49 protein-coding genes and 1 pseudogene (1 of these 50 cut by a window edge) are annotated in these 56,464 nt (G+C 73.8%); 23 read left to right on the top strand and 27 right to left on the bottom strand.

The genetic code is table 11. From position 1 onward, the window contains the following. The 3 genes from ACFQ11_RS16710 to thpR form a co-directional block, all read left to right on the top strand. A protein-coding gene (locus tag ACFQ11_RS16710; protein ID WP_378299441.1) for a MarR family winged helix-turn-helix transcriptional regulator crosses the window boundary here: on the top strand, window positions 1-138 show its final stretch. Its footprint begins 333 nt before the window's first position; only the last 138 of its 471 coding nucleotides appear in the window; its start codon lies beyond the left edge, outside the window; it ends in the stop codon at window positions 136-138. 249 nt (window positions 139-387) lie between these two features. Then, entirely contained in the window at window positions 388-1,653 is a 1,266-nt protein-coding gene (locus ACFQ11_RS16705) for an MFS transporter (RefSeq protein ID WP_378299461.1), read from the top strand. Between the two features lie 52 nt (window positions 1,654-1,705). Beyond that, a complete protein-coding gene (thpR, locus tag ACFQ11_RS16700; protein WP_378299439.1) occupies window positions 1,706-2,329 on the top strand; it encodes an RNA 2',3'-cyclic phosphodiesterase in 624 nt (207 codons plus the stop codon). Here the strand turns inward: thpR and ACFQ11_RS16695 are convergent. The 6 genes from ACFQ11_RS16695 to ACFQ11_RS16670 all read right to left on the bottom strand — a co-directional run bounded on the left by ACFQ11_RS16695 (window position 2,266) and on the right by ACFQ11_RS16670 (window position 9,067). Then, complete coding sequence (locus tag ACFQ11_RS16695) at window positions 2,266-4,395, bottom strand: hypothetical protein (RefSeq protein WP_378299437.1); 2,130 nt, start codon at window positions 4,393-4,395, stop codon at window positions 2,266-2,268. The two genes, thpR and ACFQ11_RS16695, sit on opposite strands and share 64 nt — an antisense overlap. 241 nt (window positions 4,396-4,636) lie before the next feature. Next, on the bottom strand, window positions 4,637-5,722 hold the full coding sequence (locus ACFQ11_RS16690; protein WP_378299435.1) for a lactonase family protein: 1,086 nt from the start codon (window positions 5,720-5,722) through the stop codon (window positions 4,637-4,639). Window positions 5,723-5,820: 98 nt separating this feature from the next. After that, window positions 5,821-5,967, bottom strand: a complete 147-nt coding sequence (locus ACFQ11_RS16685) for a hypothetical protein (protein WP_378299433.1) — start codon at window positions 5,965-5,967, stop codon at window positions 5,821-5,823. A 59-nt stretch (window positions 5,968-6,026) separates the two neighbouring features. Continuing rightward, complete coding sequence (gene serC / locus ACFQ11_RS16680; protein WP_378299431.1) at window positions 6,027-7,163, bottom strand: phosphoserine transaminase; 1,137 nt, start codon at window positions 7,161-7,163, stop codon at window positions 6,027-6,029. A gap of 10 nt (window positions 7,164-7,173) precedes the next feature. Further along, the gene (locus ACFQ11_RS16675; RefSeq protein ID WP_378299429.1) at window positions 7,174-7,566 is read right to left on the bottom strand and encodes a hypothetical protein; all 393 of its coding nucleotides are present in this window, start codon (window positions 7,564-7,566) and stop codon (window positions 7,174-7,176) included. Window positions 7,567-7,957: 391 nt separating this feature from the next. Next, on the bottom strand, window positions 7,958-9,067 hold the full coding sequence (locus ACFQ11_RS16670; protein ID WP_378299427.1) for a citrate synthase 2: 1,110 nt from the start codon (window positions 9,065-9,067) through the stop codon (window positions 7,958-7,960). A gap of 94 nt (window positions 9,068-9,161) precedes the next feature. Between ACFQ11_RS16670 and pdxH the strand changes: the two genes are divergently transcribed. After that, the gene (pdxH, locus tag ACFQ11_RS16665) at window positions 9,162-9,911 is read left to right on the top strand and encodes a pyridoxamine 5'-phosphate oxidase (protein ID WP_378299425.1); all 750 of its coding nucleotides are present in this window, start codon (window positions 9,162-9,164) and stop codon (window positions 9,909-9,911) included. Between the two features lie 84 nt (window positions 9,912-9,995). Beyond that, window positions 9,996-11,354, top strand: coding sequence for an MFS transporter (locus ACFQ11_RS16660; protein WP_378299423.1), 1,359 nt, complete (start codon window positions 9,996-9,998; stop codon window positions 11,352-11,354). A 48-nt stretch (window positions 11,355-11,402) separates the two neighbouring features. On the opposite strand, the gene ACFQ11_RS16655 is transcribed toward ACFQ11_RS16660, so the two are convergent. Beyond that, entirely contained in the window at window positions 11,403-12,104 is a 702-nt protein-coding gene (locus tag ACFQ11_RS16655; RefSeq protein WP_378299421.1) for a UdgX family uracil-DNA binding protein, read from the bottom strand. Window positions 12,105-12,202: 98 nt separating this feature from the next. Between ACFQ11_RS16655 and ACFQ11_RS16650 the strand changes: the two genes are divergently transcribed. After that, window positions 12,203-12,904 carry a metal-dependent transcriptional regulator gene (locus tag ACFQ11_RS16650; protein WP_378299419.1) on the top strand — a complete coding sequence of 234 codons (702 nt, stop codon included), beginning with the start codon at window positions 12,203-12,205 and terminating at the stop codon, window positions 12,902-12,904. Window positions 12,905-13,105: 201 nt separating this feature from the next. Continuing rightward, window positions 13,106-15,376: an ATP-binding SpoIIE family protein phosphatase gene (locus tag ACFQ11_RS16645; protein ID WP_378299416.1), complete on the top strand. Its 2,271-nt coding sequence runs from the start codon at window positions 13,106-13,108 to the stop codon at window positions 15,374-15,376. A gap of 231 nt (window positions 15,377-15,607) precedes the next feature. Here the strand turns inward: ACFQ11_RS16645 and ACFQ11_RS16640 are convergent, their stop codons facing one another. From ACFQ11_RS16640 to ACFQ11_RS16630, 3 genes are all read right to left on the bottom strand, one after another. After that, entirely contained in the window at window positions 15,608-16,147 is a 540-nt protein-coding gene (locus tag ACFQ11_RS16640) for a hypothetical protein (RefSeq protein ID WP_378299414.1), read from the bottom strand. A 63-nt stretch (window positions 16,148-16,210) separates the two neighbouring features. Next, on the bottom strand, window positions 16,211-16,960 hold the full coding sequence (locus ACFQ11_RS16635; RefSeq protein ID WP_378299412.1) for a class I SAM-dependent methyltransferase: 750 nt from the start codon (window positions 16,958-16,960) through the stop codon (window positions 16,211-16,213). A gap of 153 nt (window positions 16,961-17,113) precedes the next feature. Then, a complete protein-coding gene (locus tag ACFQ11_RS16630; protein ID WP_378299410.1) occupies window positions 17,114-17,275 on the bottom strand; it encodes a hypothetical protein in 162 nt (53 codons plus the stop codon). Between the two features lie 100 nt (window positions 17,276-17,375). Between ACFQ11_RS16630 and ACFQ11_RS16625 the strand changes: the two genes are divergently transcribed. From ACFQ11_RS16625 to ACFQ11_RS16610, 4 genes are all read left to right on the top strand, one after another. Continuing rightward, window positions 17,376-17,774 carry a hypothetical protein gene (locus ACFQ11_RS16625; protein WP_378299408.1) on the top strand — a complete coding sequence of 133 codons (399 nt, stop codon included), beginning with the start codon at window positions 17,376-17,378 and terminating at the stop codon, window positions 17,772-17,774. A gap of 62 nt (window positions 17,775-17,836) precedes the next feature. Beyond that, complete coding sequence (locus ACFQ11_RS16620; RefSeq protein WP_378299406.1) at window positions 17,837-19,861, top strand: MFS transporter; 2,025 nt, start codon at window positions 17,837-17,839, stop codon at window positions 19,859-19,861. A 99-nt stretch (window positions 19,862-19,960) separates the two neighbouring features. Then, on the top strand, window positions 19,961-21,094 hold the full coding sequence (locus ACFQ11_RS16615) for an acetyl-CoA C-acetyltransferase (RefSeq protein WP_378299404.1): 1,134 nt from the start codon (window positions 19,961-19,963) through the stop codon (window positions 21,092-21,094). 76 nt (window positions 21,095-21,170) lie between these two features. After that, window positions 21,171-21,965 (top strand): enoyl-CoA hydratase/isomerase family protein, encoded by a 795-nt coding sequence (locus ACFQ11_RS16610; RefSeq protein WP_378299402.1) that lies wholly within the window; start codon window positions 21,171-21,173, stop codon window positions 21,963-21,965. Here the strand turns inward: ACFQ11_RS16610 and ACFQ11_RS16605 are convergent. Further along, a complete protein-coding gene (locus ACFQ11_RS16605; protein WP_378299400.1) occupies window positions 21,962-22,687 on the bottom strand; it encodes an IclR family transcriptional regulator in 726 nt (241 codons plus the stop codon). The genes ACFQ11_RS16610 and ACFQ11_RS16605 overlap by 4 nt on opposite strands. 196 nt (window positions 22,688-22,883) lie before the next feature. Here ACFQ11_RS16605 and ACFQ11_RS16600 point away from each other — a divergent pair, with 196 nt between their 5' ends. Together ACFQ11_RS16600 and ACFQ11_RS16595 are read left to right on the top strand one after the other, a co-directional pair. Beyond that, window positions 22,884-24,827: an acyl-CoA dehydrogenase family protein gene (locus tag ACFQ11_RS16600; RefSeq protein WP_378299397.1), complete on the top strand. Its 1,944-nt coding sequence runs from the start codon at window positions 22,884-22,886 to the stop codon at window positions 24,825-24,827. Between the two features lie 177 nt (window positions 24,828-25,004). Then, window positions 25,005-25,826 carry a class I SAM-dependent methyltransferase gene (locus ACFQ11_RS16595; protein ID WP_378299395.1) on the top strand — a complete coding sequence of 274 codons (822 nt, stop codon included), beginning with the start codon at window positions 25,005-25,007 and terminating at the stop codon, window positions 25,824-25,826. Between the two features lie 15 nt (window positions 25,827-25,841). On the opposite strand, the gene ACFQ11_RS16590 is transcribed toward ACFQ11_RS16595, so the two are convergent. From ACFQ11_RS16590 to ACFQ11_RS16575, 4 genes are read right to left on the bottom strand one after another with little or no spacing between them, the layout of a single operon-like run. Continuing rightward, window positions 25,842-28,736, bottom strand: coding sequence for a helix-turn-helix transcriptional regulator (locus ACFQ11_RS16590; protein ID WP_378299393.1), 2,895 nt, complete (start codon window positions 28,734-28,736; stop codon window positions 25,842-25,844). Between the two features lie 43 nt (window positions 28,737-28,779). Beyond that, window positions 28,780-29,799, bottom strand: a complete 1,020-nt coding sequence (locus ACFQ11_RS16585) for a CaiB/BaiF CoA transferase family protein (RefSeq protein WP_378299391.1) — start codon at window positions 29,797-29,799, stop codon at window positions 28,780-28,782. Window positions 29,800-29,835: 36 nt separating this feature from the next. Continuing rightward, the gene (locus ACFQ11_RS16580) at window positions 29,836-30,255 is read right to left on the bottom strand and encodes a nuclear transport factor 2 family protein (protein ID WP_378299389.1); all 420 of its coding nucleotides are present in this window, start codon (window positions 30,253-30,255) and stop codon (window positions 29,836-29,838) included. Beyond that, a complete protein-coding gene (locus ACFQ11_RS16575; protein ID WP_378299388.1) occupies window positions 30,252-30,653 on the bottom strand; it encodes an alpha/beta fold hydrolase in 402 nt (133 codons plus the stop codon). Before ACFQ11_RS16575 ends, ACFQ11_RS16580 begins: the two co-directional genes overlap by 4 nt. A gap of 25 nt (window positions 30,654-30,678) precedes the next feature. On the opposite strand from ACFQ11_RS16575, the gene ACFQ11_RS16570 reads away from it, so the two are divergent. Then, window positions 30,679-31,314 carry a TetR/AcrR family transcriptional regulator gene (locus ACFQ11_RS16570; RefSeq protein ID WP_378299387.1) on the top strand — a complete coding sequence of 212 codons (636 nt, stop codon included), beginning with the start codon at window positions 30,679-30,681 and terminating at the stop codon, window positions 31,312-31,314. Between the two features lie 78 nt (window positions 31,315-31,392). Here ACFQ11_RS16570 and ACFQ11_RS16565 read toward each other — a convergent pair whose 3' ends face one another. Further along, window positions 31,393-32,022: a GNAT family N-acetyltransferase gene (locus tag ACFQ11_RS16565; RefSeq protein ID WP_378299386.1), complete on the bottom strand. Its 630-nt coding sequence runs from the start codon at window positions 32,020-32,022 to the stop codon at window positions 31,393-31,395. A 173-nt stretch (window positions 32,023-32,195) separates the two neighbouring features. Between ACFQ11_RS16565 and ACFQ11_RS16560 the strand changes: the two genes are divergently transcribed. The 4 genes from ACFQ11_RS16560 to ACFQ11_RS16545 all read left to right on the top strand — a co-directional run bounded on the left by ACFQ11_RS16560 (window position 32,196) and on the right by ACFQ11_RS16545 (window position 35,680). Then, window positions 32,196-32,417, top strand: coding sequence for a GntR family transcriptional regulator (locus ACFQ11_RS16560; RefSeq protein ID WP_378299459.1), 222 nt, complete (start codon window positions 32,196-32,198; stop codon window positions 32,415-32,417). 165 nt (window positions 32,418-32,582) lie between these two features. Further along, complete coding sequence (locus ACFQ11_RS16555) at window positions 32,583-34,151, top strand: serine/threonine-protein kinase (protein WP_378299383.1); 1,569 nt, start codon at window positions 32,583-32,585, stop codon at window positions 34,149-34,151. 10 nt (window positions 34,152-34,161) lie between these two features. Next, window positions 34,162-34,947, top strand: coding sequence for an AraC family transcriptional regulator (locus tag ACFQ11_RS16550; protein WP_378299381.1), 786 nt, complete (start codon window positions 34,162-34,164; stop codon window positions 34,945-34,947). 10 nt (window positions 34,948-34,957) lie between these two features. Next, the gene (locus tag ACFQ11_RS16545) at window positions 34,958-35,680 is read left to right on the top strand and encodes an SDR family oxidoreductase (protein ID WP_378299379.1); all 723 of its coding nucleotides are present in this window, start codon (window positions 34,958-34,960) and stop codon (window positions 35,678-35,680) included. Window positions 35,681-35,797: 117 nt separating this feature from the next. On the opposite strand, the gene ACFQ11_RS16540 is transcribed toward ACFQ11_RS16545, so the two are convergent. Then, window positions 35,798-36,466 (bottom strand): sensor histidine kinase, encoded by a 669-nt coding sequence (locus tag ACFQ11_RS16540; protein ID WP_378299377.1) that lies wholly within the window; start codon window positions 36,464-36,466, stop codon window positions 35,798-35,800. Window positions 36,467-36,603: 137 nt separating this feature from the next. Here ACFQ11_RS16540 and ACFQ11_RS16535 point away from each other — a divergent pair, with 137 nt between their 5' ends. The 4 genes from ACFQ11_RS16535 (at window position 36,604) to ACFQ11_RS16520 (ending at window position 45,412) form a co-directional block, all read left to right on the top strand. After that, window positions 36,604-37,185: a TetR/AcrR family transcriptional regulator gene (locus tag ACFQ11_RS16535; protein ID WP_378299375.1), complete on the top strand. Its 582-nt coding sequence runs from the start codon at window positions 36,604-36,606 to the stop codon at window positions 37,183-37,185. A 56-nt stretch (window positions 37,186-37,241) separates the two neighbouring features. Further along, window positions 37,242-38,186 (top strand): LysR substrate-binding domain-containing protein, encoded by a 945-nt coding sequence (locus ACFQ11_RS16530; protein ID WP_378299373.1) that lies wholly within the window; start codon window positions 37,242-37,244, stop codon window positions 38,184-38,186. A 171-nt stretch (window positions 38,187-38,357) separates the two neighbouring features. Next, window positions 38,358-41,807, top strand: a complete 3,450-nt coding sequence (locus ACFQ11_RS16525) for a bifunctional glycosyltransferase/CDP-glycerol:glycerophosphate glycerophosphotransferase (protein ID WP_378299371.1) — start codon at window positions 38,358-38,360, stop codon at window positions 41,805-41,807. A gap of 20 nt (window positions 41,808-41,827) precedes the next feature. Further along, window positions 41,828-45,412, top strand: coding sequence for a bifunctional glycosyltransferase/CDP-glycerol:glycerophosphate glycerophosphotransferase (locus tag ACFQ11_RS16520; RefSeq protein ID WP_378299369.1), 3,585 nt, complete (start codon window positions 41,828-41,830; stop codon window positions 45,410-45,412). A 21-nt stretch (window positions 45,413-45,433) separates the two neighbouring features. Here the strand turns inward: ACFQ11_RS16520 and ACFQ11_RS16515 are convergent, their stop codons facing one another. The 6 genes from ACFQ11_RS16515 to ACFQ11_RS16490 all read right to left on the bottom strand — a co-directional run bounded on the left by ACFQ11_RS16515 (window position 45,434) and on the right by ACFQ11_RS16490 (window position 52,400). Beyond that, window positions 45,434-46,135: a class I SAM-dependent methyltransferase gene (locus ACFQ11_RS16515; protein WP_378299367.1), complete on the bottom strand. Its 702-nt coding sequence runs from the start codon at window positions 46,133-46,135 to the stop codon at window positions 45,434-45,436. An 85-nt stretch (window positions 46,136-46,220) separates the two neighbouring features. After that, window positions 46,221-47,279: an SRPBCC family protein gene (locus ACFQ11_RS16510; protein WP_378299365.1), complete on the bottom strand. Its 1,059-nt coding sequence runs from the start codon at window positions 47,277-47,279 to the stop codon at window positions 46,221-46,223. Window positions 47,280-47,379: 100 nt separating this feature from the next. Continuing rightward, window positions 47,380-48,237 (bottom strand): FAD binding domain-containing protein, encoded by an 858-nt coding sequence (locus ACFQ11_RS16505; protein WP_378299363.1) that lies wholly within the window; start codon window positions 48,235-48,237, stop codon window positions 47,380-47,382. Beyond that, entirely contained in the window at window positions 48,234-50,600 is a 2,367-nt protein-coding gene (locus ACFQ11_RS16500) for a xanthine dehydrogenase family protein molybdopterin-binding subunit (protein ID WP_378299361.1), read from the bottom strand. Before ACFQ11_RS16500 ends, ACFQ11_RS16505 begins: the two co-directional genes overlap by 4 nt. Then, window positions 50,597-51,088 carry a (2Fe-2S)-binding protein gene (locus ACFQ11_RS16495; protein WP_378299359.1) on the bottom strand — a complete coding sequence of 164 codons (492 nt, stop codon included), beginning with the start codon at window positions 51,086-51,088 and terminating at the stop codon, window positions 50,597-50,599. The genes ACFQ11_RS16500 and ACFQ11_RS16495 overlap by 4 nt, the downstream gene beginning before the upstream one ends. A gap of 217 nt (window positions 51,089-51,305) precedes the next feature. Next, window positions 51,306-52,400 (bottom strand): CHAP domain-containing protein, encoded by a 1,095-nt coding sequence (locus ACFQ11_RS16490; RefSeq protein WP_378299356.1) that lies wholly within the window; start codon window positions 52,398-52,400, stop codon window positions 51,306-51,308. A gap of 366 nt (window positions 52,401-52,766) precedes the next feature. Here ACFQ11_RS16490 and ACFQ11_RS16485 point away from each other — a divergent pair, with 366 nt between their 5' ends. Further along, entirely contained in the window at window positions 52,767-53,168 is a 402-nt protein-coding gene (locus tag ACFQ11_RS16485; protein ID WP_378299354.1) for a cupin domain-containing protein, read from the top strand. Between the two features lie 13 nt (window positions 53,169-53,181). Here ACFQ11_RS16485 and ACFQ11_RS16480 read toward each other — a convergent pair whose 3' ends face one another. The 4 genes and pseudogenes from ACFQ11_RS16480 to ACFQ11_RS16465 all read right to left on the bottom strand — a co-directional run. Continuing rightward, a complete protein-coding gene (locus ACFQ11_RS16480) occupies window positions 53,182-53,880 on the bottom strand; it encodes a TetR/AcrR family transcriptional regulator (protein ID WP_378299352.1) in 699 nt (232 codons plus the stop codon). Between the two features lie 84 nt (window positions 53,881-53,964). After that, a complete protein-coding gene (locus ACFQ11_RS16475) occupies window positions 53,965-55,341 on the bottom strand; it encodes a dicarboxylate/amino acid:cation symporter (protein WP_378299350.1) in 1,377 nt (458 codons plus the stop codon). A 212-nt stretch (window positions 55,342-55,553) separates the two neighbouring features. After that, window positions 55,554-55,793: a hypothetical protein gene (locus ACFQ11_RS16470; RefSeq protein WP_378299348.1), complete on the bottom strand. Its 240-nt coding sequence runs from the start codon at window positions 55,791-55,793 to the stop codon at window positions 55,554-55,556. Beyond that, window positions 55,786-56,464: pseudogene (locus tag ACFQ11_RS16465) on the bottom strand (hypothetical protein); the annotation flags it as partial. The gene ACFQ11_RS16470 and the pseudogene ACFQ11_RS16465, both read right to left, overlap by 8 nt.

Below are 56,464 nucleotides of genomic sequence, written 5' to 3'. Positions count from 1 at the left end.
CGCGGGTGCGCGCTGCTGGCGGCCGAGCGGCGGCGCAAGGAGGCGTGGCTGTCGCGGTGCCTCGGCGAGCTGACCGAGGACGAGCGGGAGATCCTGCGCCGCGCGGCGCCGGTGATCGACAAGCTCAGCCGTTCCTGACCCCTGCCCGTCTCCTGACCCCTGCCCGTTCCCGGCCCCTGCGCGTTCCTGTTCCGGCCGCCTCGCAGGGCGTTTGCCGGAATGCTCATGCCCCGATTATCGTTAGCAAGGGTAATGAGTTCTGGTGACGAGGGACCCGACGAAACCGGGGGAGCGGCGCTCCGGAAGACCGCCGCTCCCGAGCCCGGCCGTGCCGACCCGCCCGACGCGGGGGACGCGGGCGACGCGGGCGGCGAACCCCGCGGCGGCATGTTCCGGTCGCTGCGCAACCGCAACTACCGGCTGTTCGCGACCGGGCAGGTCGTGTCCAACACCGGCACGTGGATGCAGCGCATCGCCCAGGACTGGCTGGTCCTCGAACTGACCCACAGCAGCGGCACCGCGCTCGGCATCACCACCGGCCTCCAGTTCCTGCCGCTGCTGCTGTTCGGCCTCTGGGGCGGCGTGATCGCCGACCGCTACCCCAAGCGCCGCGTGCTGATGATCACGCAGGTGTCGATGGGCGCGCTCGCGCTCGTCCTCGGCCTGCTGGCGATCTCCGGGACGGCGCAGGTGTGGCACGTGTACGTGCTCGCGTTCGGGCTCGGCATGGCCACGGTCGTCGACAACCCGACCCGGCAGGCCTTCGCCGTCGAGATGGTCGGGCGGCGCGACCTGCCGAACGCGATCGCGCTGAACAGCGCGATCTTCAACGGCGCCCGGCTCGTCGGCCCGGCCGTCGCCGGGGTGCTGATCACGGTGATCGGCACCGGCCCGGTGTTCCTCGTCAACGCCGCGTCCTACGGCGCCGTGCTGCTCGGCCTCCAGGCGATGCGGGCCGACGACCTGCACCCCGCGGAGCCGGTGAAGCGCGCGAAGGGCCAGCTCGTGGAGGGCCTCCGGTACGTGCGGGGCCGCCGCGACCTGGTGATCATCCTGGTGCTGGTCGGGTTCGTGGCGACCTTCGGGATGAACCTGCAGACGACGATCGCGCTCGTCGCCCGCGAGGTCTTCCGCACCGGCGCGTCCTCGTTCGGGCTCGCGACGAGCATGATGGCGCTCGGGGCGGTCACCGGGGCGCTGCTGTCGGCGCGGCGGGCGTCCCGACCCCGGCTGCGGCTGCTGCTCGGCGCGGCCCTGGTGTTCGGCGTCCTGGAGATCGTCACCGGCGTGATGCCGACCTACTGGTCGTTCCTGCTGATGCTGGTGCCCACCGGGATCGCGCTCATGACGTTCACGACGTCCGCGAACGCGACGATGCAGCTCAGCGTCGCCCCCGAGATGCGCGGCCGCGTCATGGGCCTGTACATGCTGGTGTTCCTCGGGACGAACCCGGTCGGCGCCCCGTTCATCGGGTGGGTCGCCGAGACGTTCGGGCCGCGCCTCAGCATCGTGCTCGGCGGGATCGTGTGCGCGACGGTGCCGCTCGTCGTCGCCGCGTTCGCGCGCCGCCGGCCGGGCGGAACACCGGACGGGACGGGCGACGGCGCCCGCGACCGGCCCCGGGACCGGTCACAAGGCGCCGTGACCGCGTGACAACGGGTGCCGTCTGCTGGAAAGCTGGTGAGGTGGCTCTCGGGACGTGCTCATGAGGCTCTTCGTGGCCCTCGTACCGCCGCCGGACATCCTGGACGAACTCGAGGAGGCCGTCCGGCCGCACCGCGACGACGTCCCCGAACTGAGATGGACGCGGCGCGAGCTGATTCATGTCACGCTCACGTTCCTCGGCGAGTTCGACGACCGGCGGCTCGAGCGGCTCCTGCCCCGTTTGGAACGTGCCGTGCAGCGGCACGAGCGGATGACGCTGTCGCTGGCGGGCGCGGGCGCGTTCCCCGGCAACGGCGCGCACGCCCGCGTCCTGTGGACGGGCCTGTTCGGCGACCGGCGCGCCCTCGCGCGGCTCGCGGCGTCCACCACGGCGGCGGGACGGCGCGCCGGGATGCCGCCCGACAAGCACCGCGGGTTCCGCCCCCACCTGACGCTCGCCCGGTCGCGGCGGCCCGTGGACGTCCGCCCGCTGGTGGAGTCGCTGTCGGCGTTCGCCGGGTCGCCGTGGACGGCCGACTCGGTGCGGCTCATGCGCAGCCGCCTGCCCGGCAAGGAGCACCCGGAGCTGACCTACGAGCCGCTGAAGACGTGGTCGCTGCGTCAGAGCTCCGGCGGCGGCGGGGCGGGACGGTCCGCGTCCGGCGGCCCCCACGGGACGCCGTAGCGCTCGCAGGCGCGGCGCAGCTCCGTCAGGTCGGGCGGGAACGCCACCTGCCGCAGCACCCGCCCGGACGGCCCCCACGCGACCAGCCGCGGCATCCGCGCCGACGACTCGTCCACGCCGACGCCGCCGATCCGGTCGCGGGCCAGCTCCCACTCCACGCGCCCGCGCCGGGTGACGGCCGCCAGGCCCGCCGCCGACACCCGCAGCTGCGACCGGTTCCGGTCGTAGAGCCAGTTGCCGACGAGCCCGACCAGCACCCCGGCGGGCACCGCCCAGCTCGCCACCAGGCTGAACCCGCCCAGCTCCGGGCCGATCCACACCGCGCCGAGCAGCGCCACCGCCTCGCACAGCGCGACGCTCATCGCGTACGTGCCGACGCGGGACCGGCGCGTCGCGTCGAGCGTCGTGCCGGGCGCGGCGGCCGGGCCGGGCGGGGCGTCCAGGCCGAGCGCGAGCGCGGGGACGGCCGGAACGTCCGCGGGGTCGGCGTCGGCGCGCTCGGACGGGCGCGCGTCCGGCCCGCCCTCCCGTGCGGCGCCCGGCGCCAGCGACGCGGGAGCCGGCTCGGCGTCCGGACCGGGGTCGGCGAGCGTCGACACGGCGGAGTGGAACGCGGCGCTCAGGTAGGCGTCGTACTCGGCGTCGTTGACCGGCAGGCCCTCCCGGCGCGCCGACTCGCGCAGGTCCGTCCGGGAGATCCGCAGCGCCGACAGCGGCGCGGCGAGCAGCTCGTCGCCGTCCGCGTCGTGCAGCCGCACCCACGCGTGCCCGGCGATCGTCAGCAGCTCGATCACCCCGAGGTGCTCGCCCGGCACCTGCATGACGACGTCCCCGGCGGCGTCCGCCCAGCCCAGCCCGCCGTCCGCGACGACGAGCCGGCCGCCGGGCACCCACGGGAAGACGTCCGGCACCCGGTCCAGGCCGTAGTGCGGGCGGCGCGGCGGGCGCGCCCCCGGCGTGATCACCCGGTAGCCGCGGTCGTCGAGGGCGTGCGCGAGCTGGAACCCGTCCAGCCCGTCGGCGGGCAGCCGCGCCAGCAGCTCCAGCCGGTGCCCGAACGCGAGCGCGGCCAGCTCGGCGCGCTGCGGCTCCCCGGACAGCGGATCCGCCCGCAGGCCCGGCCCGAGGACGATCGCGGCGATCTCCGCGGCCGGGACCTCCAGCGGCCCGCGCCCGCCCGGACGGGCCCGCACGAGCAGCCGCTCGGCCGAGATCGTCCACCGGACCTGCGCGGCCCACGCCAGCCGCCGGCGGGCCGCCAGCACCCCGCCGATCGCGGCGACCGCCCAGCAGGCCGCGGCGAGCCGCGCACCGAACGCGGCCGTCCCCTCCACCGCGATCCGGGCGATCATCACCGCGCCCAGCACCCCGGTCAGCGCGCCCAGCGCCGTGATCCGGCGGCGGCTCGGCAGCGGCGCGGGGGTGTCCAGCCGCACCTCGCCGGCGTGCCGGGGCAGGTGCTCGCCGGGCTCGTGCGCGGCGGCCAGCAGCGCCGCCTCCTGGTCCAGCAGCCGCTTCTCCGCGGCGTGGTCGCGCGGCAGCGCCCCGACGCTCGCGGGCCCGTCGTCCAGCCCGGGAACGCGCAGCGCCTCCTCGACGGCCGGGTCGAGCAGGTCGCCCGCCTCCCCGTCCAGCAGGTGCAGCGGGATGCCGAGCCGCCGCGCCGTGACGAACAGCGCGATCGTCTCCAGGCCCAGCGAGACGGTCGGGCCCACCGCCGTCCGCCCGAACCGGTGGAAGACGGTCAGCACGCCGTCGCCGGTGGTGACGGCCAGCGCGTCGATGCGGTCGCGCTCGTAGCGGGTGAGGGTGAGGCCGCCGGGGCCGATGCGCTCCAGGCCGTCCGCCGACAGCCGCCAGTACGGGCGCGGACGCCGCCGCCGCGCCTCCGGCAGCGCCCCCAGCAGCCACGGGACGGCGCCCACGACGACGATCAGGGCCGCCCACAGCCACACCGGGCGGATCGGCAGCAGCGCCAGCGCCGCGGCCGCGACGGTGAACGGCACGGCGGCCACCGGACGCCACCGGCCGCCGGGGCCCGCCAGACCCACCAGCTCATGCTCCACAGCGCTCACGCTCCACCGCGCTCACAGTCCACCGCGCTCACAGGTCCACCCTCACCGCGTCCACAGCGCACCGGCCCGCTTCAACGGGCCGCTTCCACAGGCCCGCTTCCACGGGCCGCGTCCGCGGACCCGCTTCCACAGGGCGCATCCTCACACGTGCCGCCACGGGATCGTGGCCTCCTTCCGCGATCCGATCCCCCCGCCGGAACGAACATGCCGCGCGCGGGACAGGTCCGGCCGGTCACGTGCGTCCCCTCCGGCTCCGCCACCACCCGTACCCCAGCGTTCCCGCGATCGCGAGGGCGAGGAACAGGCCCAACCGGGGGCCGGACGCGTCGCGCCGCCCGTCCTCGTCCGCGACCTTCTCGGCGCCTTGCCCTTCTTGCTGTGTATTGCCCGATCCGTCGTCCGGTGTGCGCTCCGGGGCGGGGAGGGCCTCCTCCGGCAGCGGCACCCGGTGCACCGGCTGGTCCGCGCCCTCCGACGACACCAGCACGCTCCGGCCGTCCGCCGTGTACGTGATCGCCTCGCCCTGCTCCTGCCGGGGGATCGGCACCGACCCGATCCGCTCGCCCGGACGGCCGTCCGCCCCGACCTCGTACACGGTCGCGCCGAAGTACGTGCGGATCACGCACGTCCGGCCGTCCGGGGAGAACGCCGCACCGGTCGCGATCGCGGGCGCGTCCGCGACCTTCCGCAGCGTGTTGTAGCCGGACGTGCGCAGGTTCGCGGGGGCCTCGTACACCTTGCCGCCGAACAGCTTGCTGACGACGTACACCCGGTTCGTCCTCGGGTTGATCATCATCGCCTCGGCGTTGCGCGGGCCGTCCTCGTAGCGGAGCCTGAACTCGGTCGCGGTCAGCGTCCGGCTGCGCAGGGTCCGCGGCTCGGGCACCCGGTAGAGCGTCACGTGCGGCCAGGCGCCGCCGAGGTTGTCGCCGATGTCCGCCACGAAGATCGCCGGACGGCCCCGCTCGTCCTCGCCGACCGCCATGGCCTCCCAGTCGCGGGCCCGCGCGCCGCCGATCGTGAGGACGGCCCGGGTCCGCCCGTCCGGGCCGAGCGCGAAGATCTGCGGGACGCCGCCGGAGTCGTTGTGCGTGTAGACCACGCCGTCGTGCCGGGCGCTGACCGCCAGCCCGCTGGACTCGGTGATGCGCGGATCGCCGATCCGGAATGCGACCTCGTCCTCGTCGGCGGCCGCCGCCGGGGCGAACACCGCGCCGCCGATGACGGCGCCCGCCGCGACGAGCGACGCGCGGCGCCGGAGGCGCGGCGGACGGGACGGGCGGGCCGGGCGGGCCGGACGAAACGGGTGCGGTGGCATGTCTCGATCATCCCTGTTCCGCACGGGACCCGCGCCGCGCGCCCGCGGCCCGCCGGGGGCCGTCGCGGGGTCCGATCCGGGGGACCGGCTCGGGCCGCTCAATTCAGCAGCGCACCGATGACCACGGCCAGGACGAGCGCGGTCAGCACGGTGGGGAGCAGCCATTGGGGCGCGCGGTTCACGCGTCCGAGCTTATTCGGCCGGGCGCCCGCCTCGAACCGGCCGCCGATAGATCTGCGTCTCATCCGCCCCGCCGCCCGTCCGGGACGGGCGGCGGGGGCGGGACCCGGGCGGGCCGGGGCGGCTAGAGCCGCTCGACGACGAAGTCGATGCAGGCCGTCAGCGCCTCGACGTCCGCCGGGTCGATCGCCGGGAACATGCCGATGCGCAGCTGGTTGCGGCCGAGCTTGCGGTACGGCTCGGTGTCGACGATCCCGTTCGCCCGCAGGACCTTCGCGACGGCCGCGGCGTCCACGGCGTCGTCGAAGTCGATCGTCCCGACGACGCGCGACCGCTGCGCCGGGTCGATCACGAACGGCGTCGTGTAGGACGTCTTCTCCGCCCACGTGTACAGCCGCTGCGACGAGTCGGCCGTGCGGGACGTCGTCCACTCCAGGCCGCCGTTCTCGTTCATCCACTCGATCTGCTCGGCGAACAGCAGCAGCGTGGCGACGGCCGGGGTGTTGTACGTCTGGTCCTTGGCGGAGTTGTCCACGACCGTCTTCAGGTTGAAGAACTCGGGGACGTACCGGTCGGACTGGGCGATCTCCTCGATCCGGGCCAGCGCCGCCGGGGAGGCCAGGCCGACCCACAGTCCGCCGTCGGACGCGAAGGACTTCTGCGGCGCGAAGTAGTACACGTCGGTCTCGGCGACGTCCACCGGCAGGCCGCCCGCGCCCGACGTCGCGTCCACGAGCACCAGCGCCTCGGAGGCCGTGGTGCCCGCCGGGCGGCGGATCGGCATCGCGACGCCCGTGGACGTCTCGTTGTGGGTGAGCGCGTAGACGTCCACGCCCTCCTCGGCGGCGGGCTCGGGGTGCGAGCCCGGCTGCGCGGAGATGACCGTGGGCTCGCCCAGCCAAGGCGCGCCCGTGGTGACCTTCGCGAACTTGCTGGAGAACTCCCCGAACGTCAGGTGCTGCGACCGCTGCCGGACGAGGCCGAACGCGGCGGCGTCCCAGAACGCGGTCGTGCCGCCGTTGCTGAGCAGCACCTCGTATCCGTCGGGGAGGGAGAACAGCTGCGCCAGGCCCTCGCGGACCCGGCCGACCAGCGACTTCACCGGCTTCTGCCGGTGCGAGGTCCCCAGGTAGGTCGAGCCGGACCCGGCGAGCGCCGCGAGCTGCTCGGGACGGACCTTGGACGGGCCGCACCCGAACCGGCCGTCGGACGGCTTGATGTCGGCGGGAATGTCAATGGCTGGATTCGCGCTGTCGCTCACCCGCAGAAGGCTACTTCACCTGCATGGGCCCGCGCCGGAGGACCCTCGCGATGACGACGACGAACGCGATCCCGCACACCGCGGCGAGCACGCCCGGCGGGAACAGCCAGTCGTCGCCGCGCGCGTGCGCCTGCACCGCCGTCCGTCCCGAGTCGAACGTCATGAACGCCAGCAGGGCGGCGACCAGCATCGAGGCGATCCGGCCGGACGCGGCGTCCACGCGGCGCCGCCGCTCCTCCCGTTCGGCCTCGTACCGGCGCAGCGCCGCCCGCCGCTCCTTGGGCGAGCCGAAGTCGTAGGACGCGCCGAGACCCGTGGTCGCGGTGCCCGGCCCCCCGGGCGCCGCGGGTCCGATGTCGCCTTCGAGCGGCTCGTCCTGGTGAAGCGGTCGCTTGTCCGTCACGTGCACATGATGCCAAGCGCACGCGGTTCCCGACAGTTGGCCGCACCTGGAAAGTTCGATCGCCCGCCGGTCCGCGCCCGTCCAATGATGCGGGAGGGCGACGGGCCGTGACGAAGGAGCGGCCGCCGCCGGCCGCGTGCGCGGCGTGGAGGCCGCGCCGGATCGGCGCACAACCCCCCGCGGGGCTCTTGCTCGGGCTACGATCTGCTCGCCGGGAACCGTCCCGGACCGGACGGCGTGACCGAGGTCCCGCGGGGCCGCGGGAAGCCCGTCGCGAAGGGGCAGGGAGGGCACGGTGCCCGCCGGTGGCGGACAGGCAGGGCCCGGGAACGGGCAAGGCCCCCGGCGGACCGGGGGCCTCAGCGCGTGTGCGGGGGTGCGATCGGCCGTGTCAGCCGTTGCGCTTGAGGACCTCCGCTGCGCCCGCCACCGACTCGATCGAGCGGGTGCCGGGACCGACGTACTTCGCGCTCGGCCGGACGAGACGGCCGGTGCGCTTCTGCTCGAGGATGTGCGCCGCCCAGCCGGCGGTGCGGCCGCACGTGAACATGGCGGGCATCATCGCCGTCGGGACCTCGGCGAAGTCCAGGATGACCGCGGCCCAGAACTCGACGTTCGTCTCGATCGGGCGGTCCGGGCGGCGCTCGCGCAGCTCGGCGAGGGCCGCGTCCTCCAGCGCCTTCGCGGCCTCGAAGCGGGGGGCGTCCAGTTCCCTGGCGGTGCGCCGCAGCACGCGGGCCCGCGGGTCCTCGGCGCGGTAGACGCGGTGGCCGAAGCCCATCAGCCGCTCGCCGGAGTCGAGGATGTCGGTGACGACCTTGCGGGCGTCGCCGAGCTGCTCGACCTTCTCGATCATCGGCAGGACGCGGGCGGGGGCGCCGCCGTGCAGCGGGCCGGACATCGCGCCGATCGCGCCGGAGATGCTCGCCGCGACGTCCGCGCCGGTGGAGGCGATGACGCGGGCGGTGAACGTCGAGGCGTTCATGCCGTGCTCGGCGGCCGAGACCCAGTAGGCGTCGATGGCGGCGACGTGCTTGGGGTCGGGCTCGCCGCGCCAGCGGACCATGAACCGCTCGGTGATCGTCTCGGCCTCGTCGATCCGCGCCTGCGGGACCATCGGGACGCCGACGCCGCGCGCGGACTGCGCCACGAACGACAGGGCCGTCACCGACACGCGGGCGAGGTCGGCGCGGGCCTCCTCGTCGGAGATGTCGAGCAGCGGGCGCATCCCGTACGCGGGGGCGAGGGTCGGGAGCGCGCTCTGCACGTCGACGCGGACGTCGCCGGACGTGACCGGCAGGAGGTGGGGGTCGGCGGGCGCCAGGCCCGGGTCGAAGCTGTCGTCGACCAGCAGGCCCCAGGCGTCGCCGAAGGAGACGCGGCCGACGAGATCCTCGATGTCCACGCCCCGGTACCGGAGGGCGCCGCCCTCCTTGTCCGGTTCGGCGATCTCCGTCTCGAAGGCAACGACCCCCTCGAGACCAGGTTTGAAGTCGGACATGTCCGTCCTGCCTTTCGTCCCCAGAGCTGATAAGGCGGTGCCGTGCCATTGAACCCTGTCCGCCTTACTGACCAGTACCCAGGGGGCATGTGAGATGCACAAACCCCTGGTGGGAGGCTCGGACGCTGTGGATCCCGCAACGCCCGACCCCGCACGGCTCCGCAGATCCTACGAGGGAGGCGATTTGTCCGAGTCGGCGCTCCCCGCCGATCCGCTCGCGCTGTTCGCCGCCTGGTTCGCCGAAGTGCACGACTCCGGGCTGCCCGAACCGAACGCGATGGTGCTCGCCACGGCGTCCGCCGACGCGGTGCCGAGCGCCCGCACCGTCCTGCTCAAGGGATACGGGCCCCACGGCTTCCGGTTCTTCACGAACCTGACCTCCGACAAGGCCCGCGACCTCGCCGGGAACCCGCGCGGCGCGCTCGTCTTCCCCTGGCACGCCCTGCACCGCCAGGTCCGCGTCACGGGCCCGGTCGTCCCGCTGACGCGCGAGGAGTCGGGCGCCTACTTCCGGACGCGCCCCTACGGTTCGCGCATCGGCGCGTGGGCGAGCGAGCACCAGTCCGGCGTCATCGACGGGCGCGACGAACTCGAGCGCCGGTTCGCCGACCTGGCCGCCCGGTGGCCGGAACCGGACGCCGCCTCCGCCGCGGACGACTCCGACGCCGTCCCGCTCCCCGACTTCTGGGGCGGGTACCGGCTCGTCCCCTCCGCGATCGAGTTCTGGCAGGGGCGGCGCGACCGCCTCCACGACCGGATCAAGTACCGCCGCGACCTCTCTCCACAGGCTGTGGACGATCCGGGCGCCGCCGGCCCCTGGACGATCGTGAGGCTGTCCCCGTGACCGCGCCGCGCCCGCGGGCTGCGGACCCGTCCGGGCGGGAAGCCCGGCACCGGACCGGTGCGACGGGCAGGGCATCCTGTCCCCGTGACATCGGAACAGCAGCCAACCCCCGCCGACACTCCTGACACCCCCGAGGAACCCGAGGAACCCGAACCATCCGGCGCCGCTCCGGGCAAGGGACGTCCGCCCGGACGGCGCCGCGGCGCGCTGCGGCGCATCGCGATCGACACGCGGCCGCTCAACCACCCCGCCTACCGGCGGCTGTGGCTCGGGCAGGGCGTGTCGTTCATCGGCTTCCAGGTGACCTCCGTGGCCGTCCCGGTCCAGGTGTACGACATGACCGGATCGTCGTTCTGGGTGGGCGCGCTCGGGTTCGTCAACCTCGTGCCGCTGATCGTGTTCGGGCTGTGGGGCGGCGCCGTCGCCGACCACATGGACCGCCGGAAGCTGCTGTTCGTCTCGTCCTGCGTGATGTGGGGCGCGACGCTGCTGCTGCTCCTGCAGGCGCTGCTCGGGCTGGACAGCCTCTGGCTGATCATGGCGGTGGTCGCCGTGCAGGCCATGGGCTTCGCCGTGGCGTCGCCGACCCGCAGCGCGATCATCCCCCGGCTCATCGACGAGCCGCTCATCCCGGCCGCCAACACCCTGAACTTCACCGTGATGATGGGGGCCGGGTTCGCCGGGCCGCTGCTCGCCGGGGTGCTGCTGGCGACCTGGAACTACGCGGCGGCGTACGCGCTGGACGCCGTGCTGTTCACGCTCGTCCTGTACGCGGCGCTGCGGCTGCCCGCCATCCCCCCGCTCGGCGACGTCACCGGCGCCCCCGGGCTCCGGTCGGTGATCGACGGGCTGCGCTTCCTCGCCACGCAGCCGGTGCTGCTGATGTCGTTCGTCGTCGACATCATCGCGATGGGCATCGCGATGCCGCGCGCGCTGTTCCCCGAGGTCGCCGACGCGCGGTTCGGCGGGGAGGGCGCGGTCGGCTGGCTGTTCGCCGCGATCGCGCTCGGCGCCGTCGCGGGCGGGCTGTTCTCCGGCTGGGTCGGACGGGTGCGGCGGCAGGGCGTCGCGCTCGTCGCGGCGATCGCGGTCTGGGGCCTCGCGGTCGCCGCGGCCGGGCTCGCGCACTCGCTGTGGCTGGCGGTCGTGCTGCTCGCGCTCGGCGGCTTCGCGGACCTGATCTCGTCGGTGTTCCGGCAGACGATCCTGCAGACCTACGCCCCGGACCACATGCGCGGGCGGTTGCAGGGCGTGTTCACGGTGGTGGTCGCGGGCGGCCCCCGGCTCGGGGACGTGCGGGCCGGAGCGGTCGCGAGCGTCGCGGGGGCGGGCGCGTCCTGGGTCGGCGGCGGGATCGCGTGCGCGATCCTGGTCGTCGTGGTGGGGCTCGCGGTCCCGGCGCTGCTGCGCTACGACGCCCGCACCACCGAGCCCGTCCGGTAGCCGGGCCGGGCCCGCCGGCCGAGCGCGCCCGCCGGCCGAGTGCGCCGGTCAGCCGAGCGCGCCGGCGACGATCCTGAGGTCGTCCAGGAGGCCCGCGTAGACGGCGTCGCGGTCCTCGGCGCGCAGGACGGCCGACGGGTGGATCGTCGCGAGGAGCCGCGTGTCCGCCTCGCCGGGCGGCTCGTCCCCGAGCTCCCTCGCGGCGGCGGGGGTGCCGATCGTCTCCAGGTCGGGCAGCGGCATGAGACGTCCCCGCTGCTTCGTGACGCGGAACGACGAGCCGAGGAGCGCCTTGCCCGCCGTGGCGCCCAGCGAGACGACGACGTCCGGTTCGAGGATCCGCAGCTCCGCCAGCAGCCAGGGGCGGCAGGCCCGCATCTCGCCCGCGTTCGGCGGCTGGTGGATCCGGCGCTTGCCGCCCGTCTGCTTGAACTTGAAGTGCTTCACGGCGTTGGTGACGTAGACGTCCCCGCGCTCGATCCCGGCCTCCTCGAGCGCCCGGTCGAGGACGCGTCCGGCCGGGCCGACGAACGGGGCGCCCCGCCGGTCCTCCTGATCGCCCGGCTGCTCCCCGACGAGGACGACGCGTCCGTTCGGCCCGCCCTCGCCGAACACCGTCTGGGTGGCGTCGCGGTAGAGGTCGCACCCCCGGCAGCCGGCCGCCGCGGCGCGGAGGGCGTGCAGGTCGGAGCGGTCCCGCGGGTCGTCCGGAAGGAACATTTCGGCGTCGCGGGAAGTTCTTGCGTTCATCTTGCGTTTCCCCGTACCCGCTCTCACGGGGTTATTCGCTCGCCCGCCGCCCAGGCCGTCGAGCAAGTAGACTCATTCCCATAAGACTGGAGGGAGCTGTGACCTCACACGGCCTGATCGATACCACGGAGATGTACCTCCGGACGGTGTTCGAACTCGAAGAAGAGGGGATCATTCCCCTCCGCGCGCGCATCGCCGAGCGGCTCTCCCAGAGCGGCCCGACGGTGAGCCAGACGGTCGCGCGCATGGAGCGGGACGGGCTCCTGCGGGTCGAGGGGGATCGGCACCTCGAACTGACCGACAGCGGCCGCGGCCTCGCCACCCGCGTGATGCGCAAGCACCGGCTCGCCGAGTGCCTGCTGGTCAACGTCATCGGCCTGCCCTGGGAAGACGTCCACATCGAGGCGTGCCGCTGGGAGCACGTCATGTCCGAGGACGTCGAACGCCGGCTCGTCGCGCTGCTGGACAACCCGACCACCTGCCCGCACGGCAACCCGATCCCCGGCCTGGACGAACTGGGCGGCGGGCGCGTCGCCGAGCAGTCCCCGCCGCTGTCGGTGATGACCGCCGTCGCCAGCCCGGCCGGCTCGGGCGCCGTCATCCAGCGCATCAGCGAGCAGGTGCAGGGCGACAGCGACCTGATGCTTAGACTCAAGCAGATCGGGATACAACCGGGACGAGAGGTGACTCTTCGGGCGACCGATGACGGGGTGCGGGTGACCTGTGACGACGAGGCCGACGGTCCTGAGACGGAACTGCCGCGCGACATCGCCGAGCACGTGTTCGTCAGCCGCGTCTGAGCGCCCCCGGGTGCCCCCGCCGCAGGTTTATACCGAAGATCTCCTTACCATCGCGCCTTTCGGGCGTATCCCGGCGGTCGTTTCGTCGTTCAATACGACGGGAGAGGTACGCGCGGCATCCGCGCCGCGACGCCCGGTGATCATCTCCGGGCGGCGGCGCGGCACGGGCGGGCGAGGAACGCAACTGATCGGGATGGGGAGATGAAGCGTTGGGGGGAAGCGCCCATCGAGGCGCACCTGCCGCCCGAGACCGTCCTCAACCAGATGGAGATGGCGGTCATCGTCTGCGACCGGTTCTCCAACGTCATCTACGGGAACGCGTTCGCGCGCCAGCTCTTCGGCTTCGGCGGCGACGAGATCATCGGGCATTCGGTGCTGTCCCTCGGCATCGCCGAGGAAGACCACGAGCAGGCCACCGAACTGGCCAAGCACGTCCTCAAGGGCGGCGTGTGGGAGGGCACCTTCTGCAACCTGCGGGCCGACGGCACCACCGTCTACACCCGCGCCCACGCCGTCCCGCTGCGCCACCCGTCCGGCGCCGTGGACGGCGTCGTCATCTTCGCCCGCGAGGCGCTGCGCTCCAACCAGCGCGAGCAGGACCGCTACGGCCTCCTCGAACGCATCGGCGAGCGGCTCGCCGGGTCCCTCGAACTCGAGACGACCCTGCGCCGCGTCGCCGACACGCTCGTCCCGCAGTTCGCCGACCACTGCTTCATCGACCTGTACAGCGGCGACCGCCTCTACCGGCGGGTGTCCCGGCACGCCGGCGGCTGGGAGCCGCCCCCCGGCACGTGGGCCGAGGTCGGCGAGCCCGTCTCCTACCCCCCGGGCCACTTCAGCGCCAAGGCGATGAGCCGCCGCGACGCCGTCCTCGTCGAGGACATGATCCAGCACCGGTTCGCCGCGCCGTCCGAGTCGTCCAAGCGGCTCGGCGACGCGATGGGCATAACCTCCGTGATCTCCGCGCCGCTGCTCGTCCGCGGCGAGCTGCTCGGCGTGATGAGCCTCGCGCTGTCGAACCTGTCGAAGCGTCCCGACCCGCACTACGACGGCTTCGACCGCGACCTGCTCGGCGCCATCGCCGGACGCGTCGCCCTCGCCGTCGACAACGCGATGCTGTTCGAAGAGGAACGCGAGACCGCCCTCGCGTTCCAGAAGCACCTCCTCCCCGGCGACCGCCCCCCGCACCTCGACGGCCTGCAGGTCGCGTGGCGGTACGAGCCCGCCCGCCCGATCGAGGCCCACGGGCACGGCATCCAGACGCAGGTCGGCGGCGACTGGTACGACGTCATCCCGCTGTCCGCCGGACGCGTCGGCCTCGTCATCGGCGACGTCGAGGGCCGCGGCGCCCGCGCCGCCGCCGTCATGGGGCAGCTCCGCGCCGCGCTGCGCGCCTTCGCCCAGGACGACAAGCCGCCCGCCGACATCCTGCGCAAGCTCGACGAGTGGGTCCGCACCATGACCCGTCCCGAACGCATGCGCTCCGGCTGGAACAGCGACGACTCGGTCCGCCCGCCCCTCGTCTCCTGCACCTACTTCGTGTACGACGCCTGGTCGCGCGTCCTGGAGTTCGCCAACGCCGGGCACGACCCGCCACTGCTCATCGTGGACGGCCAGGTCAGCGAGCTGAACTTCGAGAGCGAGGGCGGCATGCTCGGCCTGCGCGCCCCCGGCATGGGCGGCGAGATCCTCTTCAACGAGGAGACCACCGAGCTCAAGCCCGGCTCCACGCTCGTCCTGTACACCGACGGGCTCATCGACCGGCGCCCCAAGGACGACGGCGAGTACTTCACCCGCGAGGAATGCCGCGCCCGCGTCCGCGCCGCCGTCGCCGACGTCGCCCGCGGCGGCGTCGAGACCATCGCGAACGCCGCCTACGACGCCGTCCCCGGCGACATCGACGACGACGTCGCCATCGTCGTCATCCGCACCGCCCCCGACGAGCTCGGCGTCGTCGAACGCACCTTCCCCGCCGAGCCGATCATGGTGTCCGAGGCCCGCCGCATGGCCGCCGACGCGTTCGCGTCCTGGGGCATGCACGACGAGCAGGCCGAACTCGCGTGCCTCCTCGTCTCCGAGGTCGTCACGAACGTCGTCCTGCACGCCACGACGACGCCCACGCCCCGCCGCGAGCCCGCGATCCCCGTTCCCATCGGCGGCGAGCCGCTCGGCGCGCCCGTCCAGTTCGACACCGACATGGTCGACGCGTTCGACGAGGACGACTGGAACCTCGGCGCCGAGCTCGGCCGCCGCGAACCCCCCACCAAGGAGTTCCGCCTCCGCCTGCGCCGCGGCGCCGAGGCCGTCTGGGTCGAGGTCTTCGACACCGACATGCGCCTCCCGCGCATCCGCAGCGCCGGCGAAACCGACGAGGGCGGCCGCGGCCTCTACCTCGTCGACCAGCTCGCCACCCGCTGGGGCGCCCGCCCCACCAGCGACGGCAAAGCCGTCTGGTTCGAGCTACGCCTGTAACCGCGCCCCGGCCCAGACCGCCGGACGGCCTCCTCTCAACGGACGCCGCGTGCGATCACCGCTGTGCCTCCTGCGCCGCCCTTTGTCTCCCGCCGGCGCTGATCGCTCCCGTGGCGGCGCCGCCGGGCGGTGGCGGGCCACCGTGCTCGTCCGCCCTTACCGGTAGGGGACGCGGACCCGGCGTCTTCGGTGGGTGCCTTGGACGGACGTGCTCGGCTGCGGAGAGCACCGTCAGAGGGGGCCGGCCAAGGGGTCGGAGGCTAGTTGCCAGAGGCGGGCGGCGACCGGGTGGCGCAGGGCGGGGTCGATGGCGCGTGCCAGTGCCGCCAGATGGTCGGGCGGGAGCAGAGTGCCTTGGCGGGTCGGGTCGCGGAGCCACATGCGGACGGGTGCGCCGCTCGCGGGTCGCACGACCAGTCGCGGTAGTGCGCCGCCGTACCACGTGGTCCATGCCGGCGAGGCGCTCTCCACGGTGACGGTGGACGCCGAGACGTCGTATCTCCGCCGGCCCGTGAGCACGCGGCGGACGAGCACGCGGCCGTCGAGCCAGTAGGCGTTGCGGTAGTGCTGGACGAGCATCAGCGCGATGAACGCGTCGAGGGCGAGGAGCGGGACGAGCAGGACGGCGCCGATGGTGTTGAGCTCCGAGGACGTGATGAACGTCCAGCAGAGCGCGCCCATCCCGAGGTTCACGATGGCGACCATCGGGAGCAGGCAGCCCAGCAAGGCGGCCCACGTCGACGTCGGGGGGCCGGTGCCCAGTCGGATCACGCGTTCTCCTTCGGCGGCGGGAGAAGGCAACCTGCCGGATGTGTCGGCCTTGCGGGGATCTTTCTAACAGAGCACGTGGGCCCAGGTTTGGGTGAACCACAGCTCGCCGCCGATGATGCGGGGTTTGGCGCCGGTGGCGGGGCCGCCGTCGACCTCGTCGAGGAGTTCCTCGCGGACGCGGTCGGCGGCGTCGGGGTCGGGGGCGTCGGCCAGCCAGGGCTCGGCGGGACGTTCGACGGTGAAGACGTCGAGGCGGCGGATGGTGGCGCCGGCGGCGGTGACCATGTCGGTGAGGCTTCCGATGGTGGGGATGCCCGGGTGGTCGGGGTCGCGGAGGCGTTCGATGCGGTCGCGGGACGTCCCGGCGAGGTTCCCGCGGACGAGGTCGGCGAGGACGAGCCGTCCGCCGGGGCGCCGGACGCGGAGGAGTTCGCGCAGGACGTCGTGGGGCGCGCCGGGCGCGTAGAGGGCGAACCGCGCGGTGACGAGGGTGAACGAGCCGTCCGGGTAGGGGAGGGCGGTCGCGTCGGCGCGGACGGTCTCGTGGACGGCTTCGTCGGCGCGGGGGCTCGGGGCGTCCGGGGCGGGGAGGGAGTCGCCGGGCATGCGGATCGGCCCGGTGCGGAACGCGCGGCCGTCGCGGGCGGCGTCCACGGCGGTGAGGCGGCGGACGCGGGGCGCGAGCACGGCGGGCAGCGGTCCGCGGCCCCGCGCGACGTCCAGGCAGACGTCGCCCGGCTGCGGATCCACGAAGTCCAGCAGCCGTTTGAGGTGCGGGGCGATCTCGGGGACGACGGTCGCCGGATGCGGCACTGCGGGTCTCCCTCGGTCCGGCCATGCCGCACGGGGTACCGGTCACGGCGCACGCCCGTGACCGGCGGTGCGGCCGGTTTCGTCAGGTATGACTCGCCGCCCGGCCGGTAAGTTCGGGCGCCGGGGAAATAATCTGCGCGGGGCCGCCGCGCGTCAGTCCGCGAGCTGGTTCCCGTAGAGGGTGAGGGCCACCAGGACGAACACGGTGATCACCGCGATCCGGGTGGGCATGGGCAGGCGCATCTTCACCGCCGCCCAGCGGATCGCGAACGAGACGAGCAGGGCAGTCACGACGAGGGCCAGGATGCCTTCCATGATCACCTTCCGGGGGAGGGCCGCCCCCTCAACGATAGAGGTGTAAGGAAGGGGTTACCCGCGGGTCGGTGCGGGGCGGCGGGCCGCTACTCTCCCGGTTGTGGCAGATGCGAACGAAGTTGACGAGCGGGACAAGATCGACGAGCTGATGGTGCAGGTGGCGCGGGGGCGGGTGGCGCTGGGCGTCGCCGCGTTCGCCGCACCGGCGCTGACCGTCCGGCTGATCGGGATGGGGCGGGGCGCGGACGGCGGCCGCGACGTCGTCACGCGGATGTTCGCCGCGCGGGAGATCGCCCTGGGGGCCGGTTACCTGCTGAGCGGGGAGGAGGGCCGGAAGCTGTGGGCGCGGCTCGGGCTCGGGGTGGACTCCCTCGATGTGGTGACGGGGCTGCGGGCCCGCAAGCGGGTGCCGCTGTGGGCGGCCGCGGGCGCGCTGGGCGTGGCCGGGAGCGCGGCGGCGCTGGGCGCGGCGAAGGTCGGGCGGGACGTGCTGCGGTGACGTGATCTCGCCGGGCTCGTGGGTAGGCCCCTGGCGTCACGAACGGGCAGGGGGGCGCGGGCATGACGGCGACGGCGGCGCGGGACGAGCGGGCCATGCCGGCGGGCAGGGAGCTGTACGCGATTCTGGGCGCGCTCATGCTCGCGCTGCTGCTGGCGGCCCTCGACCAGACGATCGTGTCGACCGCGCTGCCGACGATCGTCAGCGACCTCGGGGGGCTGAACCACCTGTCGTGGGTGGTGACGGCGTACCTGCTGGCGGCGACGGCGTCCACGCCGCTGTGGGGCAAGCTCGGCGACCAGTACGGGCGCAAGCGGCTGTTCCAGACGTCGATCGTGATCTTCCTGGTCGGGTCGGCGCTGTGCGGGATCGCGCAGGGGATGACCGAGCTGATCCTGTTCCGGGCGGTGCAGGGGCTCGGCGGCGGCGGGCTGATGGTGCTGGCCATCGCGATCGTCGGGGAGGTCGTGGCGCCCCGCGACCGCGGGCGGTACCAGGGGCTGTTCGGCGCGGTGTTCGGGGTGTCGAGCGTGTGCGGGCCGCTGCTCGGCGGTTGGTTCGTCGACAACCTGTCGTGGCGGTGGGTGTTCTACATCAACCTGCCGATCGGCATCGTGGCGCTCGTGGTGGTCGCGGCGGTCCTGCGCGCGAGCGGGGGGCGGGAACGGCACCGGATCGACTATCTCGGGACGCTGCTGATCGTCGGGTGGGCGGTCGGCCTGGTGCTGGTGACGACCTGGGGCGGGACGAGCTACGACTGGGTGTCCCCGCAGATCATCGGGCTCGCCGGGGCGTCGGTGGTGCTGATCGTCGTCTGGGTGCTGGTGGAGCGGCGCGCGGCGGAGCCGATCATGCCGCCGAAGCTGCTGGCGCACCCGGTGTTCGCGATCGGGTCGGCGGTCGGGTTCGTGGTCGGGTTCGCGATGTTCGGCGCGCTGACGTTCCTGCCGATCTTCCTGCAGGTCGTGCACGGGGTGTCGCCGACGCTGTCGGGCGTCCACCTGCTGCCGATGATGCTCGGGATGCTGCTGACGTCGATCGGCTCCGGGCAGATCGTCAGCCGGACCGGCCGGTACAAGATCTTCCCGGTGATCGGCACGCCGATCATCGCGGTCGCGCTCTACCTGCTGTCGCGGATGGACGAGACGTCGTCGACGCTCGCGATGAGCCTGCGGTTCGCGCTGCTCGGGCTGGGGCTCGGGATGGTCCTGCAGATCCTCGTGATCGCCGTGCAGAACGCCGTCCCGTACGAGGACCTGGGCGCGGCGACGTCCGGTGTGACGTTCTTCCGGCAGATCGGCGGCTCGTTCGGCGTCGCGGTGTTCGGCGCGGTGTTCAGCAACACCCTCGCGGGCAACATCGACGCGGTCGCGCGCGATCTGCCGCCGGGCTTCGACCCGGGCGCGGTGCAGGGGGACCCGACGCTGCTCGAGCGGTTCCCGCCGCAGGTCAGGAACGAGGTGCTGCACGCGTACGCCGACTCCATCGACACCGTGTTCTTCTGGGCCGTGCCGGTGGCCGCCGTGGGGTTCCTGCTGGCGCTGTTCCTGCGGGAGACGCCGCTGCGCGAGACGTCCCGGACCCGCGACTACGGCGAGGGGTTCGGCGCGGCGCCGACCGTCCGGTCGTCCCGGCACGAGATGGAGCGGTGCCTGAGCGAGCTGATGCGCCGCGACCCGCGCGCCCGGGAGCTGTACACGGGCCTGGGCGCGCTCGCCGGGGTGGACCTCCCGGCGGGGAGCATGTGGGCGCTGTGCCGGATCGCCAAGGACGGGACGGTCCGCGGTGAGGACCTCGCGGAACGCGCGGGGGTGTCGGTGGAGGCCGGGCGGCCGTTCGTGGACCGGCTCGTCGGCGACGGGCTGGTGGAGCGCCGCGACGGCGCCCTGGTGATCACGGATTCGGGCCGGGCCGTCGCCGAACGGCTGTTCGCCGCGCGTCGCGAGGGGCTGGCCCGGCACGTGCACGGCTGGTCCCCGGAGGACCACCCCGAACTCGCGGACGTCCTGACGCGCCTCGCCCGCGCGTCCCTCGGCGACGACGCGGACGGGGAGACGATGCGCGGTGCGACCGCGGCGACCGGGTAACCCGTGTCACATGGCGTTGCGTCCCCGGCCCTGTAATCTCATACTGACTGACCGAATCACACTCGGTTTCGGGACGGAACCCAGACAGTTGGAGGCGTAGTGGCCGAGGCGTACATCGTCGGCGCGGTCCGTACCCCCGTCGGTACCAAGAAGGGCGCCCTCAAGGACGTGCACCCCGCCGACCTCGGGGCCCACGTGCTCAAGGAGCTCATCAACCGCACTGGGGCCGACCCATCCGCGGTGGAGGACAACATCATGGGCTGCGTCATGCAGGTCGGGCCGCAGGCGCTCGACGTCGCGCGCACCGCGTGGCTGTCGGCGGGCCTGCCGGAGAGCGTGCCGGGCGTGACGATCGACCGGCAGTGCGGGTCCTCGCAGCAGGCGATCCACTTCGCCGCCCAGGGCGTCCTGTCCGGCACGCAGGACCTGGTCGTCGCGTCCGGCGTCGAGCACATGGCGAAGGTGCCGATGGGCGCCAGCATCGTCCAGGGGCTGGACTTCCCCTACGGCGAGGGCTGGGCCGAGCGGTACGGCATGCAGGAGATCTCCCAGTTCCGCGGCGCCGAGCTGATGGCCGAGAAGTGGGGCTTCACCCGCGAGGACCTGGAGAAGTTCTCGCTGGAGAGCCACCGGCGCGCCGCGAAGGCGATCGAGGCCGGGTACTTCGACCGGGAGATCGCGCCCCTCGCCGGGCTCACGAAGGACGAGGGCGCCCGCCCCGACACCACGCTGGAGAAGATGGCGGGCCTGAAGACGCTGCGGGACGGCGGCCGCATCACCGCCGCGGTGTCCTCGCAGGTGTCCATCGGCGCGTCCGCCGTGATGATCGCGTCGGAGGAGGCCGTCAAGCGGCACAACCTCACCCCGCGCGCCCGCATCCACACCCTCGCGGTCACCGGCTCGGACCCGGTCTACATGCTGACCGGCCCGATCCCGGCGACCGAGAAGGCCCTCGACCGCGCCGGCCTCAAGATCGACGACATCGACGTCTTCGAGGTCAACGAGGCGTTCGCCCCGGTCCCGATGGCGTGGGCGCACGACACCGGCGCGTCCCTGGAGAAGACCAACCCCAACGGCGGCGCGATCGCCCTCGGTCACCCGCTGGGCGCCACCGGCGGCGTCCTGATGACCAAGCTGCTGCACGAGCTGGAGCGCACCGGCGGCCGCTACGGCCTGCAGACGATGTGCGAGGGCGGCGGCCAGGCCAACGCCACCATCATCGAGCGCCTCTGATCCCCGGATCGGTCGCGGGATCATGACGGGCGGGCTCTCTGCGGGGAGCCCGCCCGTCGCGTTCGGCAGGAGGGGTATGTACGAGACGGTGCTTTACACGGTCGATGAGCGGATCGCGCGGATCACACTGAACCGGCCGGACGCGCGGAACGCGCTCAGCGACCGGATGATCGACGAGCTGCTCGACGCGTTCGAGCGGGCGAGGAACGACGACGGCGTGCGCGTGATCGTCCTGACGGGGGCGGGGGAGCGGGCGTTCTGCGCGGGCGCGGACCTCGGCGGGCTCGGCGCGCAGCAGGCGGACGGACGGTCGGTGGCCGATCCCGCGGCGATCCGGGAGAGCGCCCCGTTCCGGCTGTTCACGGCGTTCCCGAAGCTCGGCAAGCCGGTCATCGCGCGGCTGGCGGGGCACGCGGTGGCGGGCGGGCTCGGGCTCGCGGCGGCGTGCGACCTGGTGGTCGCGGCGGACGACGTGAAGCTGGCGACGCCCGAGGTGAACGTGGGCCTCTGGCCGATGATGATCATGGCGATCATCAACCGGAACGTCGTCCCGAAGCAGGCGTTCAAGCTGTACTACACGGGCGCCCGCATCACCGCGGCGGAGGGCCGGGAGATCGGGCTGGTCACCGAGGTGGTGCCGCGGGACGAGCTGGACGCGCGGGTGGACGGGCTGGCGCGGACGATCGCGGCGAAGAGCCCGCTCGGGCTGCGCCGGGGCCGCGACGCGTTCTTCGCGATCGAGGGGCGCCCGCTGGAGGAGCAGGTGGAGCACCTGCTGGGCGAGCTCGTGGAGCTCGCGGGCAGCGAGGACGCCAGGGAGGGCGTCACGGCGTTCCTGGAGAACCGCGCCCCCGACTTCCGGGGGCGCTAGAGGGCGGGCAGGGTGATCGTCCGCTGGAGGCGGGCGGCGGTCGCCTGCATCCGGTCGGCGGAGCGCTCGATCCTGGGCAGCTTCGCCGGCCGGCAGGAGACGGCGAGGGCCGCGCGGACGGTACCGGTCGCGTCGGTGACCGGGACGGCGGCGCAGCCGGTGCCGAGCGCGTACTCCTCGCGGTCGATGGACAGGCCGGTGGACGAGCGCAGCGTGCGGAGCAGCCGGCGCGGTTCGGTGATCGTGTGCGGGGTGAGTTCGGCGAGCCGGCGCCGGGCGAGGTAGTCGCGGCGGCGGTCCTCGTCGAGCTGGGCGATCAGGCACTTGCCGAGCGCGGTCGCGTGCGGGGCCTCGTCGAAGCCCACCCAGACGTCGACGCGGGGCGTGCGGGGGCCGTCGACGATGTCGATGAGCCGGATCTCGTCGTCCACGTGCATGGCGAAGTACGCCGCGGCGCCGAGCTCGTCCCGGAGCGCGACGAGCGCGGGGCGGATGCGGGCGAGGAGCTGCTGGGCGCGGCTCTTGCCGTGCAGGCTCGAGACGCGCTCGCCGAGCACCCAGACGCCGTCCGACAGGCGCGTGGCGTAACCCTCGTGCGCGAGGGTGCGCAGCAGGTGGTACGTGGTGGCGAGGGGCAGCCCGGCCTCGCGGGCGAGCTGCTTGGCGGGCGCCCCGCCGGGGTGCGACGACACCGCCTCCATCAGATGCAGAGCACGCTGCACCGAGGCGATGAGTGTGGGTCTGCGCGGCTCGTCCATCACGCAAAGCGAACCCTGCCCGCCGATGCCGGTCAAGGGCTTTGCCGGGACCCGTCAAGGATCATCGCGCGCACCCCGCGCCGGGCCGCGGAGGGGAGTACTCCGGGCAGATCCGGGGAGTGACTCCGCAAGGGACGGACGCCGGGTTCGAGGAGCCGCCATGAGTCAGCCAGTTCGCACGCACGAGCACGTCGACGAGCGGACCGCGCGCAGGGTGGCGGAGGAGGCGCGGGAGACCGAATGGCGCCTGCCGAGCTTCGGCAAGCAGTTGTTCCTCGGCGACTTCCGGCTCGACCTGGTGCGCCCGCACCCGCGTCCCGGCGCGGACGAGCGGGCGCGGGGCGACGCGTTCCTGGCGAAGCTCACGGAGTTCTGCGCGACCGAGGTCGATCCGGCGCGGATCGAGCGGGAGGCCCGCATCCCGGACGAGACGCTGGCGGGCCTGCGCGACCTCGGGGCGTTCGGCATGAAGATCCCCGAGCGGTACGGCGGGCTGGGGCTCGGCCAGTTCCACTACGGGCGCGCGCTGATGATCGCGGGGTCGGTGAGCCCGGCGATCGGGGCGCTGCTGTCGGCGCACCAGTCGATCGGCGTCCCCCAGCCGGTGAAGATGTTCGGGACGGACGAGCAGAAGGACGCGTGGCTGCCGCGCTGCGCGACGCGGTTGACCGCGTTCCTGCTGACCGAGCCCGACGTGGGCTCCGATCCGGCGCGGCTGCGCGCGACGGCCGTCCCGGACGGGGACGACTACGTGCTCAACGGCGTGAAGCTGTGGACGACGAACGGCGTGGTGGCGGATCTCGTCGTGGTGATGGCGCGGGTCCCGAAGTCGGACGGCCATCGGGGCGGGATCTCGGCGTTCATCGTCGACATGGACACCCCGGGCATCACGGTCGAGAACCGGAACGCGTTCATGGGGCTGCGCGGCATCGAGAACGGGGTGACGCGCTTCCACGACGTGCGCGTCCCGAAGGCGAACATGATCGGCAAGGAGGGTGCGGGGCTGAGGATCGCGCTGGCGACCCTCAACACCGGGCGGCTGTCGCTGCCGGCGATGTGCGCGGCCAGCGGCAAATGGGCGGCGAAGATCGCCCGGGAGTGGTCGGCGGAGCGGGTGCAGTGGGGGCGCCCGGTCGGGCGGCACGAGGCGGTCGCCCGCAAGGTGGCGTTCATCGCCGCGACGGCGTACGCGATGGAGGCCGTCCACGACCTGTCGGCGCTGCTCGCCGACGACGAGCGGGGCGACATCCGGATCGAGGCGGCGCTGGCGAAGCTGTGGTCGTCGGAGATGGCGTGCAAGGTCGCCGACGAGCTGGTGCAGGTCCGCGGGGGCCGCGGCTACGAGACGGCCGAGTCGCTCGCGGCGCGCGGCGAGCGGGGCGTCCCGGCCGAGCAGCTGCTCCGCGACCTGCGGATCAACCGGATCTTCGAGGGGTCCAGCGAGATCATGCACCTGCTGATCGCGCGGGAGGCGGTGGACGCGCACCTGTCGGTGGCGGGCGACATCATCGATCCCGACGCGTCCGCGGCGGACAAGGCGCGGGCGGCCGCGCGGGCCGGCGGGTTCTACGCCCGCTGGCTGCCGACGCTCGTCACCGGCCCGGGGCGGCGGCCCGGCTCGTACGCGCGGTTCGGGCCGCTGGCGAAGCACCTGCGGTACGTGGAGCGCGCGTCCCGGAAGCTGGCCCGGTCGATCTTCTACGCGGCGGGCCGCTGGCAGGGCGGTCTCGAGCAGAAGCAGGGTTTCCTCGGCCGGATGGTCGACATCGGCGCCGAGCTGTACGCGATGAGCGCCGTCTGTGTGCGCGCGCACGCCGACGCGTCCGGCAAGGGCCCGCTGCAGGACGACGGTCAGGGGCCGGGCAAGTCGGCCATCCTGCTCGCGGACGCCTTCTGCCGGCAGTCCCGGGTGCGGGTGGAGGAGCTGTTCGACGGCCTGTGGCGCAACACGGACGCACTGGACGTGCGGCTCGCGCGCGCTGTGCTCGACGGCGCGTTCACGTGGGTCGAGGAAGGTGTGCTCGACCCGTCCATCCCGGGTCCGTGGATCGCCGCGTCCGAACCGGGCCCCAGTAGCGTGGACAGCGTTCACCGGCACGTTTAGCCACGGCCAGGGGCGGCCGGGCGCCCGCTTAGTACGCACGTAATACGCGTAGCCACGCGCAGTGTCGATACACTGACCGGAATTCGCGCCCGAGATCAGGCCCTCCCGTTGGGAGCAGGTCCAAGGATCCGGCGAAACGACAGCCGTTACGGCGAACGCACCCAGCGAGCGGGAAGAATGCAGCAACCTGGTCAGAAGAAGTCCATTGCCGGAACCCTCCTCAACCTGATCGGCAGCGGCCCGAAGCGGTCGCCCGCCGCGCCCCCGCCGTCGCGGGACGGCGACGTCGTCCAGCCCGCCGCCGGCGAGGGGGCGCTGGAGAACCACCTCGGCGGGGACGAGGCCCGCAACTACCGCAAGTACGAGTACGACACCGTCGCGCCGCACGTGGGCCGCTCCATGCTGGAGGTCGGGTCCGGGCTCGGGCACTTCTCCGAGCAGTTCGCGGGGCGGCTCGACTACCTCGTCGTCAGCGACAACGACCCCTACTGCGTGGGCGAGCTGCGCAAGCGCTACGAGGGCAACGACGACGTCGAGGTCATCGACCTGGCGCTGCCGGCCGACATCGACATCCGGCAGAAGGTCGACACCGTCGTGATGATGAACGTCCTGGAGCACATCAAGGACGACGTCCAGGCGCTGCGCGACCTCGCCGCCGTGACCCTGCCCGGCGGCCGGATCGTCATCTGGGTGCCCGGCTACATGCAGCTCTACGGCGACTTCGACCGCAAGGTCGGGCACGTCACCCGGTACACCCCGAAGACGCTGGAGAAGTCGGTGCGCGAGGCGGGGCTCGTCCCCGAGGTCCTCAAGCCGATCAACTTCCTCGGCGGCATCGCCTGGTGGTTCGCGGTGCGGCGCGGCGGCGCCGGCTACCCCGACCCCAGGCTCGTGAAGATCTACGACCGGACGGTCGTGCCGTTCACCCGCACGATCGAGCGGTTCGTCAAGCCGCCGTTCGGGCAGACGGTGCTCTGCGTGGCGCGCGTCCCCGAATAGCCCGCCGTCCCGGCGTCACCGTGCCGCGCCGGCCTCCCGGAACAGGGAGAGCCGGTGCGCGGTGGCGGCGGCCTCCCCGCGGCTGGCGACGCCGAGCTTGCCGAGGATGTTGGAGACGTGCACGCTGGCCGTCTTCGCGGAGATGAACAGCGCCTCGGCGATGTCGCGGTTGCTGCGCCCCTCGGCGACGAGCCGCAGCACCTCGAACTCGCGGGGCGTCAGACCGAGCGGCGCCGTCCCGGCCCGCTGCGGGCTCCGCGTGCGGCGCAGCAGGTCGGCGACCTGTCCCGCGAGCGTCTCGGCGCGCAGCCCGGCGGCGAGGTCCGCGGCCGTGCCCAGCCGGACGGACGCCGCGTCGTGGTCGCCCGCCGCCAGTGCGGCCTCGGCCGCCCGCATCAGCGCGGTCGCGTGCGCGAACGGGTCGCCGATCCGTTCCCACGCGGCGGCGACGCCGTCCCACGCGGCGCGGTCGAGGACGCCGCGGGCGCGGGCCAGCTCGGCCTCGAACGTCAGCCCGTGCGCCTGCTGGAGGCGGCCGAGGCGCGGCAGCCCCGCCGCGCGCTCCTCGATGCGCTTCAGGTCGCCGTCGGCGTCCGGGCCGATCTCGGCGCAGGCGGTGACGCCGAGCACCAGCGCCGGCCACGCGTACCGCGCGTCGTCCGGCAGGCCCGGCCGGTCCACCACCCCGAGGACGGCGTCCAGCGCGGCGGCCGGGTCGCCGTCGGCCAGCGCGAGCCGCGCCCGGAGCCGCTGGGTCGAGAAGTAGTCCTGCGTCTTCAGCCACGTGCTCTGCACGCTCGTGCCCTGGGCGGCGCGTTCCAGCCGTTCCCGCGCCGTCTCCGGTTCGCCGCGGAACAGGGCGATCTCTCCCGACATGACGAGCAGCGACGTGCGGGTCGTGACGGACGGCTCCTGCGCCATCGCCTGCTCCATCACGGTGAGCGCCTCGTCCCACCGGCCCAGGGAGACGAGCGGCTCCGCCTCGTTGATGCACAGGAACGTCCCGTCGGTGCGGGCGAGCCCGAAACGGCTGGCGGTCTCCTTGCCGAGCCGCGCGACCTCCGCGGCCTCCGCGTGCAGCCCGGCGCCCTCCAGGAAGTGCGACCGGATCACCGCGTGCCGCATCAGCGCGCCGTGGTCGCCGCTGCGGGCCGCGACCTGGGCGATCTCGTCGAGCAGCGAGCCGTCGGTGTAGTCGATGTCGGTGCAGAACAGCGTGCACAGCGCGTGCGACTCCGCGACCGGGTCGCCCAGCTCCCGCGCGATCGCGTACGACTCGGCCGCCGCGGCCCGCGCCTCGTCGATGTTCGTCGTGAAGCGGATGTAGGTCGCGAGCGTGGACAGGACGCGGGCGCGCAGCACGGTGCGCCGGTCGGCCGGCAGCGTCTCGGCGGCCTCCCGGACGTCCTCGATGAACCCGGAGCGGGCCATCTGGTACCGCATCCGGCCGCGCAGCGCGAGCAGCTCCGCCCGCCGCTCCCGGACGTCCGGGTCGTCCTCCGCGTCGCCGATCTCGCGCAGCGCCGCGGACGCCAGCTTGATGCCGCGCTCGTACTCGCCCGCCAGGTCGGCGGTACGCGCCGCCTTCTCGAGGACCCGCACCAGGTCGGCGCCGATGCGTTCGGGCGCGTCCGGGACCAGCTCCCACAGCTCCATCACGCGCGACAGCATCCCCAGGCACTCCGCGTACGCGAGCGCCTTGCGCGCGTACCCGGCCGCCCGCCACGACGCGACGAGCGCCCACACGGCGTTGTGCGCGGCCTTCCAGTGGTGGCTCAGCTCCACCCACAGCCGCCCGTCCGGCACCAGCGCGGGATCGTCCTCGAGCGCCTCCGCGTACCGGGTGTGCAGCCGCGTGTGCTCGCCGGGCAGCAGGTCGTCGTGGACGGCCTCGCGGATCAGCGCGTGCCGGAACGCGTAGCCGTCCCCGTCCACCACCAGGACGTTCGCCGCGACGGCCGGGCGCAGCGTGCGGGTCAGCGCGGCGTCGTCCAGCCCGGACACCGCGGCGAGCAGCGCGTGCTCGATGCGGGTGCCGCCGCCGCTGGCGTCCCGCAGCACCTCCTGCGTCTCCTCCGGCAGCCGCTGCACCCCGGCCAGCAGCAGGTCCCGCAGCGACTCGGGCAGCTCGGACGCCAGCGTGCCGTCGTCGTCGAGCAGCGCCTCGATGAACAGCGGATTGCCCTCGCTGCGCTCGACGATCCGCTCCACCAGTCCCGCGGGCGGCTCGTCGCCCAGCAGCGCCGTGACCAGCGCGGCGGTCTCCGCGCGGGTGAGCCGCGCGGGCTCCAGCCGGTGCACCCGGTCCGCGCGCTCCAGCCCCGCGAGCAGTGTCCGCAGCGGATGCCCCCGGTGCAGCTCGTCCGTCCGGTACGTCACCACGATGAGGACGGGCGCGGCGCCGAGGTTGCGGGTCAGGAAGGCCAGCAGGTCGCGGGTGGAACGGTCCGCCCAGTGGGCGTCCTCGATGACGAGCACGACCGGGCTCTGCTCGGCGAGCCGCTCCAGCAGCGTCAGCACCAGCTCGAACAGCCGCGCCCGCTCCTCGCCGGACGCCTCGTCCCGTTCGGGCTCGCCGAACTCGGGCAGCAGCCGGGCCAGCGCGCCGGTGTCGCCGCGCGGGACCAGCGCCGCGATCCCGTCGATGCCGATGTCGCGCACCAGCCCCCGCAGGACGGTCGTGAACGGCGCGAACGGCAGGCCGTCCGAGCCCAGCTCCAGGCACCCGCCGACCAGCACCCGCGCCCGGTCGCCCGCGCATGCGGCGAACTCCCGGATCAGCCGTGTCTTGCCGAGGCCCGCCTCCCCGCCGACGAGCACCGCCCCGGGCGCCGCGGCGAGCGCTTCCTCCAGCCGCCGCAGCTCGTCCGAACGCCCGACCAGGACCGGACTCATCGCGCGCGTGCTCACGCGTTCAAGGATGCCAAACACATCGGACGATCCCGCACGAATTTCACTTCGTGAGACGCCAGCCTTCGCCCCGATGCTCGTCCAGTTCCGGAACCTCGCCGCGCGACGGGCCGCCGTGGTTGGCCGTCCGCACCGGCCCGGCCCCGACCCCCCGTGCCCGGAAGTGCTCGTGCGCGAGCATCTCCGCGCGGGTGAGGACGGGCGCGACCGGCGCGCCCTCCGCCGACAGCCGCGCCACCGCCTCGTCCCGGGTGAGCCCCGCGACGGCGTCCGCGACCGCCCCGTCGAGCTCCTCCAGCCGCTCGAACCGCCGCGGGAACGGGACGTCCGCGTGCCGGTCCAGGCCGAGGGCCCGGCACGTCGCGGCCCACAGCCGGTCCTCGGAGACGACGCCGAGCGTGATCGTCCGTCCGTCCTTGGTGGGGTAGACGCCGTAGCCCGGGACGGGCGCGTCGGCCCCGGCCATGTCGGGCGACGTCTCGACCCAGTCGGCGAGGACGTCGGCCATCGCGAGATCGATCCGCTCGCCGATCCCGGTCTCCCGGGCCTTCAGCACGGCGGCGGTGATCGCGAACGCGGCCATCGTCGCGGCGGCCATGTCGGCGACGGCCAGGTCGGCGCCCGCCGACGTCGCGTCCCCGGGGAGGGCGCCCGCGTAGGCCCGGTAGTTGACGTCGTGTCCCGGTACGTCCGACAGCGGGCCCTCGGCGCCGTACCCGGAGATCGAGCAGTAGACGAGCGCGGGCGCGGCCTCCCGCAGCCGCGCGTACCCGACGCCGAGCCGGTCGGCGACGCCCGGCCGGAACCCCTCGGCGAACACCTCGGCGTCCGCTGCGAGCTCCAGGCACCGCGCGAGCCCGTCGGCGCTCTTCAGGTCGAGCTCGATGCTCCGTTTGTGCCGGTTCAGGACGTCGAAGTGGTCGCGGAACGCCCGCATCGGCTCGCCGCCCGGGGGCTCGACCTTGACGACGTCCGCGCCGAGCCGTCCGAGGAGCTGCGTCGCGTACGGCCCCGGCCGCCACATCGTCAGGTCCAGCACCCGCAACCCGTCCAGCAACCCCATGCCCGGCAGCATACGCAAGCGGACGCTTGTTCGGTATCAGAGCCGGCTGCGGACGAGCCGGGGCCAGCACGCGGGACGGCGCAGCCCGGCGAGCAGCACCGGGAGCGGGTCCGAGAACGACCGGCGTGCCCGGATCGTCCCGTCGGCGACGGTGAACCGGTCGCACACCGCGAACTCGACCGGCGCGCGGCCGAGCGTCGCGCGGCACAGCGACTCGATGTAGACGGTGTCGTCCCGGACCGCGTCCCGGACGACGGTGAGGCCCATGTCGGGGAAGAGCGCGAACAGCCGCCGGAACATGCCCTCGACCTCGGCGATGCCGTGGGCGTCGGCGAACATCGGCTGGACGAACGTCGCCTCGGCGTGGATCAGCGGGCGGAAGTGGCGGAGGAACCCTTCGGGCTTCGGCCGCGCCCACCCGGCGGCGAAGAGCCCGGGGAGTTCGCCCGGCGTCATCGGACGTCCGCCAGGAAGCCGCCGCCCAGCTCGGCGAGCCGGTCCGGGCGCGCCGCCGCGACCAGTCGGGCGACGACGCCCCCGCTGTCGTTGCCGACCAGCACCGCGCTGGGCTCGTCCAGCAGGTCGAGCACCTCGGTGGCCGCCTCGGCCACGGCGGGCGGGGAGAGGTCGGCGCCGGCCCGCAGCGGGCGGCCGTGCGCGCCGAACGGCCAGTCGACGGTGACGCACCGGTGCCGTCCGGCGAGCTCCTCGACCACCGGCGTCCAGGCGTCCGGAGGCGCGAGGAAGCCCCGCAGGAACACGACGGCGGGCCCCGGCCCGTCGCCGTGCCGCCGGCACCGGACCGTCCCCTTGCTCGTCTCGAGTTCCTGACTGGCAGTCGAAAACTGACTCATGGTCGAAAACTGTATCTTGGTGGGCATGACCGTCAAGAGCCGGCGAGCGGAGCACCGGGAACTCACCAGGAACGGGATCCTGCAGGCCGCCGCGCGGCTGTTCGCCGACCAGGGGTTCACGGCGACCAGCATCGACGACGTCGCCCGCGCCGCCCGCGTCAGCAAGGGAACGGTCTACTACCACTTCGCCGACAAGGCCCACCTGTTCGAGGCCGTGTTCCGCGACCGCCAAGAGCACCTGGTGCGAGACGTGACGGCCGCCGCCGTGAACCACCCGGCCCCCTGGCCGCGACTGACCGCCGCGCTGGACGCCTACCTCGACGGAACCGTCACCGACGCCGCCCACCGCTCCCTGCTCCAGCAGGCCCCCGCCGCCCTCGGCGCGGAACGCTGCCGCCGCCTGGACGAAGAGATGGGCCTCCCCGCCCTCCAGACCCTCCTCGACGACCTCGCCGCCGCGGGCGAACTCGTCCCGGCGCCCACCCCGATGCTCACCCGCCTCCTGTTCAGCGCCCTCTGCGAGGCCGCCATGGCCGCGGGCGCCGCCCCCGACCCCGTCCGGGCCCGCACCGAGGCGGGCGCGGCCCTCACCGCGGTCCTGGCCGGCCTGCACCGCCCCCCGGCGAGCGTGCGCGACGTCCCGCCGCCTGGACGATCTTGATCGGCGGACGTCCGGCGGCCCGTGCCGAGGCGGACGGGGCGCCGGGACGTCCAGACGGTCCCCGGCGGGCGTCCGGGCTCAGCCGTCCAGGCGCATTCCGAGGAACTTGCTTTCGGGGCCGTCCTCGAGCAGGCCGAAACCCAGGTGCTCGTAGAAGCCCAGCGCGTTGGTGTTGCGGGCGGCGACGCCGAGGTGGACGCCCGGCACGCCCCGCGCGCGCAGCGCGTCCACGGCCGTCGCCCAGAGGCGCCGCCCGTTGCCGCCGCCCTGCGCCTCGGGCAGCAGGTCCACGTGGAAGTGGGCGGGGTAGCGGTCGGTGATGCTCGCGGGCGTCCGCGGCGGGGCGTCGATGAGGGCGCGCAACCGGGCGTCCAGGGACCCGGGCCGGACGGGCCGCCCCGCGCGCCGCGCGCGAAGCCGCGGCCACCAGGCGTCCTCGAGTTCGCGCTCGAACGCCACGGTGTCGGCGACGGCGAGGAAATAGCCGAGCGGCAGTGACCGCTCGTCCTGCGCGAGCACCCACGCGAGGTCGGGGGAGTGGGCCAGGTAGGGCCCCGCGTAGACGTCGCCGAGCAGCCGCGGATCGTCGAACAGCCCGCTCGCGTCCCTCCCGTGGGCTCCGGTGCGCAGGCAGATCTCGTAGATCCGCTCGACCTCGGAGGGATCGCCCGCCCGAGCCGGACGAACGGACAGCGGACGAAAGGTCATCGTGAACCTCCTGGGCAGCGGGCGGTGCACCCAAAACCTACTAGCATTCGGGTTTTGAATCGCCCTGGTCCGTCCCCGCGCGGCCGAGCCGGCCCGCTCGCCCGCCGTCAGGCCCGGCCCAGTGCCGCCCTCGATACCGGGGCCGCCGCCGGGCCCTGGACTCCTTGAAACCGATGTACCTCTCGGTTGCGGACGAGCCGGAACGTCGGATAAGGGCAGGTGAAATGTCGCCCTGTACTCGCCTCCCATCGGCGCGCGGGCTGGTGCAGGAGGCGGGCGTGTCCACGCGGACGAGCGAGGCGGCCTCGCGCGTTCTCAAGGAACGCGGGCTGCCGGTCGCCGTGCACGGCGTCGGAACGTTCGTCGCCCCCGGCATCCCACCCTCCGCCAAATAGGAACCCGCCGGTTGCGGACGCATCCGCCGTTCATTCGCGGCGGGAAGGCGTCCGCGTCCCGAGGGAGTGCCGCCGTGCGTCTGTACGGGCGCATAGAGACATGGGTGTCTGTCAGGTGCGGGGAAGCTCTTCTCCGGCGCGTCCGGCGGCATTAGGTTTCTGGGCGTGGGCTGGGATGGCGAGGGTGTGCTGGCGGGGCGGTATCGGCGGCTCGACCGGATCGGGCGGGGCGGGATGGGCGCGGTGTGGCGCGCTTACGACGCTGACCTCGATCGGGAGGTGGCGGTCAAGGAACTGTGGGTTCCCGAGCAGGTCGCCGAGCCGGAGCGGGCCGTTTGGTACGCGCGGATGGAGCGGGAGGCGCGGGCGGCCGCGCGGCTGCGGCATCCGGGGATCGTGACCGTCTATGACCGGGTGCGGGGCGAGGACGGACGTCCGTGGATCGTGATGGAGCTCGTCCGTGGCCGGTCGCTGGACCGCGTCCTGGCCGAGGACGGGCCGTTGCCCGTGCGGCGTGTCGCGGCGATCGGGCTGGCGATGCTGGACGCGCTGGCGGCGGCCCACGCGGAAGGAATCGTCCACCGCGACGTGAAACCGGCGAACGTCCTGCTAGAGGGGGAGCGCGTCGTCCTCACCGACTTCGGCATCGCGGCGGTGGAGGGCGATGCCGCCCTCACCCGGACGGGTGCGGTGCTGGGCACGCCCGCGTACATGGCGCCGGAGCAGGTGGACGGCGAATCCGCCACGGCCGCCTCGGACCTGTGGTCGCTCGGCGCCACCCTGTACGCGGCGGTGGAGGGCCGTCCGCCGTTCACCGCCCCCACCCACGGTGCCCTGTTCGTCGCCATCGCCACCCGGGACCCCGAACCACCGCAATGCGGCGGCCCGCTCGCGGAGGCCGTCAACGGCCTCCTCCACAAGAACCCCGCCGACCGCCCGTCCCCCGACCGGCTCCGCGAACTACTCGACACGGCGGCTGCCCATACTGGACGGCCGTCCGGCGAGGCCGCGACCCGCGTCGACTCCTCACCCCCTCCGCCCGTTGCCACGCCCCGCACCATCCCCAGCGGTGTCCGTGTTCCCGGCCCGCCTGCGGGAGAGCATCCGGGCCCCGCGCGGGAGACCGGTCGCGGGCACCCGGTCGCCGTCCGGGGCGCCCTGGTCTGCGTGTGGATCACGGTTGCCCTCAGCCTGCTGATGCCCTGGGATGCCAGATGGCCGGGCCTGGGATGGGGGTTGGTCACTCCGCCCGCTCTCCTGGTGACTCTCGTGGTGTCGACTCTGTTGTCAGCCGGGCTGTGGAGAATGGTCTATCGACCGAGGCGAGTACTAGGGGTCGTCGCGCTGATCAATGTCGGGCTCGCAGCGAGCATTCTCAAGAATCCTGTATTCCACGAGCTGCTGGTTCCCTCCCACGGCATGGTGATCGGCTGGCTGACCGGCGCCGTCTCGCTCATGTTCGCGTTCGCCGGGGTGAACGGTTCGTCCTTCGACGAGTCGGCGTCCGGCGAGCCACGCCCGCCAGGGACGAGGACCGTCGTGATCGTCGAAGGGATCGTCGCGGTCACTTGGCCGCAGGTCTTCTGCTGGATGATGGGGATCGACGTGTACATGGGCGGGCTTCCGTATCCGAGCTGGGTCCCCGGCTTTCTCCTCGGATGCATGTTCCTGGTCTGGATCGCGATCCAACTTGCTCCCCGGTCGCTCTGGGCTGGGCTCCGCCTCGGGCGGTAGTCATGGACGCATGGTGCACGTCCACTCCGTGTCGGCGGACTGCACCGGCCCGTGCGAGGTCGTGGTGCGGGCGGCGCACGCGGCGCTGCGTCCGTACGTGGTCGGGTACTCGGGGTTCCGGACGGCCGCGCCGCCCGGGCGGCTGCGGCGGCGGGTGCTGCCGCTCAACCTCGCCGCCCTGATCATCGACTTCGACGGCCCGTGCTCGGCGGTCACCGGCCCGCGCGGGACGCCGCTGGTGTCGGACGTCGCGGGCTGGCGGCGCGGGGTGTCGGTCGGGCTCACCCCGGCGGGGGTCGCGGCACTGTGCGACCTCCCGGTCCGCGACCTCGTCGGGACGGTCGCCGCGCCCGCCGAGGTGTTCGGCCCACGGGTGTCGCGGCTCGCCGACCGGCTCGCGGAGGCGCCCGGGTGGGACGCGCGGTTCGACGTCCTCGACGAGCGGTTGTCGGCGTGGCTCGCACCGTCCGCGGCCCGTCCGGACGAGATCGTCCTGCGGGCGTGGTGGCGGCTGCAGGCGCACGCCGGGACGGTGGGCGGGACGGCGCGCGAGCTGGGGATCGGCGTCCGGCACCTGCAGGCGGGGTTCCGGCGGCACATCGGGCTGACGCCGAAGACGGTCGCGCGGATCGGCCGGTTCCAGCGCGCCGTGCAGGTGATCGGCGACCCGGCGGCGGCCGTGGCGTGCGGGTACGCCGACCAGCCGCACCTCAGCCGGGACGTGCGGGCGATGAGCGGGCTCACGCCGACCGAACTGTTCGCGTTCGTTCAAGACGGACGGGCGTCCGCGCAATAGCGTCCGGACCATGACGCTCACGGACAGGACGGCCCTCGTCACCGGCGGATCGCGCGGCATCGGCCGGGCCGTCGTCACGCGCCTCGCGGCGGACGGCGCCCGCGTGGTGTTCGGCTATCGCGAGGGGAAGGCGGCGGCGGACGAGCTCGTGCGCGAGCTCGGCGGGCGGGCGGTCGCCGTCCGGGCCGACCAGGAGGACCCCGGGACGATCGACGCGCTGTTCGAGCCCGTCGGGGAGTCGCTCGACATCGTCGTCAACAACGCGGCGATCAACCCGCACCGGCCGATCGCCGAGACGACCGGCGCGGACTTCGACCGCGTGATGACGGTGAACGCCAAATACCCGCTGCTGGTGATGCGGCGCGCCGAACCGCTGATGCCGGACGGGGGCCGGATCGTCAACGTGTCGACGCTGAACACCGTGCTGCCCGCGCCCGGGCACGCCCTGTACGCGGCGAGCAAGGCGGCGCTGGAGCAGCTCACGGCCGTCGCGTCCCGCGAGTTCGGCCCGCGCGGCATCACGGTGAACTCGGTGTCGCCCGGCACGACCGACACCGACCTGTTCCGGGAGACGAACCCGCCCGGCGCCGCGGAGCGGGTCGCGGCGTTCACCGCGCTGGGTCGGCTGGGCCGCCCGGACGACATCGCGAACGTCGTCGCGTTCCTCGCGGGGCCCGACGCCGGCTGGATCACCGGCCAGAACCTGCGGGCGACCGGCGGGCTGCTGGTCTGACGAGGGCGGCCGTGGTCCCCCGATCGACCACGGCCACCATGTCGTTCGATGTACCGGTGGGGCCGCCTGGTTCGCGTCCGCGCGGATTTTCTCGCGCCGATCCCCGCCCGACCGTCCTCAAACGGGGTCGTAGGGCAGATGCACGACGACCGACCAGCCCCCGTCCCGAGGCCCGGCCTCGATCGCGCCGCCCAGCGCCGTGACCCGCTCGACCATGCCGACGAGACCGTTGCCGCCGCCGCCCGGAGTGTTCGGCGCGCCCGCGGCGCCCTCGTCGGCGACCGACACCGTGAGGACATCGGCCCCGTACCGGACCTCGACGACGACCCGCGCGCCCGGGGCGTACCGGGCGGTGTTCCCGAGGGCCTCCTGGACGATCCGGTACGCCGCCAGGCTCGCGCGCCGGCTCAACCGCCGCGGTGTCCCGACGACGAGCATCGACACCGGCAGGCCCCCGCGCCGCGCCGCGCCGACCAGGTCGTCCAGCCGGTCGATCCCGGCTTCGTCCTCGGCGCGTAGCCGCCCGACCACGAGCCGCGTCTCGGTGAGCGCCTCGCGCGCCGTGCGGTGCACCGACTCGAGCGTCCGCCGGACCCCGTCCGGCAGGCCGTCCTCGACGAGCGCCGCCGCGGCCTGCACCGCGATCAGGGAAATGTGGTGGGTGACGACGTCGTGCAGTTCGCGGGCCATGCGGGCGCGCTCCCGCCGCACCGCCGCCTCCCGGACCCGGTCCAGCGCGGCCCGGTCCGGCGCGGCGAACGTGTCCGCGGGCACCTCCATGACCATCGTGGTCTCCTCTGCAAGGGCCGGCCGCCGGTACGGCGTCGAGTGGAACGGCACGGGCCGTGCCGTGCGATCGTCAGCGTGGCGCACCGGCGCGGCATTGTCAACACGGCACGTGCCGTGCCGGTAGGGTGCCGGGCATGACCGATCACCGTGCCGCCAGATCCGACGACCGCACCGAGGCGATCATGCGGGCCGCGCTCGACCTCGCGCTGGAGAGCGGCTACAGCAAGCTCAGCATCGAGGCGGTCGCCGCACGCGCCGGCGTCGGCAAGCACACCGTCTACCGCCGCTGGTCCTCCAAGGGCTCGCTGTTCCTCGACGCCGTTCTCAGCCTCAACAAGGACAGCCTGGGCCACCGCGACACCGGCGACATCGTCGCCGACCTGCGCGAGCAGATGGAACGGGCCGTGAACCTGCTGGGGCGTCCGCCCTGGGGCCCCCTCTACCAGGACCTGGTCGGGGAGGCGCAGCACAACCCCGAGGTCGCCGCCGCCCTCAAGCACCGCTTCATCGACCCCCAGACGGCCGACACCGTCGCCCGCCTGCGGACCGCCAGGGAGAACGGCCAGCTCGCCCCAGACATCGACCTCGAACTCGCGATGGAACTCCTCTCCGGCCCCCTGTACTACCGCTTCCTGATCACTCAGGAACCCCTGACCCCCGACTACCTCGACCAGGTCCTGAAAGCCCTCTTCACCGGCATGTCCCCCCGCCCCTGAACGGTGTGCCCGGAGGGTGAACCCGGGCGTGTCAAGGGGTTGGGTAAAGTCGTCGGGTGGTGGTTGGTCGGCCTACGGTGGCGCAGCTCAGGGCGTTCTTGGCGCTTGCCGAGCATCTGCATTTCCGGGATGCTGCGGCGGCGTTGCGGATGAGCCAGCCCGCGCTGTCGGGGGCGGTGGCCGCGTTGGAGGAGACGCTCGGCACCCGGCTGGTGGAGCGGACGACGCGGAAGGTGATGCTGACGCCCGCGGGGGAGCGGGTGGCGCGGCGGGCCGAGTTCGTGCTCGCGGAGCTCGACCGGCTCGTGGAGGACGTCAAGGCGGTGCGGGGGCCGCTGGTCGGGCCGCTCCGGGTGGGGGTCATCCCGACGGTCGCGCCCTATCTGCTGCCCGTGGTGCTGCCGCGGCTGGCGAAGGACTTTCCCGAGCTCGAGCTGTCGGTGCACGAGGAGCAGACCGACCAGCTCGTGGCGGAGCTGCTGGCGGGGCGGCTCGACGTGGTGGTGATGGCGCTGCCGTCGCCGGTGGCGGGGGTGCGCGAGGTTCCGCTCTACGACGAGGACTTCGTGCTGGTCGCGCCCGGTTCGCAGGATCTCGCGGTGCCGAGTGAGGGTGTCGCGAGGGAGGTCCTGGGCGAGCTCGATGTGCTGCTTCTCAACGAGGGGCACTGCCTGCGGGATCAGGCGATGGACGTGTGCCGGGAGGTCGGGGCGCGGGCCGTGGCGGCCACGTACGCGACGAGCCTGGCGACGCTGGTCCAGCTCGTGTCGGGCGGGCTGGGGGTGACGCTGGTGCCGGAGACGGCGCTGCCGGTGGAGACGCGGCGGGCGCCGAACCTGGCGCTGCACCGGTTCCGGGAACCGGCGCCGTTCCGGCGGATCGGGCTGGGGCATCGCGCGACGTCGCCGCGGGCGGCGGAGTTCGCGGCGCTCGCGGAGAGCGTGCGGGCGGCGATCGCGGAGCAGGAGGGCGGTTCGCCCGGGTTCCGGACCTGCGGCTGATCGCCGGTCGAGGGTCACCGGTTCGTCAAGGACGGGTCGGTTCGGGTCAAGTCTGCGTCAGGTGACGGCCTTGTGATGGCGATGCGTGTTCGGTTCGTCGCACGTCGTCACCATCCTCGGTGAGGCGAGGTTTCCCGCTGGCTGCCCCGCGCATCCCGACCTGGAGGCCGCATGTCCCCGAAGCTGAGCGTCGTCGTCCCGTTCCACAACACCGAGGAATACCTGCGGGAGTGCCTGGAGTCGCTGGCCGGGCAGTCGTTCCGCGACCTCGAAGTGATCATGGTGGACGACGGGTCGACCGACAACGGAGCCGTGATCGCCAAGGAGATGTGCGAGCGGGACGGACGGTTCCGGCTGGTCGCGCGCGACCACGGGGGCCCGGGGCCCGCGCGGAACGCGGGCGTCCGGCAGGCGAAGGGGAAGTACCTCGCGTTCGCCGACGCGGACGACGTCGTCGCGCCGGACGCGTACATGCGGCTGGTCGGTGCGCTCGAGCGGACCGGTTCGGACCTCGCCTGCGGGAACGTCGAGCGGACGGACGGGGAACGCACCTGGCAGTCGGTGCTGCACGCCGGGGTGTTCGCGGAGCGGAAACTGTCGACGCACGTGTCCGCGCAGCCGCTTCTGATCCGCGACCGGACGCCGTGGAACAAGGTGTACCGGCGCGGGTTCTGGGACGACGCCGCCCTGGAGTTCCCCGAGGGGTTCTACGAGGATCCGCCCGTGACGGTCCGGGCGCACGCCCTGGCCAAGACCGTCGACGTGCTGCCGGACACCGTCTACCTGTGGCGCAAGCGGCAGGGCTCCATCACCGAGGACCGTTACGACTGGGACAACATCTCCCAGCGGATGCGGTCGGCGAGGGCGCTGCGGGACGGTCTCGCCTCCTACGCGCCGCAGCTCCTGAACGCCTATGACGAGCACGCCCTGATCGACGTCGAGCTGCGGGTGCTGCTGGAGGCGCTGCCGAAGACGGACGACGAGCACCGTGCGGAACTCGTCGAGATGGGCGGGGAGCTGGCCGGGCGGATCGCGCCGAAGGTGCTGAGGCGGCTCCCGGCGATGTCGCGGCTCCAGCTCCACCTGCTGGCGCACCGGATGCTGCCGGAGCTGGAGGAGGTGCTCCAGTTCGTCGCGCTCGGCCGGCACAACGACGCGCCGCGGGTGCGGCGCGGGCTGCGGCACCGGTGGTACGCCGAGTACCCGTTCTTCGAGGACGACGAGCGGGGCCTGCCCGCGCACCTGTACGACGTGACCGACGAGCTGACGCCCGTCGCGGCGATCGACCGCGCGACCTGGGTGGACGGCCGGCTGCGCCTGGAGGGGCACGCGTTCATCCGGCACCTGGACTCCGCGACCGTGGACGACTCGCGGATCCGGCTGTGGCTGCTCGCCGCGAACCGGCGCGGGCTGCTGAAGGTCCCGGTCCGGCGGGTGCGCCGCCCGGACGTGACGGCCCGGTCGCGGCAGTCGGAGGTGTCCTACGACTGGTCCGGGTTCGTCGCGGAGATCGAGCCGTCGGCGCTGCGGATCTTCGGCCGGTGGCGCGACGTCGACTGGATCCCGTGCGTGGAGATCGTCAGCCGGGGGGTGCGGCGGCGCCGCACGTTCGGGAACCCGGTCCAGACGCCGCGGCTGTGGCCGGACGACCTGGAGTGCGTGCCCGGCGTGCGGGTGCAGGGCGTCGCGGGCCGGCACCGGTTCGTCGTCCAGGTGCGGCGGACGCCCGCGGCGATCACCGGGTGCCGTGCCGCGGACGGGGAGCTGGTGCTGGACGGGTGGAGCCACGAGCCGTTCGGGGACGACGTGCGGGTCACCGCGACCGCGAAGGGCACCCGGGAGACGGTGACGGGCGTGCTGGACGTCGGCCGGGACGGCCGCGGGTTCCGCGCGCGGCTGCCGCTCGCCGAGCTGGCCGGGCGTCCGGGCGACTGGGACGTCGCGCTGCCGGGGGGCGCCCGGCCGCACGTCACCCGGCAGGCGGCGGGCGCGGCGTTCGGGGTGCCGGGCGGCGAGCTGGAGATCGCCCGGACGCGGCGGAGCGCGCTGCGGATCGTCGTCCGGGAGCCGGTGCCGGTGGTCGAGCGGGTCGCGTGGGCGCCCGACGGCGTCGTGACCCTGCACGGCGTGTGCCCCGACCCGTCCGGGCGGGCGGGCGCCCTGCTGCTGCGGCGGAGGCGGTCGAGCGAGGAGCACCGGGTGCCGCTGCGCTGGGAGGACGGCCGGTTCACCGCGTCGTTCGCGCCGTCCCGGATGCCGCTGCTGGGCCTGTCGCGCCCGCTGGTGCCGGGACGCTGGGACGTCCTCGTGGAGACCGGCGACGGCGAGCGGGCCGTGGTCGTCCGCCGGCACGCCCTGCGCGACCTGCCCGACCCGCACGAGACGGGCCTGCACCGGGTGACCGTCCGCGCGTACAAGACCGACCGGCTGCAGTTCCGCGTGGAGACGGCGCTCGACGAGGACGAGCGCGGCGAGTACGCGCAGCGGCGGATGCGGTCCGGGCACTACCGCCGCCACCTGAACCTGCCCGCGCGCGAGCTCGCCGTGTTCGACGCCTACCGGGGACGCCAGTACTCCTGCAATCCGCGCGGCATCTACGACGAGCTGCGCCGCCGGGGCACCGACGTCGAGTGCGTGTGGGTCACGTCCAACGGCCAGTTCGGGCGGCCCCCGGGTGCACGCGTCGTCCTGTCCGGCACACGGGAGTACTACGAGGCGCTGGCGCGCGCGCGTTACGTCTTCGGGAACTGGTCGCAGCAGCCGTGGTTCGTCAAGCGTGAGGACCAGACGTACGTGCAGTGCTGGCACGGCACGCCGCTGAAGAAACTGGGCTACGACGTCAAGGAGATGCCTTTCAAGCGCACCGAGGGCGTCAACTGGATGGAGCACGACGTCCAGCATTGGGATCTGCTCCTGTCGCAGAACGCGTTCTCCGTGCCGCTGTTCCGGCGCGCGTTCGGGTACGACGGGGAGGTCCTGGAGAGCGGCTATCCGCGCAACGACATCCTGAACTCCGCGCACCGGGACGACATCGCGGCGGCCGTCCGGCGCCGGCTCGGCATCCCGAAGGGCAAGCGCGTCGTCCTGTACGCGCCGACCTGGCGGGACGACTTCCATCTCGCCATCGGCAAGCGCGCGTTCCGCCTGGAGTTCGACGTGGAGCGTTTCCGGCGGGCCCTCGGCCGCGACCACGTCCTGCTGCTGCGCACCCACTACCTGGTGACGGACCGCCCGAAGTGGACGCCCGGCGACTGCGTCCTGGACGTCTCGGTGTACCCGGACATCTCCGAGCTGTACCTGATCAGCGACGTTCTCGTCACCGACTACTCGTCGTCCATGTTCGACTTCGCCGTCACCGGCCGCCCGATGGCGTTCTTCACCTACGACCTGGAGCGGTACCGCGACCACGTGCGCGGCTTCTACTTCGACTTCGAGGCGGAGGCCCCCGGCCCGCTGCTGGCGACCGCGCAGGACGTCGTGGACGCCCTCGGCGAGCCGGACGCGCTCGACGCCGGGTACCGGGCCGCGCGCGCCGCGTTCGCCGCCCGGTACTGCCCGCACGACGACGGCCGCGCCGCCTCCCGTGTCCTCGACCGGGTCCTCTGCAACCCCGCCCACTGAACCACCGACCGGGAGCATTTGTGTCCCCCAAGACCAACCTCGCAACCAGCCCGAACACCGGCGGCGAGAGCGCCGCGAAGAACGGCGGGGACGTCGCGCTCAGCGTCGTCGTGCCGTTCAGGGACGTCGGCGGGTTCCTCGCCGAGTGCCTGGAGTCGATCGCCGGGCAGACGTTCCGCGACCTGCAGGTCGTCATGGTCGACGACGGCTCGGCGGACGGCGGCGCGGCGATCGCCGCGGACTTCGCCGCCCGGGACGACCGGTTCGTCCTGGTGCGGGGCGAGGGGGAGGGCCCGGGGCCCGCGCGCAACCTCGGCGCGGGGCACGCGACCGGACGGTACCTGGCGTTCGTCGACGGCGACGACGCGCTCCCGCCGTACGCGTACGAGCTGCTGGTCGGGTCGCTGGAGTCGTCCGGGTCCGACATCGCGGGCGGGAACCTGCAGCGGCTCGACGGCGAGCGCGTGGAGCCGTCCGCCCCGCACGCGGAGGCGTACGCGGAGACGGTCCGGGCGACGCACGTCACGCGGCGGCTCTCCCTGCTGCAGGACCGGACGATCGGCAACAAGGTGTTCCGGCGGTCGTTCTGGGATGCGAACAAGTTCCAGTTCCCGCCGAACCTGTTCGAGGACCTGCCGCTCGCGATGGCGACGCACGCGCTCGCGTCCGCCGTGGACGTCCTCGACCCGACCGTGTACTTCTGGCGGCGCCGCCCCGGCTCGCTCACCGACCGCCCGACCGACCCGGCGCTGCTCAACGACCGGCACGCGTCCCTCGACATCGTGCAGCAGCTCTTCTCCGAGCACGCGCCCGGCCTGCTGCCCGCGTTCCACGCGCAGGTCCTCGACGTCGACATGCACGTGTTCGTCCGGGCGCTGCGCGCCGTGCCGGCCCAGGAGCGGGAGCGGCTCGTCGAGCTGGGCGCGCGGATCGTGGAGGAGGCCGGCCCGGCGGCCGCCGAGGGCCTGACGGCGATCCGCCGCCTCGAACTGCACCTGCTGCGCGAGCGGATGCCGCGCGAACTGCTGGAGGTGCTCGAGTTCCAGGACGGCGGCCTCGCGGACGTCCCGGTCGAGGCGCGCGGCAGGTTCCGGCCCCGCTGGTACGCGCGGTACCCGTTCTTCGGCGACGCGGACCGCGCGGTCCCCGACGACGTGTACGACGTCACCGACGAGTTCGAGCTGCGCGCGGACATCGACCGGGTCTCGTGGGACGGCGACACGCTGATCGTCGAGGGCTGGGCGCACTTCGACCGGCTGGAGGTGTCGGACGTCCGCGACTCCCGGATCCGGGTGTGGATGCGCAACGTGAAGACCGGGCGGGAGGTGGGGCTCCCGGTCGAGCGGGTGCGGCGCCCGGAGGCGACCGCGCGGTCCGGGCAGTCGCGGGTGTGCGTCGACTGGTCGGGGTTCGCGGTGCGGATCGAGCCCGAGTACCTGCTGGACGGCGACGAGTGGCGCTCGGGCACCTGGGAGCTGTTCGCGGAGGTCGCGACGGCGGGCCGCCGGGCCGTGCAGCGCCTCGACGCGGTCGAGCCGGCGGTGCGCTGGACGGCGGCGCGGCAGGTCGACGAACTGGTCGCGGTGCAGCCCGCGGGGGACGACGGCGGGTTCGTCGTGCACGTGAAACGGTCCAAGGCGGTCGTGACCGAGTACCGGCGGTCCGGGGACACGCTGCTGCTCGCCGGCTGGACGAAGCGGGCGCTCGGGACGAACGCGTCCGTCGTCGCGTTCCGCCGGCACGGCGGCGCGGAGGTCCGCGGCGAGGTGACGCTGCGCCCGGCGGCCGTCCTGCAGACCGTCGAGGGCACCGGGTTCGGGTTCACGGCGACGCTGCCGCTCGCCGACCTGATGCCCGCCGACGCGCCCGGCCGCCCGTACCGGGCGCACCTGCGCGACGTCCTGGACTGGGACGTGCGGCTGACGGGGGAGGGCGGCCCGCTGCGCCTCACCGTCGCGCCCGCGCTCACCGAGGCCAGGTTCCTGTGGCGGGGACGCGAGTACGTCCTCACCCGGACGTCCTTCGGGAACCTGCGGGGCATCGAGCGGACGCCGCGCCCGGTCGTCACCGCGGCCCGCTGGGACGGGTCGGGGCACCTGACGCTCGCCGGCGAGTTCGTCGACCCGCAGGACCCGCCCGCGCACCTCCTCGTCCGCCGCCCGGAGACCGGCGAGACGCACCGGGTGCCGGTGACCTGGGACGGGAGCCGGTTCGTCGCGTCGTTCACGCCCGCCGAGACGGCCGCGTTCGGCCGCGACGTCCCGCTCGCCGCCGGGACGTGGGAGGTGGTCGCGCCGACCCGCGCCGGGGACGTCGCCGTCGTCGCCGAACGCTCCGCCGTCCCGTCCCTGCCCGGGTGGCACACCGTCGGCGGGCGGGAGTTCGAGGTCGGCGTGGACCAGACGGACGCGCTGCGCCTGCGCACCCGGCCCGCGCTCGCCGACGACGAGCGCGGCGGCTACGCGCAGCGCGTGCTGCGGTCCCGCGACTACCCCGTCTACCTGCGCAGCCCGCTGGCGGACGTCGCCGTGTTCGACGGCTACGCGGGTTCGGCGTACAGCTGCAACCCGCGGGCGATCTTCGAGGAGCTGACGCGGCGGCGGCCGGAGACGGAATGCGTGTGGGTGTCGCGCGACGGTCAGTTCACGGTCGACGGCGAAGCCCGGATCGTCCAGTACGGCAGCCGTGAGCATTACCGGCTGCTCGCCCGCGCGCGGTACATCGTCACGAACTACGGCATGCCCCGCTGGTTCACGAAACGTCCCGGGCAGACGTACCTGCAGACGTGGCACGGCACCCCGTTCAAGCGTCTCGGGTACGACCTGACGGAGATGCCGTACCAGCGCACGGAGAAGCACGACTGGATGGAGCACGAGGTCCCGCACTGGGACTTCCTCCTGTCACCCAGCCCCTACGCCACGCAGATCATGCGGCGCGCGTTCCGGTACGGGGGCGAGATCCTCGAAACGGGGTTCCCGCGCAACGACATCCTCAGCTCGCCGGACACCGACGCCCTCGGTACGCACGTCCGTAAGGAACTGGGCATCCCCGAGGGCAAGAAGGTCGTCCTTTACGCCCCGACGTGGCGCGACGACCAGAGTTACACGCGCGGTCGCCGCGGCTTCCGCATGGAACTCGACGTCGAAACCATGCGCAAAGTCCTCGGCGACGACCACGTCCTCCTGGTGCGCACGCACCACCTCGTGACCGACCGGCACCTGCCGCCGTCCGACGACTTCGTCATGGACGTCTCCGGCTACCCCGACATCACCGACCTCTACATGGCCGCCGACGTCCTCGTCACCGACTACTCGTCCGCCGCGTTCGACTTCGCCGTCCTCGGCCGCCCCATGGTGTTCTACGCCTACGACCTGGAGCGGTACCGCGACCACGTGCGCGGCTTCTACCTCGACCTCGAGGCCGAGGCGCCGGGCCCCGTCGTCGCCCGGACGATCGACGTCGCCGAGGCCGTCCGCGCCGCGCCCGAGTCCGAAGCCGACCACGCCGACGCCTACGACCGGTTCTTCGTCACCTACTGCCCGCACGACGACGGCGGCGCCACCGGCCGCGTCCTCGACCGGGTCTTCACCGGCCTGCGGAGCTGACCCGCCGGGCCCGCCGCCGGGTCACCCCGGGCGGCGGGCCCGCGCGAACAGCCACGTCCCCGGCCACGACCGCACCGGCAGCCGCCGCTCCACCGCCGCCGAGAGCCGCAGCGCCCCGTTGACCGCGGGAGGCAGCGGCGCGAGGTCGTCCCGGCGGGTCATCCGGTGCCGCAGCAGCCGCGGCACCGGCCGCACCAGCACGCCCCGGCTCCACACCCGCTCCACCAGCAGCCCGGCGCCCTCCAGCAGTTCCACCAGCGCGCGCCGCCCGTACCGCCGGACCCGCCCGTCCGCGACGTCCCGCGCCGACCAGAGCGCCATGTCCGCCGCCGCCGACACCAGCGCCGTCCCGCCCGGCCGCAGGACGCGCGCGAGCTCGGCCGCCGCCCGCCCGTCGTCCTCGATGAACTCCAGGACGTCCAGCGCCAGCGCGAGGTCGAACCCCTCTCCGGGGAGTTGCAGGTAACGCGCGTCCCCCACGTACGCTTCGACGCCGTGCGCGCGCGCCACCGCCACGGCGTCCGGGTCCAGGTCGATCGCCGTGGCGTGCCATCCGTGTTCGGCGAGCAGCCGCGCCGCCGCCCCTGCCCCGGCGCCGACGTCCACCGCCGCGCCGGGCGCGCTGAACCGCAGCAACTCACCGGTCAGGACCGCGCGCCGCTCCCGGAACCACCAGTTCCCGTCCTCGAGGCCCGCGATCCGCTGAAGCTCGATCGTGTCCACGGGACCACCCGACGGCATCGCACCGCCCGTGATCCACCCGCGCCGCCGTCCCCGTACGGATCGTTGGCGCGGTCTTGACCGGCGCTCAGCCCCGGCGCCGCCGGGCGAGGAACCGGACGAGGAACAGCAGCACGACCAGCGCCCCGACCGCCGGGACGGCCCGCTTGACCAGCGACGGCCCGGCCACCTCGAGCAGGTCGATGGCGTCGTCGCCGGACCGGCCCGCCGCCCGCGGCTCCGGCCGCGTCGCCTCGCCGTCCGTCCCGTCCGGCGGCGGCGACGGCACCGCCGTCACCGGCCGTGCGACCTCCGCCCCGGCCTCCGCGCCCTCCACCGGCTCGGTCTCGGCGGCCGTCTGGGCGTTCGCGGCGGCCTGGGCGTTGGCGGCGGCCTGAAGGTCGGCAAGTGCGTCGGGTGCGGCGGGTGCCTCGGTGTTCGCGGTCGCCTTGGGCTCGGTTTCGGCGGGCGTCTGGGTGTTGGCGGTGGCCTGGGTGTTGGCGGCGGCTTGGACGTCGGCGGGTGCGTCGGGTGCGCCGGGTGCCTCGGTGTTCGCGGTCGTCTCGGGCTCGGTTTCGGCGGGCTTCCCGGCGTTGGCGGCGGCTTGGGCGTTGGCGGCGGCCTGAGGGTCGGCGGGCGCCTCGGTCTCGGTGGCCGTCTGGGTGTTCGCGGTGCCCGAGGGGGACGCCGGTTCGGCCGGGGCGGGGGATTCGAGCTCGGCGGCGAGGTTCTTGGCGAAGCGGTTGATGATCTTGGTGCCGACCTCGGCGAGGATGTTGCGGCCGAACTGGGCGGGGCGGCCCGTCACGTTGAGTTCGGTGCGGACGGCGACGTGCGTCGTGCCGCCGGCTTCCCGCAGGGTGGCGCGCACGGTGGCGGCGGCCGTCCCGGACCCGCGCGCCTCCTTGGCGGACGCCTCCAGCGTGACCTCGCGGGACGCCTCGTCCGCGGCGACGACCCGCACCGTGCCCCGGTAGGTGATGGTCATCGCGCCGACCCGCACCCTCATCCGGCCGCGGTACTCGTCGCCGTCGACCGCGTCGAGGGTGGCGCCCGGCATGCACGGGGCGATGCGCTCCACGTCGAGCAGCACCGGCCAGGCCTGATCCACCGGCACGGGCACGCTGAACTCGTGGTCGAGCTCCATAGACAATCGTCCTTATCGTCCGGAGATGTACCGGTGACCTTACGACCGTGCCCCGGCCGCCCGCCAGTCGGGGCGGCCGGGGCGCGGCGGCGCGCGGAGCTCACCCGGCGGCGGCCGCCGCGAGCGCGCGGGCGGTCAGGACGCGCGCCAGGTGCGACCGGTACTCCGCCGAGCCGTGCAGGTCGCCGGGCGGGTCGATGCCCTCGGCGGCCGGTTCGGCCGCCGCGCGGAACGCGTCCGCCGAGGCGGCGCGGCCCGCGACGGCGCGCTCGACGGCGGACGCGCGCACGGGCACCGGGCCCACGTTCGTGAGCGCGACGCGGGCGTCCTCGATCGCGCCGTTCGCGCGCCGTACGGCGCACGCCACGCCGACGATCGCCCACGCCTGGGCCGTCCGGTGGAACTTCTCGTAGTGGACCCCCCAGCCGTCGCCGAGCTTGGGCACCCGGACGCCCGTGAGCAGCTCGTCCGGTTCCAGCGCGGACGTCATCCAGTCGACGAAGAACTCGGCCGCGGGGATCTCCCGCTCGCCGCGGGACGACCGGGCGAGCAGCACCGCGTCGAGGGCGAGCGCGACGGCGGGGAGGTCGCCGGCCGGGTCGGCGTGCGCGAGCGAGCCGCCGAGCGTGCCGCGGTGGCGGACGGCCGGGTCCGCGACGGTCTCGGTGGCCCGGACGAGCAGCGGTGCGTGCGCGCGCACCAGCGGGTCCCGGATCACCTGGTGGTGGGTGGCCATCGCGCCGATGACCAGGGCGTCGCCGTCGTCGCGGATCTCCCGCAGGACGTCGATGCGGTCGAGGTCGATCAGCGTCTCGGGGAACGCGAGCCGCATCCGCAGCAGCGGCATGAGGCTCTGCCCGCCGGCGAGGACCTTGGCGTCCTCCCCGGCGTCGGCGAGCGCCGCGACGGCGTCGCCGACCGTGGCCGGACGGGTGTGGCCGAACGTCGCGGGGATCATCGGGCGCCTCCCTCGGCCGCGCGCAGCGCGCGCCAGACCCGTTCGGGCGTGCACGGCATCGGGACGTCCGACACGCCGAACGGGCGCAGCGCGTCCACGATCGCGTTGACGACCGCCGGGGTGGACGCGATCGTGCCGGCCTCGCCGACGCCCTTCACCCCGAGCGGGTTGGACGTCGCGGGCGTCTCGGTGCGGTCGGTGACGAACTCGGGCAGATCGGCGGCCGAGGGGATGAGGTAGTCGGCCATCGTGGTGGTCGTCAGGTTGCCGTCGGCGTCGTAGACGGCCTCCTCGTAGAGGGCCTGCGCGATGCCCTGCGCGAGCCCGCCGTGCACCTGCCCCTCGACGATCAGCGGGTTCACGACCTTCCCGACGTCGTCCACCGCCACGTACTTGCGGATCTTCACCATCCCGGTCTCGGTGTCGACCTCGGCGGCGCACAGGTGCGTGCCGTGCGGGAACGAGAAGTTGTCCGGGTCGAACGTCGCGTCGGAGTCGAGGGACGGCTCGACGCCGTCCGGCAGGTCGTGCGCGGCGAACGCGGCCGTCGCGACCTCCTGGATCGTGACGCCGGCGTCGGGGACGCCCCGCACGCCGAACCGTCCGGCGGTGAACTCCAGGTCGTCCTCCGCGGCCTCGAGGACGTGCGCCGCGACCTTCCGCGCCTTCTCGACGACCTTGTCGCACGCCGAGTACAGCGCGACCCCGCCGACGGCGAGCGACCGCGAACCGTAGGTGTCCATGCCCTTCGGCGAGACGGCCGTGTCGCCGTGCAGCACCCGCACGTCCTCGAAGGGGACGCCGAGCCGGTCCGCGGCGATCTGCGCCCACGCCGTCTCGTGCCCCTGCCCGTGCGCGGACGACCCGGTGACGACCTCGACCTTCCCGGACGGCAGCACCCGCACCGACGCGTGCTCCCAGCCGCCCGCGCCGTACGACAGGGACCCGAGGACGCGCGACGGCGCGAGCCCGCACATCTCGGTGAACGTCGACACGCCGATGCCGAGCCGCACGGGATCGCGGCGGTCGCGGCGGTCGGCCTGCTCGGCGCGCAGTTTGTCGTACTCCAGGAGCCGCAGCGCCTGCTCGGTCGCGGCCTCGTAGTTCCCGCTGTCGTAGGTGAGGCCCGCGATCGTGTCGTACGGGAACTCCTCGTGGGAGATCCAGTTGCGGCGCCGCACCTCGATCGGGTCGAGGTCCAGTTCGGCGGCGAGTTCGTCCATCAGCCGCTCGATCGCGTACGTCGCCTCCGGGCGTCCCGCGCCCCGGTAGGCGTCCGTGGGGGTCTTGGTGGTGAAAACGCCCGTGCAGGTGAACGAGTACGCGTCCATCTTGTAGATGCCGTTGAACATGAACGCGCCGAGCAGCGGGATGCCGGGCGTGACCAGCATCAGGTAGGCGCCCATGTCGGCCAGCAGGTCCACCTTCAGGCCGCGGATCCGGCCGTCCGCCTCGGCGGCGAGGGTGAGCCGCTGGATCTGGTCGCGGCCGTGGTGGACGGTCATGTTGCCCTCGCTGCGCGACTCGGTCCACTTCACCGGACGGCCGAGCCGCCGCGCCAGCAGCAGCGCGAGCACCTCCTCGCCGTACACCTGGAGCTTCGAGCCGAACCCGCCGCCGACGTCCGGCGCCACCACCCGCAGGCGGTGCTCGGGGACGCCGGTGACGGTCGCGAGCATCAGCCGCAGGATGTGCGGGATCTGCGTCGCCGAGTACAGCGTGAACTCGTCGCCTTCCGGGACGCACACCACCGACCGCGGCTCCATCGCCGTCGGGATCAGCCGCTGCTGCACGTACCGGCGTTCCAGGACGACCGGGGCGTCCCGCATCGCCGCGTCCAGGTCGCCGTTCTCGAACACCCACGTGTACGACTCGTTCGTCCCGAGGTCGGCGTGCACGAGGTCGGCGCCGTCCGCGACGGCCGCCTCCATGTCGACGACGGCCGGGAGCGGCGCGTAGTCGACGTCGATCTCCTCCAGGGCGTCCACGGCCGCGGCCCAATCCCGGGCCACCACGCACGCCACCGGCTCGCCGACGTACCGGACCTCCCGGACGGCCATCGGCGGGTGCTCGGGGTGCCGCATGTCCTCGGTGACGACCCACGCGCACGGCAGCGAGCCCTGCTCGTCCGCGAGGTCGGCGCCGGAGAACGCCGCCACGACGTTCGGCGCGCGCTCCGCCGCCGTGACGTCCACCCGCTCGATCCGCGCGTGCGCGTGCGGGCTGCGCAGGAACGCCACGTGCAGGGTGCCGGCGGGCGCGATGTTGTCGGTCCAGCGCGTCCGGCCGGTGACCAGCCGCGCGTCCTCCGACCTGCGGCGCGCGGACCCGATCTCGGCGTGCCGGTCGTCGGTGGCGGTCATGACGCCGCCTCCGGCTCCCGCGCCGGACGCCGCATGTCGGCGGCCGCGCGCCGCACCGAGCGCACGATGTTCTGGTAGCCGGTGCAGCGGCACAGGTTCCCTTCGAGCCCCTCCCGGATCTCGTCGTCCGAAGGGTCGGGGTTCTCCCGCAGCAGGTCGAGCGCCGCCATGATCATGCCGGGGGTGCAGTAGCCGCACTGGAGCCCGTGCTCCTCGTGGAACGCGCGCTGCAGCGGGTGCGGGCCGCCCGCGCCCAGCCCCTCGATCGTCGTCACGTCGCGGCCGTCCGCCTGGACGGCGAGCACGGAGCAGCTCTTCACGCTCAGCCCGTCCATCAGGACGGTGCACGCTCCGCAGTTGGTGGTGTCACAGCCGACCGGGGTCCCGACCTTCCCCAGCCGTTCGCGCAGATAGTGGACGAGCAGGAGGCGCGGTTCGACGTCGTCCTCGTACGTCGCCCCATCGACCTCGACACGGATACGTGGCATGCGTTCTCCCAGGGACGTCTCGGGGTGGACTCGGGTGAGCGAGACGTCCCCGGGAGGGGCGCGCTGCCGGTTCGACCACGCCATCGGGGCCTCCGTGGAAGGCGACCCACCGAACGTATGTCGATGTTGAAATTTGGACTAGACCCGATTTTCCCGATATCCGGCCATGGTCGGGCGGGTCTTCCGGTCCGGCGCGCCGGACCCGCGGGCCGCCGCGTCAGGTCGGCCAGGCGAACGCCTTCGCGCTGCCCGCGGTGATCCGGCCGGCCGCCGTCCCGTACTGGATCACCTGGAACCGCACCCGGAAGCCGTCGCCGACCGTGTCCGCGGGCAGCGAGTACAGCAGGAACGTGTCGCCGTCGCTCGCCGTGTACTCGGCGATCGGGCCGCCGTCCCGGCGGCCGCCCGCCTCCTCGACCTCGACCGTGCGGGCCTGGATCTCGGTGCCCTTCGGCAGGCCCTCGATGCGGACGTTCGCGGTCAGCGCGTAGCGGCACGCGCCGACGAGGAGGGAGGAGCCGCCCCTGTCCCAGTGGTGGTGCTCCGCGTCCGCGTACTCCTCCCCCCACTCGACGGTGACCCACGTGTTCGGGGGGAGTTCCTGCGGGGTGCTCACCCCGACGCTCACGTAATCCGGCATGTCGTCTACCTCCTCGTATGCAGGCCGGCCGTACCCGGCGATCACTCCCGAGCCGCGCACGCGCCGCTTGCACGCGTCGCCGGTGTTGCCCTCGATCGTCTGGACCCGCCCGCCGCCGAGCACCCGCTCGACGACGCCGACGTGGTCGATCGCGCCGATCGTGTTCGACTCGCCCCAGTCGAAGAACACGATGTCGCCCGGCTTGGCGGCGTTGACCCGCGCGGTCGTCCCGCTGTGCCAGCTACCGATCTTCTGGAAGTCGGCGGCGTGCCAGGGCGTGTACGCGCGGTCCCCGGCGGGCAGCACCGCCTCGGCCGTCCCGCTGTGCCGCGCCCAGTAGGTGACCGCCATGTCGCACCACGGCGCCGACAGGAACGCGTCGCCGTGCCGGGACGCGTACTCGCGCGTGATCGCGTTCGGCCGTCCCGACATCCCGAGGGACTTGCGGGCCTCGGCGAGGATCGCCTGCGCGCCCGACGGCGCCGCGGCCGCCGCCATGGGGGCGGTGGCCGCGGCCAGGCGGTAGATCCCGTCGGCCTCCGGCTCGCCGTACAGCCGCGCGAGGACCTGTTCCTCGTCCGGTTCGGTCGGATTGTGGACGCCCCAGTGGACGTCCACCTTGTCCATATGCGCCGCTTCGGCGGCGTCCGTCTTCTCGTTCTCGGGGGTCATGTTCCTCCTGCGACGTGCTGCCCCTGCGATCCGGCCCCCGCGCCGCGTGGGCGACGTACGACAGACGGTAACGGGCGTTCGTCCCGTCCATCAGGGTTTTCGCGGGAAACCACATGACTGCACCTCTGCGGGGAGTCTGTACTGACCTGGGGGAACGACGCGCGTTCAGCGCGGTGTGATCGACTTGACAGCGGACGGTCACTGCGTGTTCGCTGGACCACATGCCAGCGCGCATCTCTCTCGACGGCCCCGTGGCGCTCCGCCGCGTGGCCAGCGCGCTGTGTCCTTCGTGTCGCCGCTGATCTTCGTTCATGCCCGGGGCCGTCGCCCCGGAACCGGCCCATCACACGAAGGACCCTTTCGGACATGGTTCCCGACCTCACCATGCGCGGCCAGGACGACCCGCACGGCCGCGCCGTCATCGCCGGTCCCCCGACGATCGGGCGGCTCGCCGCCCGCGTCCGCGCGCTCGCCGCGCGTCCCGCCGGCTGGTGGCGGCTGATCGTCTTCGACGACGGCGGCCCCGTCCGCGTCCCCCTCGGTGACGGCGAGGGCGTCCCGCTCTGGCTCACCACCTGGCCGCCCGGTCACGGCGCCACCGTCGACGCCCGCGTCAGCACCCTCATCGCGGGCGAACTCGCCGAGGTCCTGATCACCCCGGACGGCGTCACCGAACGCCCCCTGCGCGCCAACCGCGTCCGCGTCCACGCGGCCCCCCGCGCCTTCACCAACCCGGGCCCGGCCTACGCCGTCAGCCTTCACGGGTGACCGGCCGGGTCTGTCAGCGCTCCCCGGCCAGGTAGGGGGCGGCGGCCTCGCGCCCCAGGAGCGGCAGCACGGCGAAGTACGTCAGGGACGGTAGGAGCGACCGCAGGTCGGGGGAGTCGTCGGTTTCGATCCTGACGCGGACGGCGCTCACGACGCCGCCGACGACCGCGTCGGCCACCGCGTCCGGAACCCGCGGGAGCCCCGGCGCCGTGAAGAACGCGCGGAAGCGGGCGAGGTCGTCGAGCCGGGCGAGGCGGACGTCCGGGCCCGCGGCGTTCGCCTCGATGAGGGCCGCGCGGGCGAAGCGCGGCTCGCGGGTCAGGAGGGCCAGCATCGTGCGCAGCGCCGCGTGGACGCCGTCCGGCCAGGACGGCGCGGCCTCGTAGGCGTCCCACATGCGGCGGTGCAGGATGTCCATGCCGCGCCGGTACGCGGCGAGGAAGCACGCGTCGAGGCCGTCGAAATGCTCGTAGAAGGTCTTCTTCGTGACCCCGGCGGCGCCCGCGACGCCGCTGATCGTGGTCTGCGGGCAGCCGCGCTCCGACACGACCTCGACGAACGCGTCGATGAGGCGTTCGCGCTGGATGCCGGCGACGGCCTCGGGGGAGAGGCCGTGCCGCCCGGGCTTGATCGCGCGGCCCGGGTCGAGGGCCGAACGCGAGCCGGGCAGCACGTCCGCGCCGCCGTCCGCGCCGCCGGTCCGTCCGGTCATGGCCCCTCCGGTCACTTGCCGTTGGGGCCAGGTTACTCCGCGTCCCCGGAGCGGGCCGCGGCCGCTCCGGGGACGACGGGCGCCTCAGGCGGGCAGGGGCGCCGCCGCGCGGTCCCGCTCGCGGTCCTGCTCGGTGTCCTCCCCGGACGCGTCGCCGGTCACGTCGCCGGACGGGTCGTCGGACGCGTCGTCGGACGGGGGCGCGTCCAGCGGGCGGCTGCGCCCGTTGAACACCTCGTCGTCCAGGATCCCCTCGGAGCGGGCGACCAGGACGGGGACGGCGAGCTGGCCGGTGACGTTCGTCGCGGTACGGCCCATGTCGATGACCTTGTCGATCGCGATGAGGTAGCCGACGGCCTCCAGCGGCAGGCCCACGGTGGTCAGCGTCAGGGTGAGCGCGACCAGCGCCGGGCCCGGGGTGCCGCCGGTGCCGATCTGCCCGATGACGGCGGCGAGCGCGATCAGCGCGTACTCGCCGATGCCGAGCTGCACGCCGGTGTACTGGGCGACGAACACCGCGGCGATCGCCGGGTAGATCGCGCCGCAGCCGTCGAACTTGATCGTCGCGCCGAGCGGCTGCGCGAAGCTCGCGTACTCGGGCTGGACGCCGTTGCGTTCGACCGACACCCGCTGCGCGATCGGCAGCGTCGCGAGGGACGACGACGACACGAACCCGAACTGGATCGCGGGCCACGAGTTGCGGTAGAAGCGCAGCGGGCTGACGCGCCCGAACGCGCGCAGCAGCACCGGGTATCCGACGAGCAGCATCAGCCCGAGGCCCAGGTAGATCGCGCCGGTGAACTTCGCGAGCGGCGCGAGGGACGTCGGGCCGTAGGTCGCGACGACCGCGGCGATCAGGAAGAACGACCCGATCGGGGTCAGCCGCACGACCCACCACACGGCCTTCTGCATGACCGCGTACAGGTCGTCGATGAGGCTCGTGAGCCGCTCGCCGCGCTCGCCGATCGCGACCAGCGCGGCGCCGAACAGGACGGCGAACGTCACGACGCCCAGCACGTTGCCGTCCGCCATCGTCTGCACGATGTTGGACGGGAACAGGTTCTGCAGGATCTGCGTCCACGTGACCGGGTCGGTCTCGGTGGCCTCGCCCGCGAGGTCGCCCAGGCCCCGGCCGGGCTTGATCAGCAGCGCGACGGTGAGGCCGATCGCGGTGGCGATCGCGGACGTGACGACGAACCAGCCGAGCGTCTTGCCGGTCAGCCGGGCGACGCTGCCGACGCCGCGCAGCCGCCCCACGCTCACCACGATCGCGGCGAACACGAGCGGGATGACGACGACCTTCAGCAGGCTGACGTAGACGTCGCCGAAGGGTTCGAGCCAGTCCTCGGCGGTGGCCGCGCCGCCGCCGAAGTTGTTGATCAGGGCGCCGACGACGGCGCCGAGCACGAGCGACAGCACGATCTGCTGCCAGAACTGCCATTTCCAGACACGGAAGGTCACGAGAGGTTCTCCAGGACGCCGGGCGGCACGGATCGGCCGGGCGGGGTTCGGGGGTGTGGCTGCCGGACTGTCAGCGGCTACACAGCACGGCGGCCAGGCGGCACAGGTCGATGTGCAGCCGGGCCACGAGCAGGACGCTCTTCACGGAGAACCTCACGGGCCGATCAACGCCGGTGCGTTCGGGGATCTTCCCGGCGAACCGGTGATGTACGTCACCGGCGGGGCAAATCCCGGTCACGATCGCGGCGGCGGCCCCGCGTCGCGACCCGCACGGCGCCGACCAGGCCCAGGCCGATCAGGACGAGCGGGACGACCGCGACCGGGTTCAGCAGCCGGTCCGCGGTGACCCCCTCGGCGAGGAACAGCCCGGCCAGCGCGAGGAAGAACAGCCCGGTGACCGGCCCGCCCGGGTCGAAACGGCGCGCCCCCGCGCGGTCGTCGTGCTCAGCCACGGTCCACGTCCACGTCCACGTCGCCGATCTTCCCGCGCAGCCGCAGCTCGATGACCGGCGGGTTCCCGCCGGCGGACTCGGGTTCGACGACGCGCTCGACGCGGGCGTTCGGGCCGCTCGTCGTGCGGCCGTCGATGCGCAGGTCGCCGAGCATCAGCCGGGCGTCCAGCACGACGCGGGCGTTCTTCGGGACGGTGACGGCGAGACCGCCGACCACGACCTCCGCCCGGACGACGATCCGCCGCCCGGCGCGCAGCGGCAGCGCGGTGAGGTCGAGCGTGCCCTGCCCGACGGTGACGCGGTACTCCTGGCCGGTGCCCGGGTCGGTGGTCGGCCGCCAGGTCACCTCGCGGTACTTCATCGAGTCGGGGGCCTCCGCGGCGACGGACGACGTGACGAGCGCGAGCGACAGCACGGTCCCGGCGGTCGCGAGCCCGCGCGTCCGGAACCAGCCGCCGAGCACGAGCCCGAGTCCGATCACGGCCAGCGCCGTGGCCATCACGATCATCCACGAGTCCGGTGCCGGGTACTCCCGCGCGGCGGGGATCGTCGCGGCCCCGGCGGCGGCCGCGCACAGCAGCGTGACCGGGGTGAGCGGCGATCTCCGCCGCCGGACGGCCGGCGCCGGGGCGGGCCCGGCCGGTGCGGGCGCCGCCGGTGCGGGCGCCCCG

Origin of the sequence: Actinomadura sediminis (assembly GCF_042675525.1) — a bacterium.
Taxonomy (GTDB): Bacteria; Actinomycetota; Actinomycetes; order Streptosporangiales; family Streptosporangiaceae; genus Spirillospora; species Spirillospora sediminis.
The sequence above is the reverse complement of the archived record's forward strand: the minus strand, read 5'-3'. Positions and strand labels throughout refer to the sequence as shown.

Excerpts from the sequence above, each read along its gene's own strand:
- ACFQ11_RS16705 (WP_378299461.1), top strand. The coding sequence starts at position 388 with ATGTTCCGGTCGCTGCGCAACCGCAACTACCGGCTGTTCGCGACCGGG.
- thpR (WP_378299439.1), top strand. The coding sequence starts at position 1,706 with ATGAGGCTCTTCGTGGCCCTCGTACCGCCGCCGGACATCCTGGACGAA.
- ACFQ11_RS16690 (WP_378299435.1), bottom strand. The coding sequence starts at position 5,722 with ATGCCACCGCACCCGTTTCGTCCGGCCCGCCCGGCCCGCCCGTCCCGT.
- ACFQ11_RS16685 (WP_378299433.1), bottom strand. The coding sequence starts at position 5,967 with ATGAGACGCAGATCTATCGGCGGCCGGTTCGAGGCGGGCGCCCGGCCG.
- ACFQ11_RS16670 (WP_378299427.1), bottom strand. The coding sequence starts at position 9,067 with ATGTCCGACTTCAAACCTGGTCTCGAGGGGGTCGTTGCCTTCGAGACG.
- pdxH (WP_378299425.1), top strand. The coding sequence starts at position 9,162 with ATGCACAAACCCCTGGTGGGAGGCTCGGACGCTGTGGATCCCGCAACG.
- ACFQ11_RS16655 (WP_378299421.1), bottom strand. The coding sequence starts at position 12,104 with ATGAACGCAAGAACTTCCCGCGACGCCGAAATGTTCCTTCCGGACGAC.
- ACFQ11_RS16645 (WP_378299416.1), top strand. The coding sequence starts at position 13,106 with ATGAAGCGTTGGGGGGAAGCGCCCATCGAGGCGCACCTGCCGCCCGAG.
- ACFQ11_RS16630 (WP_378299410.1), bottom strand. The coding sequence starts at position 17,275 with ATGGAAGGCATCCTGGCCCTCGTCGTGACTGCCCTGCTCGTCTCGTTC.
- ACFQ11_RS16620 (WP_378299406.1), top strand. The coding sequence starts at position 17,837 with ATGACGGCGACGGCGGCGCGGGACGAGCGGGCCATGCCGGCGGGCAGG.
- ACFQ11_RS16610 (WP_378299402.1), top strand. The coding sequence starts at position 21,171 with ATGTACGAGACGGTGCTTTACACGGTCGATGAGCGGATCGCGCGGATC.
- ACFQ11_RS16600 (WP_378299397.1), top strand. The coding sequence starts at position 22,884 with ATGAGTCAGCCAGTTCGCACGCACGAGCACGTCGACGAGCGGACCGCG.
- ACFQ11_RS16595 (WP_378299395.1), top strand. The coding sequence starts at position 25,005 with ATGCAGCAACCTGGTCAGAAGAAGTCCATTGCCGGAACCCTCCTCAAC.
- ACFQ11_RS16585 (WP_378299391.1), bottom strand. The coding sequence starts at position 29,799 with ATGGGGTTGCTGGACGGGTTGCGGGTGCTGGACCTGACGATGTGGCGG.
- ACFQ11_RS16580 (WP_378299389.1), bottom strand. The coding sequence starts at position 30,255 with ATGACGCCGGGCGAACTCCCCGGGCTCTTCGCCGCCGGGTGGGCGCGG.
- ACFQ11_RS16575 (WP_378299388.1), bottom strand. The coding sequence starts at position 30,653 with ATGAGTCAGTTTTCGACTGCCAGTCAGGAACTCGAGACGAGCAAGGGG.
- ACFQ11_RS16570 (WP_378299387.1), top strand. The coding sequence starts at position 30,679 with ATGACCGTCAAGAGCCGGCGAGCGGAGCACCGGGAACTCACCAGGAAC.
- ACFQ11_RS16565 (WP_378299386.1), bottom strand. The coding sequence starts at position 32,022 with ATGACCTTTCGTCCGCTGTCCGTTCGTCCGGCTCGGGCGGGCGATCCC.
- ACFQ11_RS16560 (WP_378299459.1), top strand. The coding sequence starts at position 32,196 with ATGTACCTCTCGGTTGCGGACGAGCCGGAACGTCGGATAAGGGCAGGT.
- ACFQ11_RS16550 (WP_378299381.1), top strand. The coding sequence starts at position 34,162 with ATGGTGCACGTCCACTCCGTGTCGGCGGACTGCACCGGCCCGTGCGAG.
- ACFQ11_RS16545 (WP_378299379.1), top strand. The coding sequence starts at position 34,958 with ATGACGCTCACGGACAGGACGGCCCTCGTCACCGGCGGATCGCGCGGC.
- ACFQ11_RS16540 (WP_378299377.1), bottom strand. The coding sequence starts at position 36,466 with ATGGTCATGGAGGTGCCCGCGGACACGTTCGCCGCGCCGGACCGGGCC.
- ACFQ11_RS16535 (WP_378299375.1), top strand. The coding sequence starts at position 36,604 with ATGACCGATCACCGTGCCGCCAGATCCGACGACCGCACCGAGGCGATC.
- ACFQ11_RS16525 (WP_378299371.1), top strand. The coding sequence starts at position 38,358 with ATGTCCCCGAAGCTGAGCGTCGTCGTCCCGTTCCACAACACCGAGGAA.
- ACFQ11_RS16510 (WP_378299365.1), bottom strand. The coding sequence starts at position 47,279 with ATGGAGCTCGACCACGAGTTCAGCGTGCCCGTGCCGGTGGATCAGGCC.
- ACFQ11_RS16505 (WP_378299363.1), bottom strand. The coding sequence starts at position 48,237 with ATGATCCCCGCGACGTTCGGCCACACCCGTCCGGCCACGGTCGGCGAC.
- ACFQ11_RS16500 (WP_378299361.1), bottom strand. The coding sequence starts at position 50,600 with ATGACCGCCACCGACGACCGGCACGCCGAGATCGGGTCCGCGCGCCGC.
- ACFQ11_RS16495 (WP_378299359.1), bottom strand. The coding sequence starts at position 51,088 with ATGCCACGTATCCGTGTCGAGGTCGATGGGGCGACGTACGAGGACGAC.
- ACFQ11_RS16490 (WP_378299356.1), bottom strand. The coding sequence starts at position 52,400 with ATGACCCCCGAGAACGAGAAGACGGACGCCGCCGAAGCGGCGCATATG.
- ACFQ11_RS16485 (WP_378299354.1), top strand. The coding sequence starts at position 52,767 with ATGGTTCCCGACCTCACCATGCGCGGCCAGGACGACCCGCACGGCCGC.
- ACFQ11_RS16480 (WP_378299352.1), bottom strand. The coding sequence starts at position 53,880 with ATGACCGGACGGACCGGCGGCGCGGACGGCGGCGCGGACGTGCTGCCC.